The sequence below is a fragment of the Alphaproteobacteria bacterium genome (genome assembly GCA_024244705.1).
Classification (GTDB): domain Bacteria; phylum Pseudomonadota; class Alphaproteobacteria; order JAAEOK01; family JAAEOK01; genus JAAEOK01.
The window spans coordinates 114,351-169,525 of record JAAEOK010000077.1; the positions used below are offsets into that span (position 1 = coordinate 114,351).

Here is a 55,175-nt window from a genome sequence, read left to right on the forward strand (position 1 = left end):
ATTCCGACTTAGCCGGCGGCTTCTGTTACCTCAACAACATCGCGATCGCCGCCGAGGACATGCGGCGCGAATTCGATCGGCTCGCCATCATCGACATCGACGTCCATCACGGCAACGGCACCCAGGGCATTTTCTACCGCCGCGATGACGTCTTCTTCGCCTCTGTTCACGCCGACCCCAATGCCTTCTATCCCTTCTTCGCCGGCTATGCGTCGGAAACCGGCGACGGGCCCGGCAAGGGCACGACACTGAACAAGCCGTTGCCGCTGGGCAGCGGTGACGGCGACTTTATGGCCGCGGTCGATGAAATTCTCGCCGCGGTCCGTGAATTCGCGCCCGCCGCGGTCCTTGTATCGCTGGGTTTCGACGCCTCGGAGGACGACCCGTTCGCCGGACTCGCCGTGACGACCGCGGGTTTTGGGCAGGTCGGCACCGCCATCGCGCGACTTGGCCTGCCCCTGGTGCTGGTTCAGGAAGGCGGCTACCTCAGCCGGTCGCTCGGCGACAACCTGGTCAGCTTCATCGCCGGGGTTGATTCAGCGCTGTAAGGGGGCGGACCGGAATCGGCGATCGCATTTCCGGCGATTTCATTTATCAGCTTCTTGAGAACCGCGACTTCGAAATCCTCGAAGCGGTCGGCCGTCAGGGCGAAAGACCCGGTGCCGCCGATCACATTGTCGAGGTAGTAACGGTCGAGCAATTTGACGTCGCTCAAAATCGGCAGGCCGTTGATGACGATGCCGCTGGAGACGGCTTCGTCACGAGCCGCAACCGGGTGTTCGCCCTGATTTGAGCGGCCGTCGCCGGAGATGTCGATGGTCCAGCGCGGGCCGTCGAAAGGGTTATTGGGGAAAAGGCGAGTCGCATATCGAATCGCCGCGGCGATATCGGTTTGCCCGGTCAGGAACGTCCGCCTCGTGAGCGCGATTCTTTCGGCAAAACCAAGCGCGCTGGCCGCATCGTGCACACGGGTCCATTCCACCGCCACGCGCTGCTCACGGGCACCGGACCAATGGACCAACGCGACGGCGACGCCATCGGGCGCCGCTTCGAAAATCGTATCGATTAGCGTCTGGTTGCGGAACGCCGCCGCGTAGCCTTCCATTTGAAAGCGGTATTCGCGGTACGAAACGCTCGACGAAGTGTCGACGGCCAACACCAATTCCTGATCGACGCGCTGCGCCGCCAGGCTCGGCGAGACAAGCCAGAGAATGATCGGCGCAAGGACCGCCAACGCAATACCGGAACGCGAAATCATGGCCGCCGCAGGATGGCACCGCCACCGCGGCAGCGCTACCCTCGTCGAGGGCGCAGTATGTCAGGGCAGCACCAGACCCGGCATAGGACGCGCGCCGCCGCTGTCCGGAAAAACGGAGCGGTCGAGCGCCGCGTTCCCGACGCTCAGGTGATCGGCCAGGATGCCTTTGAAAACCGAACGCAAATCGAGGGTCGGCCGCAGGTCGCGACCCTCGTGCAGGTCGCCGGACGCCAGTCCCGGCCAATCCGCGACCACCCGCCCGCCGCGTACGCCGCCGCCGACCATCAGCGCCACCCCGGCGGTGCCGTGATCGGTGCCACCGGTACCGTTCGCCGCCGCCGTCCGTCCAAACTCGGTAACCGCCACGACCACCGTTTCCGGCCAGGCGCTTCCCAGGGCGAGCCTCAGCTTGTCGAGCCCGGCGTCGAGCCCGGCCAAATTGTTGGCCAGACGGCCGCGCACGGTGCCCTGGTTGGCATGGGTGTCCCAGCCGCCCATTTCCATGACCGCGAGCCGGGGGCCCGACGGCTCGGACAGCATCCGGCCGGCAACCGTCGCCATGGTGCCGAACGCCGCCGCACCCCGGCCCGGACGGCGGCCGTCCATGGCGCCGCCCATGTCTTGGGTCCGCATCGCCTCGGCGAAGGCCGGGCCGAAGACCGGGTCGTTGCTGTACAGGTCGCCAAGCCGTTCGAAAAAGGCCTCGTCCGGCGTCGGCAGCACCGAAGGCGCCCAGTTGGCGACGGCGATATCGCCGCGCAGCACCAGGGGCACGGTCTGGCCGACGGCGAGTGCGGCCGCACCGCTGCCGCCCAGCGCCGCCACCGTGCGGTTGAGCCAACCGTCGGTTGCCGCATGGGGGCGTGTGGTGCCGTTTTCGAGCAGGTCCTGACCGTCGAAATGGGAACGGTTGCGGTACGGCGACGCGGTGGCATGGATCGCCAGCATTTCACCCCGGGCGTAGGCGGCATGAAGTTTCTCGAGTGACGGATGAAGAGCGAAAAACCCGTCGAGCGGCAAGGCCTCGTTGGCGGACAAGGCCAAGGCGCCCCGCCGGGCGCCGTATTGCGGATCGCCGACCGGCGGCACCGCCGCCAGGCCGTCGAGGCCACCGCGTAAAACGACCAGAACGAATCGATGGGCGCCCGGGACCTGAGCGAGGGATAGCCGCGGCAGCGATAGGGCGGCGGCAGCGGCGAAGGATTTGAGCACGGTGCGGCGGCTCGGCATGGCATTCATCTCCGCTGGAATTCGGGACTGGCCAGGAGCAGCGCGAACGCCTGCTGGCTGTCGGCCGCCCGAGCGATGGCCTGGCGCGTGGCCGGGGAAACGACCGGGCCTATGGTCTGATCCATGACCGGCCCGGGCGGCACGGCCCCGCCGGTCCGTTCGGCGACCGCGTAGGCCCATTCGATCCGGTGCATCAGGGCATTCGGGCCCAGCCACGCCTCCGCCGTATCCGGCCAACCCGCCGGAGACGGCGCGTCGAAAGGCGCTTGGCCGAGCAGACTCAAGGACTCGACCAATCGTTTGCTGGCGCCGGTAAACCCGACCGGTCTCAGCGCCGAGACGACATAGTCATTGGGACTCTTGATCTTGGCCAACGGCTGCTGCCACGCCTCGGGCGCGGCGATCAACCCGCGCGCCATCGCGCCGAGGTCGCCATCGGTGTCGAGAAACAGGCGTGCCAGCCGGTTGACGGCGGTGGCCGGCGGATCATCGGCGATGAAATGGCGGGCGAGTTTGGTCGCGATATGGTGCGCCGTAGCCGGGTGCCGCGCCAGGTCGAACAGCGCCCGCCGGCCCTCCTCCTCGCCGCCTTCCGCATAGTTCCGGCCGAGCAGGGACTTCGCCCCCGGCTCGTGCGCCAGGTCATAGAACCGAAAGGTCCCGCTATTCGCCTCGCCGCGGCGTCCCGCCGACCACCCGGTGAGGATTCGCGCCAGCGCTTCGACGTCGCGTTGGCCGTAACCGCCGTCGACACCGAGGGTATGGAGTTCGAGGATTTCGCGGGCCAGGTTCTCGTTGAGTCCTTTGTCGCGGCGGCGCCCGACGACGGAATTGGGGCCAAAGGATAGATGGTTGTCGAGGTAGTAGAGCATCGCCGGGTGTTGAGTGACGGCGAGCAGCATGTCCGCGAACCTGCCGCCGACATGGGGCCGAATCGCCTCGCGCTCGTAGGCGCCGGCGACACCACTGAGCAGCGGCTTGCGGATCGACACCGTGAAGTGATTGCTCCAAAAGGCGACCAAACGCTCGACCAACGGCGCATCGCTGCGGATCGCGGCCAATGTACGCGCACCGGCCTCGTCCATGTAGAGTTGGCGCATGCGCCGCTTGGTCTCCTTTAAATCATCCCGGTCGCGCTTTCTCCCGCCCTTTTGGAATTGCTTGACGATTTCGGGAGTGCGCTGGAAATCGCGCAATTCGGCCGGCACGCGGCCGGCTGCTCCGAGCTGGGTCTCGAGCACCTGTTGCGGCGCCGGCGCCAGTTTCTCCAGTTCCCCCGGGCCGGGGCCCAAGCCAAAGCGGGTGGCGGCGATGAAAGCGGCGGTCGTGCTCATCGGGGTTGGTCGCACCTCGAAATTCGCGGTCCCATCCTGATATCACGGGCGACGCCCAATTTTCATGCGCGCACGCGCAATCGACCCCGGACCTTGCGCTCCCGTATCGAAAGGTAGATTCCGCTGGCGATGAGAATGAAGATCCCGACCCAGGTCCAACCATCCGGAAAATTTCCGAAAACGAGGTAGCCGATCACCGCCGCGCTGACGATCTCGGCATAGCCATAGGGCGCCAGAAACGATGCCGGGGCCTGCTCGTAAGCCTTGATGATAAAGAAATGGCCGCTCGCCGCGGTCGCCCCGAGCAGCACCATCCACCCGATGTCGCCGCCCCGCGGCGTGACCCACTCGAACGGCATCACCGCGCTCATGACGATTGCGCCGAGCAAGGCCGTATAGGTCAGTGTCACCAGCGGCGGCGCCGTGCGTGACAGCCGGCGGGTCGCGATCGCATAAAGCGCATAACAGAGGCCGGCGCCGAGGGCGAAAACGGCACCCTCCTCGAAGACGCCGGCACCGGGCCTGATGATGATGCAGACGCCGACGAAGCCGATCGCGACCGTGGTCCATCGCCGGATGCCGACCGTTTCCTTGAGCAGCAATGCCGACAGCAGGGTGACGACCATCGGCGAAACGAAGAAGATGCCCAGGGTGTCGGCGATCGGCAGAGTCTTGAGGGCGGCGAAAAAGCAAATCGTCGCGCCGAGCAGGAAGCCGCCGCGAATGACTTGAAGCACCGGGTTCGGCGGCCATAACCCGCGCCAGCCATAGCGCCACAGCGCGAATGGCGCCAGCAACAGAAAGTGAAAAAAGAACCGCGCCCAGACCACCTCGAGGACCGGATAGGTCGCGGCGAGATGCTTGGCGATGGCATCGAGCCCGGGAATGATGGTGTAGGCGACCAGCAACAGGCCGACGCCGAGGAGCGGGCGATCGCCGGCGGCGACCACATGAGTGTCCCGACCCGGCGGCAGAGAGACGGTCATCGGGCGAAATGCGGCGGACGCCGTGCCGGTCCCGGCCCTACTCGGCGGCGGGCGCGGTCGGGCGTCGCGACCGAAAGGGGTAGGTCACCTGACCCAGCAGCGAGGCCGGCATGGAATCGTGGATTCCGATCTCGGCCGGCGGACGCCGGTCGGGATTGATGTAAGTGCCGAAGATCTGATCGAACAGCATCAGATTCTCGCCGTAGTTGCGGTTGCCCTCCTCGGGCACCATCGAATGGTGCCAGCGGTGAAGTTCCGGGGTGTTGAAGACATAACTCAGGATGCCGCCGCGCATCGCGATATTGCAATGGGTCAGCACACCGATATAGGCGGTGATCGCGCTGACCCACATGATCACCGATTCCGGAGCGCCGACGAGGAATGCCACGGCCAGGCCGAAGCTCGTGCTGACGATCGTATCGACGAAGTGGAAGCGGCCGGTGTTGACCACCCACAAACGCTTGGCGCTATGGTGGATGGCATGGAATCGCCACAGCAGCGGCCATTCGTGGGCCAGCCGGTGGGCCCAGTAGAAGCCGAATTCGGCCGCGACCAGGCCGATCAGAATCTGCGCCCACAACGGCCATTCGCCCGGCCACCACGTGGCGCCGGTCGGCGACACCATCTCGGTGGCGCCGATCATCGCCAGCGATACGACCAGGACCTGGACCGCCGTCTTGCTGAGCAGGGTATGGCCGAGATCTGCGACCAGTTGTCCGTCATAGGACAACCATCGCTCTTCGTGGGGCATGACCCGCTCGAGGATGAGAAGAACACCCGCCAGAGTGAGATAGCTCAAGTTGAAGGCAATGACCGGATGGCCGAAAACGAAGCCGACAGACAGCGCGCTGATCGCAATGCCGAGTAGCAATGGCCAGATGACGTACGAGATGACCGTCCGCATTCCCCTCTTCCCACTCGACCCCCGCTGGGCGCTCAGCCACACGTTTTTACCGGCGGTCCCGGTCCGGGGTCCACAAAAAATATGCGATGGCGGCCCTATTCCCAAGACCGCGCCATCCGATATGATGTCGATCATGGAAACCGACGCGGCCGCGGACGCCGGTAAATACGAGAACCGCCTGTTGGCGCGCAAGGACGAACTCGAGCAGCTTGTCGACGCGACATCGGCGGAGCGCGCGACGGTCGAACTCGACCAGCAGCGGCAAGGCCGGTTGTCCCGGATGGATGCGCTTCAAGCCCAGGCCATGGCCAACGAGGCGGCGCGGCGGCGCCTCGTCGAGCTGGAGCGCATCGACAACGCGCTCAAGCGATGCGCCGCCGGAGACTACGGGTACTGCGTCGCCTGCGAGGAACCGATTCCGGCGGCCCGCCTCGATTTCGACCCGGCGATCGCGACCTGCGTCAATTGCGCGCGCGGGGGGTAGTTATGTTGCGAGCACCGCAACCAGCATGAGCACGACACCGGCGATAACCCCGCGGGACGATCGGGCGACCCTCAAATACACGGCCGCGCTGTTCGCCGCCGCGGCGGCGGCCGGTATCGCCGGCTATGCCGTGATCGGCTGGCTTGGCGTCGGTCTGGTCGGATTGTTTGGACTGTGGTTCGTCAACGATCATCGGATGGTACAAAGCGACGAAGACGGCGACATCGCCTATCCGGACTATCGCCGCACGCCCTACGCCGACGCCCTCTATGAGCAGGCCCGTGCCAACCACCTTCGCCAATTGGCAGCCGAGGGCAAGCGCCAGGAGGACATCGCCGCCGAGCGCGCCTTCCTGCGCTATCTCAAGAACACGGTCTTTCTGTCGGTGATGGCGTTCGGCCTCGGCATGACAATGCTACACGGATAGGAACGATGAACGATCTCGCCGCCCCCGCGTCCACCGCCGCCGCGATCCGCTATCCGAACGGTATCGCCTTCTGCGATGGCACTTTTTGTCCCATGTCGGAGGCCAAGATCTCCGTCCTCGATTGGGGGTTCCTGCGCTCCGATGCGACCTACGACGTGGTCCACGTGTGGCGCCGGCGCTTTTTCCGCCTCGACCTCCATCTCGACCGCTTCCTCAATTCCCTGGCCAAACTCCGGCTAACGGTACCCTATGACCGCGACGAGATCGCCGCCATCCTGGCCGAGTGCGTGCGCCGCTCGGGGCTCGACGACGCCTATGTCGAGATGATCTGCACCCGCGGCGTGTCACCGACCTTCAGCCGCGATCCGCGCGATGCCGTCAACCGCTTCATCGCCTTCGCCATTCCCTTCGGCTGGATCGCCGACGAGGAACAGCGGGCGCGGGGTCTCGACATCGCCATCAGCCGGGTGCCGCGCATTCCTCCCGAATCGGTCGACCCGACGGTCAAGAACTACCACTGGCTCGATCTCGTCGCCGGCATGTTCGAGGCCTACGACAGGGGCGCCGAGAACGTCGTGCTGGTCGACCTCGCCGGCAATCTAAGCGAGGGCCCGGGGTTCAATCTGTTCGTCGTCAAGGACGGCCGCGTCGCCACACCGGTGCGCGGCGTGCTGCAGGGGATTACCCGGCAGACCGCCCTCGATCTTTGCGCCGAGCTGGGCATCGCCGCCGAGCAGGGCGTGGTCGACATACCGTCGGTCCTGGACGCCGACGAAATCTTCATCACCTCCACCGCCGGCGGCATCATGCCGGTCACCCGGGTCGACGGCGGAGCGATCGGTGACGGCCGGCCGGGGCCCGTGACCCGGGAGCTGACCGAGCTTTATTGGCGCAAGCACGACGACCCGGCATGGACGACGCCGATCGACTGACCGGTCACGAAAACGCGCCGCTGTTCTTGATCCCGTCGAGGATGAACTGGGCGGCGAGCGCGGCCAGCAGGACGCCGAAGACGCGGGTGATGACATTGAGCGCGGTGCGGCTGAGAAACCGGTGGATTTGTGTCGCGCCCAACAACACGACCAACGCCAACACCATAATGCCGATCATGACACCGATCACGACCGCCTGCTTGGCGTAATCGTCCTCGACATTTCCCATCAACAGAACGATGGCACCGAGCGCGCCGGGGCCGGCGAGGAGCGGCGTCGCCAGCGGAAAAACGGAGACGTCGGTCCGGGTCGTGGCTTCGGCGGCTTCATCGGCAGTGGTGCTCGAAGCGGTCGACACCCGGCCGAAAACCATATCGATCGCCATCAACATCAGCAGGATACCGCCGCCGACGCGCAGGCCGGACAACGTGACGCCGAGCCGCTCGAGCACGAAGTCGCCGCCGAGTGCGAAGACGAGGAGAATTCCGGTCGCGATCAGAGCGCCGCGGATCGCCATGTGGCGGCGATCCCGGGCGGACGCGTTGGCGGTGATGGCGGCGAACACCACCGCCGCATCGATCGGGCCGATCGTCGCGAACAGCGTGGTGAAGGCGACCAGGGCGAGATCGAACATCGTGGTGGGCCTCGGTGGAGCGTAGTTCCGCCTCTCGATATCAGGGGCATCGGGGCGGAACAACCCCGATTTCCAATCTTACCGCTCGAACGCATCGCCCGAACTTCGAGTTCGCGATTTCCCGCCTAGGCACTATCGTCAGGGCGATGGGTAGGTCGCTGGTGGTCTCGGTTCGCACCCGCGCGGCGCAAGCGATTGGCATCGCTCTTCTGGCGTTGGTCGCGGCGGCGCTCGGCGGCTGCGAGACCGATCCCGGCCAGCAGCGGATTTGCGTCCGCGCCACCGCGTTGTTCGCCGCGCCCGGTGGATACGTCGAGATCCAGGGTGCGACGCCGGCCGAGGATCCCGACTACCATATCCGAATCGATTACCGTTCAATCGCAGCGGATGGACGGGCCACCGACCGCGTCGTCGCCTGTGCCTTCGCCGGCAGCGGGTTCGGTTCCGGACGGTTCGATCTGATCGGCATCTGGACCAGCCACCGGGGGGCGTTGTCGCCGCGCGAACTGTTTTGGGCCAAACGGGTACTCGATTTGAAGCCCCTCGGCGATGTCGCGGTCGAAGCGACCAAGTCGGACGTGATCGATAGGCCGGGTCCGGCGCTCGAATTCCTCTATCTGCTGCAGCAACTGATCAATGCCCTGGTCCTGGGTTCGGTCTATGGCCTCGTCGCCGTCAGCTTCACCCTGGTCTATGGCATCATCGGCAAGATCAACTTCGCCTTCGGCGAGATTTACATGATCGGTGCCGTCGGGACGGTGCTGTGGACGGTCTTTTTCGCCGCCCTCGGCGGAGCCGGCTTGGCCGTATCCCTGGCCGCGGTATTCGTCCTGGCCGCGGCGACGGCGGGGCTCTACGGCTGGGCCAGCGAGCGGCTCGTGTTTCGGCCGCTGCGCCGGGTGCACTCGCACGCCCCGCTGATTGCCGCGATCGGTCTTGTGCTGTTCCTGCAGGAATATGTCCGTCTCCTCCATACCGGACGCGATTTCTGGCTTGCGGCCAACTTCAGCGACGGCTTCGTACTCGCCGAAGCCGACGGCTTCACGCTCTACGCCTCGCCGAAACAGCTCTGGATTCTGAGCCTGACGCTTTTGGTTTACGGCATCCTCGCCTACATCCGGGCACGGACCGGATTCGGCCGCGCCCAACGCGCCTGCGCCGACGATACCGCGCTCGCCGAGTTGCTCGGGGTCGACGTCGATCGGGTCGTCGCCGGCACATTTGCCCTTGGCGGAGTCTGCGCCGGCATCGCCGGTTTCATCATCGTCGAATATTACGGCGTGGCGAATTTCTTCATGGGCTTGATCATCGGCTTCAAGGCGCTGACCGCGGCCATTGTCGGCGGCATCGGATCGGTCACCGGCGCCCTGTGGGGGGCCATGATCCTGGCCATGCTGGAGGTCTTCTGGTCGGCCTATCTCGATACCGCATGGAAGGACGTCGCCGTCTTCGGGCTGTTGATCGTGGTCTTGATATTCCGCCCTGACGGCCTGCTCGGCGTGCCCCGCGGGCGCGGCGATTGATGGCCTCGGGCGCCCGACCCTATTTTAGTTACCGCCGCCGAGGGCCTGATAAATTTTCCGTCCGGCGCGCCCGGTCGGCGGCATGCCGAATTTCTGTTCGGCGTCGGCGATGCCGGCGCGGGTCAGCGGCCCGACCTTGCCGTCGGGTTCGCCGATGTCGTAGCCGGCGGCCAGCAGCAATTGCTGCAGATGCAGGCGCTCGGCACGCGACAGCCCGGGATCGTCGGTCGGCCATGGCGTCCGCAGGGTCGGATAGCCGGCCAGGCGGTCGGCGAGATGGGAGATCGCCAGGGCATAGGATTCGGCGTGGTTGTAGGAATAGATCGCGTCGAAATTGCGGAACACGAGGAAACCCGGCCCGCCGGAACCGCCCGGCAGGATGAGCCCGGCCCGGGCGCCGCCGGACAGCGCGCTGCCATCGGCGCGCACCACGCCGCGGTCCGCCCACGTCGATAACGTTGCCTTTTCCTGGCGCCCGACCGGACCGCCATAGCCGGGCGGAACCTTGACCTCGATCATCCACGATTCGCCGTTCCGCCAGCCCGCGCGCTTCAGGTAATTGGCGGTCGACCCGAGTGCGTCGGGGATTGAATTCACCAGGTCGCGCCGTTGGTCGCCGTCGAAATCGACGGCCAGGCGCTGATAGGTCGACGGCATGAACTGGGTTTGCCCGAAGGCCCCGGCCCACGACCCATAGAGGGCGTCGAGCTCGAGGTCGCCGCGATCGACGAGCTTGAGGGCGGCGATCAACTCGCCGCGCCAGAAATCCCGGCGCCGGTGGCCGAGGCACGACAGGGTTGCCAAAGCGTGGGGCAGGAAATTGCTGCCCGCCTCCTGGCCGTAATCCGTCTCGACCCCCCAGATCGCGGCGATGACGTGACGATCGACGCCATAGCGCCGTTCCGCCGCCCGCAGTTCGCTATCGTATTTCGCCATCATGGCCTGGCCGTCGGCGACGCGCTGCTCGTCGACCAGATAGGCGATGTAATCCCAGATCGGGGTCTTGAATTCGGGCTGCGCCTGCGACAAGGCAAGCACTTTTTCGTCGGGCTGGGCCGTATCGAGCGCCTGCGATGCGACCGCAGGCGCCACGCCGGCCCGGATGGCGGCGTTCTTCAGCCCGGCGACACAGGACGAAAATTCGGCCGCCGCAACTGGTCCGGTCGAAAGGACCACAACCGCTCCAACGACAAGTGCGCTTCGCATGGATACCTCCTTCGGACGGCGCCGCCGTGGCACATAGCGCTATAGATTTAGGGTCGCCGCCATCGAATTTTAACCGCGCCGTCGAAATGCCCTCGCCGCGCGTTCCGAGCCGGACGCTATCGCCCCGCGGCGGCGATGAGGCATGCGGGCCTCATGCGACCCTTTGGCGGTTGTTTACTGGGCATTCTTTGCGCTATCCCTGTGGCTTCGTAAACCATACCGCCCGGACCAGGGCCACCGGTCGCGAGTTTTCACGGAGGGGATCATGACCAGCCGATTCGACGAGGTCCACAAACGTTCGATCGATGACCCGGAGGGGTTTTGGGGCGAGGCCGCGGAGGCCCTGCACTGGACCAAGAAATGGGACCGCGTGCTCGATGACTCGAACCCGCCCTTCACCCGCTGGTTCGTCGGCGGCGAGTGCAATACCTGCTACAACGCGCTCGACCGTCATGTCGAAAACGGGCGCGCCGACCAGCTGGCGCTGATCTATGACAGCCCGATGACCGGCCAGGTCAAGAAGTTCACCTACCGCGAGCTGCGCGACAAGGTCGCCCGTTTCGCCGGTGTCTTGGCGGCGACCGGTGTCGGCAAGGGTGACCGGGTCATCATCTATATGCCGATGGTGCCGCAGGCGGCGGTCGCGATGCTGGCCTGTGCGCGGCTCGGCGCCGTTCACTCGGTTGTTTTCGGCGGTTTCGCCGCCAACGAGCTCGCCGTGCGCATCGACGACGCGGCGCCGAAAACCATCGTCTCAGCGTCGTGCGGTTTGGAACCGGGCCGGGTGGTGGCGTACAAGCCGCTGCTCGACGAGGCCATCGAGCTCGCCACGCACAAACCCGGATCCTGCATCATCCTGCAGCGCGAACAGGCCGTCGCTTCGATGATCGAGGGCCGCGACCTCGATTGGAAGGCCGCGATGGAGGCCGCCGAGCCGCACGATTGCGTGCCGGTGGCGGCGACCGACCCGCTTTACGTCCTCTATACGTCGGGCACCACCGGCCAGCCCAAGGGCGTGGTCCGCGACAATGGCGGCCACATGGTGGTGCTGCACTGGTCGATGAAGAACATCTATGGCGTCGAGCCGGGTGAGGCCTTCTGGGCGGCCTCCGACGTGGGCTGGGTGGTCGGCCATTCCTACATCGTCTATGCGCCCCTGCTGCACGGCAACACGACCATCCTGTTCGAGGGCAAACCGGTGGGAACACCCGATGCCGGAACCTTCTGGCGCGTGATCCGGGATCACGACGTCGGCGTCATGTTCACCGCGCCGACCGCCTTCCGCGCCATCAAGAAGGAGGACCCTGAAGGCAAGCTAATCGGCGATTACGACCTCGGCAACTTCCGCTATCTGTTCCTGGCCGGCGAGCGCCTCGACCCCGACACCCTGACCTGGGCCGAAACGAAGCTCAAGGTCCCGGTCATCGATCACTGGTGGCAGACCGAAACCGGGTGGCCGATCTGCGCCAATTGCGTCGGCATCGAGCTGTTGCCGGTCAAGAGCGGGTCGCCGACCAAGGCCGTCCCGGGGTGGAACCTCAAGGTCCTCGACGATAACGGCCATGAGGTCGAAAACACCGAGATCGGCGCCTTGGTCGCGACGCTGCCCTTGCCGCCGGGCACCTTCCCGACCCTGTGGCACGCCGACGAACGGTTCAAGGACTCCTATTTCAGCGAGTTTCCCGGCTACTACCAGACCGGGGACGCCGGCATGATCGACGAAGACGGCTATGTCTATGTCATGGCGCGCACCGACGACGTCATCAACGTCGCCGGCCACCGTCTGTCGACGGGGGCCATGGAGGAGGTCCTGGCATCCCATCCCGACGTGGCGGAATGCGCGGTCATCGGCGCCGCCGACGTGCTGAAGGGACAGCTGCCACTGGGCTTTCTGGTCTTGAACGCCGGCTGCGACCGCGGCCACGACGACATCCGGAAGGAGGTCGTCGGACTGGTCCGGCAGAAGATCGGGCCGGTCGCTGCGTTCAAGACCTGTACCGTCGTCGAGCGGCTGCCGAAGACGCGGTCGGGTAAGATCCTGCGCGGGACGATGCAGAAGATCGCCGACAGCCAGGACTACAAAACGCCGGCCACGATCGATGACCCGGCGATCCTCGGCGAGATCGAAGTCGCCCTGCGATCGATTGGCTATGCGCAATAGACGGGCCCCGGCGTGGCGACACCGTCTAGGATGGAGCGACGGATGGGTCGCCAGATTTCTCCTTGTGCGCCGATAGGCCGATGGGGCATGTGGAACAATAGGATCAGTCAATTCGGGGACACGAGATGGGTGACGCACGCTACGTGAATTCTATCGCCGTACTCGGCGGCGGCACGATGGGGACAGGTATCGCCGGGGCCTGCGCGCATGCCGGGTGCGACGTATTGCTGCTCGACGTCTCGATGGAGCACGCCGAAAAGGCGCTCGATCGCATTATCAACGGGCGGCCGCCGGCGGTCGACGACCCGGCGGAAGCCGAACGCATCGCCATTGGCACCCTCGAGCACGACCTCGGCAAGATTGCCGATTACGACTGGATCTGCGAGGCGGTGATCGAAGACCTCGATACCAAGCGCGCCTTGTTCGAACGGCTCGAGCCGTTGCGCCGCGACGGTTCGGTGGTCAGCACCAACACCTCCGGCATCCCGCTCCGCGATATTACCGCCGGCATGCCGGATCGCCTGCGCCGGGACATTGCCGTCACGCATTTCTTCAACCCGGTCAAGGTCATGCGGCTGTTGGAGCTGGTCCCCGACACCGACACCTCACCGGAAGCGATCGAGGCATTGGCCGCGTTTTGCGGCGGCCGCCTCGGTAAAGGCGTGGTCCACGCCAAGGACACGGTCAATTTCATCGGCAACCGGATCGGCTGTTTCTGGATGCTCAAGGGCCTGCACGATGCCGAAGCCGCCCGCGCTGCGGGGCTGTCGATGGAGACCATAGACGCGGCGATGTCCTATCCCGTCGGTCTGCCGTCGACCGGGCTCTATGGCCTGATCGACCTCATCGGGCTCGACGTCATGGACTTCGTCGGCAAGAACCTCGACGCAAATCTGCCGCCGAACGATCCGTGCCGGGCCGTTACCCGATTTCCGCAAGCGGAGCAGGCGATGCTGGAGCGCGGCCAGCTGGGCCGCAAGAGCGGCGGCGGCTTCTATCGCATGCTCAAGGCCGAGGACGGCAGCCGCACGAAGGAGGTCTTCGATCTCGACAGTGGCGACTGGCGCGCCGCCGACGAGGTCACTGTCGACGAAGCCCATGGCAATGCCGGATCTATGCTGTTCGCCGACGACGCCATGGGACGGTTCGCCTGGGCGCTGATGGGCGGCACCCTATGCTATGCCGCCGACCGCGTCCCCGAGATATCCGACGATATCGTCAACATCGACCGCGCGATGCGCTGGGGTTTCGCCTGGAAACGTGGCCCCTTCCAGCTCCTCGACGAAATCGGCCCGGCCCGTGTCATCGCCCGGATCGAGGCGGACGGAGCGGCCATGCCGAAAATGCTCGACGTATTGGGTTCGACCGGCGCCGACGCTTTCTACCGCAACGACGGGACCGAATACCTCGGCCTCGACGGCGGATTTCACCCCACGCCGGGCAAATAGTCCGGTCTGTCGCGCAGCCCGACAATCGCCTGCCCGGCCACGGCGCACAGCACGACGAACGCGCCGATTAGAGTCAACGGCGGCGGCACCTCGCCGATCGCTATCCACACCCAAAGCGGGCCCAGGACGGTCTCGGTGAGGACGAGAAGCGCGACCTCGGCGGCAGGCACATAGCGCGAACCGGTCGTTAGAAGAACGAATCCGATGCCGAGCTGCAGGGCGCCCATACAAAGGGAAAGCGCGATGTCATGGACGCTGACCGCGAGGTCGGGCGCCATCAGCGCAGCGAAGAACGCCGCCAGCAGGCCGGCGAGAAAGACCGCCGGGATCAGGCCGACATTCCGCTTGTGCCTGAGGATGACAATAACCACCGCGTAGGTCGACACCGCGGCGAGCGCGATCAGATCACCAAACAGCGTCCCGCCGAGAAAACCGCCGCCGAGCATCAGGGCGACCCCGGTCATCGCCGCGAAGATCGCGATCCAGGTCACCAGCTTGACCCTTTCGCCCAGCACGATCCAGCCGAGAACCGCGGCGAAGACCGGCGTCGCGCTGACCATGAAGACCATGCTGGCGACCGTCGTGTTGAGGATCGCGAAGATGTAGAGGGCGAAGTTCAGCGCCAGGAAGAACGCCAGCGCGGCGCCGGCCACGCCAATGCGGCGGGCCTTCTCGAAGACTTGACCGCGGTCGCGCATCACCATGAACAGGCCGATCGCGAAGGCGAAGCCCAGCGACCGGTAGAATAGGATCTGCCAGCCGTCGGCGGCTTCGATATAGCGGATCGTCAATCCGACAAAGCTCACGAACACGCCGGCCGTCGCGATCATGGCGATGCCGAGAGGGTATCGGGGGCCGCGATGTGTCGCGTTGACGGAATCGACCATGGCCTGGGCCGGATGCCTTGGCGCGGCTTATCGCGGCGGACGCGACGCGGCCCGGAGCCCGATGACGGCCTGACCGAAAACCGCCGACAAGACGATGGCACCGCCGATCAGCGACGTGATATGCGGGGTTTCACCGAGGAACAGCCACACCCACAGCGGCGACAGAACGGTTTCCGTCATGACCAGCAGGGCGACCTCGGCGACCGGCACATATCGTCCGCCGAGGGTCAGCAAGATCAACGCGCCGCTGACCATCAGGCCGCCCATCAAGACCAGCAAGACCAGATCGTGACCGCTGACCGCGAAGTCTTGGGTCATGAAGGCGGCGAAAACGGCGGTCAGGAGACCGCCAAGAAAGGCGGCCGGCATAAGGTCGGTATCGCCGGCACGACGCAGGATGAGGAACATGGCCGCATAGGCTGCCGGCAGCCCGAGCGCGATCAGATCGCCGAACCAGGTGCCGCCGCCGATGCCGCCGCCGATCATCAGCGCGACACCCGCCAAGACGGCGGCGATGGCGACCCAGGTTACCGGCGACACCCGCTCGCGCAAGAGGGCCCAGCCCAGAAGCGCCGCAAACAGCGGGCTCGCGCTCATGATGAATACGGTATTGGCGACAGTGGTGTTGATGATGGCGAAGACGAAGAAACTGAATTGGATCGCGACGAACAGAGCGTAGACCAGTCCGAGCGGGCCGATGCGGCGAAAGCTCTCGACGACCCGGCCGCGATTGCGGACCAGCAGAAACAGGCCGACCACGGCCGACGATGCCAGCGAGCGATAGAACAGGATCTGCCAGCCGTCGGTTACCTCGAGGTGGCGGATCGCCAATCCCGTGAAGCTGAAGCAGGTGCCGGCGCCGGCGACCATGGCGACGCCGAGCGCATAGTGTGGGCCACGCAGCGGCGGCACCGCGGACGGAGAGGCGGAGTCGGCCAAGGATCCCCCTGATCGGTATGAGCCGATTATGACTTAGCCGCCGCCGTGCCTATGCGCAATTGGGGATTTAGCGGCCCTTCGCGTCACAGACGGACGCCGCGGAGACGAAGCGCGTTCGATATCACCGACACCGACGACAGGCTCATCGCCGCCGCGGCGATCATCGGACTGAGCAGCACGCCGATAAAAGGATACAAGATGCCGGCCGCGATCGGAACGCCGACCGCGTTGTAAATGAAGGCAAAAAACAGGTTCTGCCGGATATTGCGCATGACCGCGCGGCTGAGATGGCGGGCCCGCACGATGCCGTCGAGATTGCCTTTCACGAGCGTGATGCCGGAGCTTTCGATGGCGATATCGGTTCCCGTGCCCATGGCAATTCCGACATCGGCGGCGGCCAAGGCGGGCGCGTCGTTGATCCCGTCACCGGCCATGGCGACGACCGCTCCGGCCTCCTTGAGCGCGGCCACCACCGCACCCTTGCGGTCGGGCAGCACGTCGGCCTCGATTTCATCGATGCCGAGCCGCCGCGCGACGGCTTCCGCCGTCTTTCGGTTGTCGCCCGTCAGCATGACGATACGCAGGCCGTCCGCCCGCAGCGCCTCCAGCGCCGCCGGTGTCGTTTCTTTAACCGGATCGGCGACCGCGATGATCCCGCCCAAGGCGCCATTCACGGCGGCATAAATTACCGTCGCACCCTGGTCGCGCAGTCGATCGGCGGCGGCATCGATATTGTCCACGGCGACGGCTTCGGCTGCCATCATGGCGGCGTTGCCGAAAGCGATTTCGACGCCGTCGACGCGACCGCGCACGCCTTTCCCGGCGGCCACGGTAAAATCGGCGGCCTCGGTGAGGGCCAGCGATTTTTCACCGGCGGCTTCGACGATCGCCGCGGCCAAGGGGTGCTCGCTGCCCCGTTCCAGACTGGCAACCCGGCGTAGCAGCGTATCGCCATCGCCATCGACCGGTTCCACCGCGACGACCTTCGGCCGCCCCTCGGTCAAGGTGCCGGTCTTGTCGACGACCAGGGTATCGATCTTTTCCATTCGTTCGAGCGCTTCGGCGCTGCGTATCAATACGCCCGATTGCGCTCCACGGCCGGTGCCGACCATGATCGATACCGGGGTCGCCAAACCGAGCGCGCAGGGACAGGCGATGATCAAAACCGACACCGCGGCGACAAGCGCGAAGCTGAGGCGGGGCTCGGGCCCGAAGGACAGCCACAGAAGGAATGCGACGACGGCGGTCGCCACCACGCCGGGAACGAAAAGGCCAGCCACCTTGTCGGCCAGGCCTTGGATCGGCGCCCGCGAGCGCTGCGCCTCGGCGACCATCTGAACGATCCGCGACAACATGGTATCGGCGCCGACCTTGGTCGCGCGCATGGTGAAGCCGGCGGCACCGTTGAGGGTGCCGCCGACGACCGCGTCGCCGGCGCCCTTCGACACCGGCAGCGGCTCACCGGTGATCATCGATTCGTCGATATGGCTTTCGCCATCGGCGATTTCGCCATCGACCGGCACTTTCTCTCCGGGACGAACACGAAGGATGTCTCCCGCCGCGACCTCTTCCAGCGGCACCTCGTGATCCACGCCGTCACGGACCACGCGCGCCGTCTTGGGCGCCAGACCCAACAAGGCCTTGAGCGCCCGCCCCGTATTGTCGCGGGCGCGCAGTTCGAGGACCTGGCCGAGGAGGACCAGGACGATAATTACCGCCGCCGCCTCGAAATAGATCCCGACCGTGCCGTGAGCGCTGCGAAAATCGTCCGGAAATATGCCCGGCGCCACCGTCGCCACCACGCTAAAGGCGAAGGCCGCGCCGGTGCCCAAGGCAATCAGTGTGAACATATTCAAATTGCGCGAAACGACGGAAGCCCAACCGCGCTTGAAGAACGGTGCCCCGGCCCACACTACGACCGGCGTCGCGAGGACAAACTGGATCCACTGCGAGATCGCCGGCGGAAGAAATCGATCGAAGCCGAGCATGTCGCCGCCCATCGCCAGCACCAGCACCGGCGCCGCCAACGCCGCCCCGATCCAGAAGCGGCGCGACATGTTGACGAGTTCGGGTTTCGGCCCCTCTTCGAGGGTTACCGTCATCGGCTCCAAGGCCATGCCGCAGATCGGGCAATCGCCGGGCCCGTCACGAACGATCTCCGGGTGCATTGGACAGGTCCATTGCGGGCCGGGGGGCGCGTCCGGCGCGGTAGCTCGCTTTCCGGTCAAATAGGCTTCCGGATCGGCGATGAATTTCTCCCGGCAATTCTTGCCGCAAAACGCATATTCGACGCCGCCATGGCCATGCCGGTGCTGGGCGGTCGGCAAGTCGACGGTCATGCCGCAAACCGGATCCTTGGCTTGGGCCGCCGCCGCGGTCTCATCGCCGGGGGAGGCTTGGGTGTGCACGTGAGTCATTGTTCAGCTCCCTCGGCCGCACGGTAACGGTCATCGATCGTCTGTTGCCGCGTCGCAATCTCGTCGAGCCATCGGCTCATGATATAGGCGATGGAATCCCAAATCTGCTGGTCGGACATTTCGCCCTCGAAAGCCGGCATGTCGCTCTGGTAGTCGGAACCGGCGAACTTTTGTGGACCGTATTTGGTTAGCTCGAACAGAACCATGTCCGGGTGATGCCAGCTATGTCCACTCTCGTCGTGAGGCGGCGCCGGTAACCGGTCGTCCGCATTTCGGCTCTGCCAGTCGGGTTGACCTTCCAATTGGGCACCGTGACAAAGCGCGCAGCGGTCGGCATAGAGGGCCTCGCCGCGGGCGACCTGCGCGGAATCGGCTGGGTCGGCTTGCCCGGCGATAGCCGGTTTCCTGTTCATCGTATACAACGCGACTCCGGCTACGACGGCGACCAAAACCGCGACGGCGATCAAAATTTTCATCGCTCCACCCCGGACAAATCGTCGAGGATGGGACAATCCGGACGATCGTCGCCATGGCACTTTTTTGCCAGGTCGCTCAAGTTGGCGCGCAACGAGTGAAGCTCCTCGATCTTGCGATCGATATCCGCCACCCGCCGCAACGCGATGGCTTTGACATCGGCACTGGCGCGATTGCGATCGCGGTAGAGGGCCAACAGGTCACGGCACTCAACGACGGAGAATCCGAGCCCGCGGGCACGGTGGACGAAGCGCAGGATGTGAATGTCTCGGGTCTCGAAATCGCGATAGCCCGACGCGGTGCGATTGGGGGCATCGATCAACCCGACGCCTTCATAATAGCGAATGGTCTTGGCGCTGAGACCGGACCGCACCGCCGCCTCGCCGATGTTCATCGCTGATCTCCTCGGTACGGCCCGACACTCGCCGCACACCCACATATATAAACCTTCCAGTTACTGGAAGGTCAAGGTATCGGCGAAAATCTTGTGACGTCTAATTCGATTGATCGGGGCTGCGGATTCCGGGGTCGGTGACCAGCAGTTGGCGAAGGACCAACGCGTCGGCGCGGCCGCTCGCCGGCAACCCCGCATCGCGCTGAAATCGGGTGATTGCCTCGCGGGTTCGCGGCCCTTCGTCGCCGTCGACGATGCCGACGTAGTAGCCACGCTTCTGAAGTTCGATCTGCACCTCTTCGACGAGGCCGAGATAGACCGCACTCGCCTGCCCGGGCGGCGTATCGCCGGCGTAGACCTTGGGCAGGACGAATTTCATGTGATCGAGGAGTTCCTTGCTGGCGACACCGGTGACCGGCAGTCCGGCATCACTCTGATAGGCGCGGATAGCGGCAACCGTTTGGCTTCCCATGACGCCGTCCGCGGGGCCCGGTTGATAGCCGTGCGCGGCTAATTCCTCTTGGATTCCAATGATATAAGCGCGCCGCATCTCGGCGTTCATGGCGTCGACCGGGGTGATCGTGATCTGTGCCAGGGCGGCGACGGGACGGGCCAGGACCGGCGCCTCCCGTGTGTACCCCTGGCCGTTCGCGGCGGCGGCGGCACAGCCGAGCAGAAACCCGATAGCGGCGGCGATGAATCGGAACAGAACCATGGTATTCATTCGGAGCGCTTCATTTATGGAAGATTTGCCTCATATCTGTATCCCACGTCATCCTATCTTCCCAGGCTGAACCGGAACTGAATGACCGCCATCCCGCCCGATGCCGCCGACGCCTTACGACCACAGTCGCCCGGCGTGATATTCATGGCGATCCTGGTTGCCGCGACGGCGCTCAGCCCGATGGCGATCCAGATCTTCCTGCCTGCCTTGCCGGCGATCCAGGCCGAATTCGGTGTCAGTGCAGGCGCCGCGCAACTGACCCTCAGCCTATCGATGGTCGCCATCGCCCTGGCTACCCTGGCCTACGGTCCGTTGTCCGACCGCTTCGGGCGGCGTCCGGTAATGCTGACCGGGATCGCCATCTTTCTTGCCGGCAGTCTGCTGTGCACGTTGGCGTCGTCCGTGACCATGCTGATCATCGGCCGCATCATCCAGGCCGCCGGGGGAACCTGTGGCATCGTGTTGTCGCGCGCCATCGTCCGCGACGTCTTTCCGCAAGACCAGGTCGCCCGGGTGATCGCCTATATCACCGTGGCGATGGTGGTGGCACCAATGCTGTCGCCGGCGGTCGGCGGCGTGTTGACGGACTATGTCGGGTGGCGGGCGAATTTCGCGTTCGTCGGATCGATCGGAATCGCGGTTCTCATCGGCGTCTGGCTGCGGCTGGCCGAGACCAACGAAGATCGCGCGCCACGCGGCGGTGCACTGGGAATGATCGGCGGGTTCGCGGTTCTGTTGCGGTCGCCTCTGTTCAACGGCTATGCCCTACAGAGCGCGTTCCTGCTCGCCGTATTCTTCACCTATGCCTCGGCCGCACCCTATTTGATGGTCAATGTCCTCGGCCGACCGGCAACCGAGTATGGGCTCTACTTCATCCTCGTGTCGCTTGGGTTCATGGCTGGCAATGTGACGGCGGGCCGGCTATCCGCGGTTCTGGGGATCAACCGTTTGGTGATCGCGGGCACGGTCATATCGCTCCTCGCGACGCTGGTCGCGGCCGGACTTGCATTGTCGGGAATCTGGTCCCCGTTGGCGATCTTCGGGCCGGGTGTGTTTATCGCGTTCGGCGGCGGTGTCGCGATGCCCAACAGCCAGGCCGGCGCGCTCAACGTCAACCCGAAATTGGCCGGAACCGCCGCCGGGTTGTCCGGGTTTCTGCAGATGTTGATCGCCGCGATATTCGCCCAGACCGTCGGCCATCTTCAAAATGGCACGCCCTATCCGATGATCGCGCTGATGCTGGCCGCGTCGCTGCTGGCGTTGATTTCGATCATCCTGGGATGGCGCTATGGACGGGAGCGGCATTTTGCCTGAACCCCGCCCTCGGCGCGGCCGGCGCCCGAAGCGTTTGTTTTCGCTCGCGTCACACTATAATTCACCGCCGACAGACGGAAGGGGCAAACAGTGATGCGAAACCTGCGCGTTGATGGCTCGCGATTGTGGGACAGCCTGATGGAAATGGCCAAGATTGGGGCCTTGCCCAATGGCGGCTGCGGACGCTTGGCTTTGAGCGATGAGGACAAGGTCGGCCGCGACCTGTTCGCCGCATGGTGCGAGGCCGCCGGTTGTTCGGTCGCCGTCGACCGTATGGGCAACATTTTCGCGCGCAGACCGGGTCGCGACGACAGCCGGCCGCCGGTGGTCACCGGCAGCCATCTCGACACCCAACCCCATGGCGGAAGATTCGATGGCGTCTATGGCGTGCTCGCGGGCCTCGAGGTCGTGCGCGCGCTGAACGATGCCGGCATCGAAACCGAGAGCCCGATCGAGGTGGCGGTGTGGACCAACGAAGAGGGCGCGCGCTTCGCGCCGTCGATGGTCGGATCGGCGGTTTTCGCCGGCGCCTATTCGCTCGATAAGGGGCTGGCCTGCGCCGATGCTGACGGGGCGACGATCGGCGCGGAACTCGGGCGCATCGGCTATGCCGGCGAGCGGCCCTGTGGCGGCACCGCTGTCGGCGCCTATTTCGAGGCTCACATCGAGCAGGGACCGATCCTGGAATCGGAAGACAAGACGATCGGCGTCGTCACCGGCGGGCAAGGTCTCTACTGGTATGACGTTTCGGTAGGCGGCCAGGATTCCCATGCCGGCACGACGCCGATGCCGCGCCGCCGCGACGCGATGACCGCAACCGCGGCGATGATCATCGCGCTGCGTGACATCGCCCTCGACCACGCACCGGATGGCGTCGCCACCGCCGGTGAGATGGCGGTATCGCCAAATTCGCGAAACACCATCGCCGGCCGCGTCGATTTCACGATCGACCTCCGCCATCCCGACGATGCCGTCCGCCATGCCATGGATCGGGCGCTGCGGGCGGCTTTGGAGCGGATCGCGGCCGAGCACGATGTCGAGGTTACGGTCGAGGTCGTCGCCGACACGTCAGCGGTGGTATTTGACGCCGAGTGCGTGGGCGCCGTCCGGTCCACCGCCGCGGCACAGGGATACAGCCATCGCGACATTGTATCGGGTGCCGGGCATGATGCCTTCTTTCTGTCGCGCGTCGCGCCGACGGCGATGATCTTCGTTCCCTGCCGCGATGGGCTCAGCCACAACGAGGCCGAAGATGCGGCACCGGCAGATCTGGAGGCGGGGTGCAACATCCTGCTTCACGCCATGCTCGATCGCGCCGGCGTCGCTTGAATCCCGGCCGCGGTTCGAGAATACGATGGATTTGACCCGCCGCCTCGTGATCCGCGCGCTCGCCGCCGCCGGCGCATTGACGCCCTGTGCCGCGATGGCGCGGCTGTGGCCGTCTGACGAGGCCCGCGCGCGCGACGCCCTGGTGCGCTTGTTCACGAACCCGGAAGCGGCGGCGGCAATCGGCCGCAACTGTGACGGCGCGCCGGTTGCCGTAACGCTGCGCGCCCTCGCTTGCGACCTCCATCTATCCCTCGATGGCCTCGCCAGGCTCGAAATTACGGCCTTGCGGCGGCGACTCGGCGATCGGATCAAGTCCGACTTTGCGCACAATATGGTGGTCGACGTCGCGGGTTGGCGGCTCTCGCGCACCGAGGCCCGGGTCTACGCCGTCGTCGCCAAACGCGCATGAGCGTTCGCAACTGTCCGCATTCGACACCACGAATGTCTGATTAGGGTGCAGGCGCCGGCCTAAAGGCGGGTCAATTGGTAGGCTGTGCCGGGCAGGCGATGCGTTCGCGCGACTGTCGGGAATGCTTAGACACCATCAATGGCCAGCAGCATTGCCAAGCATGAGAACCAAAAACCGTTCGTTATCCCGACTTCCCCAGTGTCCCCTTGGCTTCAATCTTCGAATAATGCCAATCGCAAACGCAAACGCCCGGCCGCTGGCGGACCAAAATGGTCCTGGCTTCTCTGATTCGTGGAAATAGACTGACGGACCGAACGCACGCTGTAAACCGTTGAAGCCCGAATTCTGCGATTGGGCGTAACGATTTGCCGCCACCTGTGGCCAATTTGCAACAGATCGGATTGGGCCCTGTCAGCGCACCATCTTCGTCAGTTCGCTGCTGGCATCCGTAAATCCCAGCAGCGACAGGTCGAGCCGGCCCTGTTGGTCGCCGAGCTTGAATGATAAAATCAGCACATTTCCGGCCTTCATCGCCGTCAGGAGTTCGGCCGAGACTTGCCCGACGACGAGGCATTTCAGATCGTCGCAACCGCGCACGTCGCCTTCGCGAACCGGCCCATCGTCGACGGCGAAGCGGACGCCGAACTCACGGTCGATCGACGGCAGCAGCTGGAATATGAGAAACGGCTTGTTCTCGGCACCCATATAACGCAAGCCGACGGCGGCGAGGACGGTGTCGTCCTCGGGGTTGCGGACATCGTTGAAGATATAGCATACGGTCCGATTGTCGGCCGCCGCTCCCGCGGGGTCGGTGTCGGTTTGGGCCGGCGCCGGAACCTCGGTACATGTCAGCTTCCAATCCTTGTAAACCACGGCTTGGCCGGCGGTGGTTTGGCCACGGCCATCACCTGCGGTCGCAGCAAGAGCGAGTACGGCGGCGACTACGGTCGTGACTGCGGTCAAATATCGGTGCATGGACAGGCGGATCCTTCGAGTCCGTTATTTCAGGGTCCGGCGGTTCGGCACGCCTTGACGGCCGATGACGGGGTTCGCCGACTTCGCATCCTCCGCGGCGGCGTCGCCTGCTCCCGATATCGCGGCCCGCGGATCGACGTCTACCGCAAGCGTATCGGCGAAATCGGCGCCGGCGATGGCGCCGATATCGGGGTTTGGGGTATCGGCCATCGAAACCTCATCGGCGCGCCGGCCGGAGACTTCCCCCTCACACCAGCGCCGCCACATCATGCGGTAGGCGGCCTCGAGATTACGGGCGAATTTCGGTCCGTCGACGAGCGGCGACCGGGCGACTGTTTGGCGCAAGTCCCGACGCAGCCGAGCCAACGCGGGCAGGTCGGCGGAACGCCGGACGGCCGCGGCGAAATAGTGCTCTTCGGACCCGACGATCCAGTCGCTCAAGCCGACATTGCTGAGATGGGTCGCGGCGTGGCGCGCGGCCAAGGTCTCGCCCGGCATGGTCAGGACCGGCGTCCCCATCCACATCGCCTCGCACGTCGTCAACCCGCCGGTATAGGGGAATGGGTCGAGGGCGATGTCGATCTCGTTGTAGGTATCGAGCAACAGATGGTGCGGCGACGGCGGGCGCAGATCGACGCGATCGGGCGTGATTCCATGGTCGGCGAATTTCCGCATGAAGCGATCGCGAACGGGCCGCTCTTTCAGCGACTTGGTCTTGAGGATGATCCGCGAGCCCGGCACCGCACGCATGATCCGCGACCACAGCGCAATCACCTGCGGCGTCACCTTGGCCAGATTGTTGAAGCAGCCAAAGGTTACATAGCCGTTACGCGCGGCCGGCAATGGGCCGACATCGGGAGCGTAGCCCGGCGGATCGAAGCAGACATAGCCGTCGGGCAGCCGGACCAGCTCTTCGACGAAGTGTTTGTCGAATCCTTCCGGTGATTGAACCCAGTCGGTGATCAAGTAGTCGATCGTGCTGAGGCCGGTGGTGTTGAACAGGCCGCCGATCCACTTGACCTGAACCGGCGCCGGCTTGCGGGCCAGAACCATGAGCCGCGCCCCGCTGCCGTGCCCGGCGAGGTCGACCAGGATATCGATCCCGTCGCGCCGAATCATGGCCGCCGCGGCGCGGTCGTCAACGCCGGTCAGCGAGCGCCAGCCCTTGCAATATTTCTTGATATCGCCCGTCACGGCATCGACGCGCGGGCTGGTGGAATAGCAATAGGTCTGGTATTGCGCGGCATCGCCATGGCGAAGCGACGGCGTGATCATGAAGCCGACCGGGTGGCGGCGAAATCCGCCCGATAGATAGCCGACCCTGATCGGACGGTTCGGATCCAGGCTGTTGGCGTGCGGCAGGATCTCGCGCGCGAGCGAGCGGACGAAGCGGCGGTCGAACTCGATATGAGCCCGATATTGGGTCTCCGGCGTTATCTCGGGATTGTATTGCTGGCACAGCAACAAATTGCTGTGCGCCATGACGAAGCCAGGATTTTGCCGAAGCGCCATCTTGTAGCATTCGATGGCGTCGTCGAGGCGGCCGTGATCCTGCAACGCGTTGCCAAGGTTATTGTGGGCCTCGGCGTAGGACGGGCGGATCACGATCGCCCGGCGAAAGGCGCTTATCGCGCTCCCGGTCTCGCCCTTCTCGGAAAACGCGTTGCCCAGACTAAGAAAAGCCTCGGGCAGGTCCGGCTCAAGCTCAAGGACCCGGCCGAGGGTGGCGACCGCTTCATCCGCCTTGCCGCCCTGGCGCTGGGCGCCGGCCAGTTCCATCAGGGTGACGACGCTGTCGGACACGAGCGCGTCCGCTTTGGTGAAGGCGGCGATGGCCGCTTTGGCGTTGCCGAGCATCTTTTGGGCGCGGCCCAAGTGAAGATGAGCTTTGGCGTAATCCGGCGTCAGCTCGACGGCACGCTCGAGTTCGGTCATCGCTTGCCGGAAATCGCCCTTCTCGCACAACGCCTTGCCCAAGTTGGCCAGGGCGATCGTGTAATCGGGCCTGATTGACAGCGCACGGCGGTAACAGACAATCGCGTCCTCGCGGCGACCCGAATTGTCGAGACAGGCCCCGAGGTTGAGATGGCCTTGGGCATTGTCTGGATTGCGCGCGACGACCTTACGGAAGGCCGCCGAGGCGTCCTCCAATTTTCCCTGATGGTTGAGCAGGTTGCCCATATTTAGCCAGGCATCGGTGTTGTCGGGATCGAGTTGCAGGATGCGGCGAAGCAGCCGCTCCGCGTCGGTCAGCCGGCCGGCATTCTGAAGGTCCACCGCCTCGCCGAGGGCCTTCCGTTGGTCGGGTGGCGACAGAACGCGATTCTGCGCCGCCCTATTGCCCTGCTTGACTGGTGTCCGGTCGCTCATCGACCACCCAAGAGCGCTATGTGTCCATGTAGAAGCAATTCTGTTGCGGGTTGGGCGAGACGGCTCGCGAGGCGCCGTCCGAAACGCGATGCCGAAGCATCGGGTGAGGGCGGCAACGACGCGGACGCCCGCCCAAACGCAACCCTGTCGGGTCGGGGCCTGTTTCGCCATGACGGCGTCAACCGCCTCGACCGTATACCGGATACGCTGTTCGGCGCCTTCCTGGTCATGGCAAGAAATGCCTCCGGCAGAATGGTTCTACATGGACACATAATGCTCTAGCTTGATCGCACGGCGTTGTCACCGCGATCGGCCGACGCCGCAAGATTCACGTGGCGACGTCGATAGCGTCGATCAAGCCGTCGCGCGTGAACTCAATGCGCTCGTGGCCATGGACCTTGATGGACTCGCCGCTATCTTGGTCCGTCGCCCGCATGACGAAGCCAAAGCCGATTGTGCGGGGTCCCGTTTCGCCGTAGGTCGGAACCTTCCAGACCACATCCGGGAACCGCTCGAAGAAGCTCCCCATCATGGCTCCGATGGCTTCGCGCCCAACATGCTCTCCGACCCGCGACGAACGGTAAACCGCACCGCTATCGAACATCGGCAGTATCGCGGACAGATCGTGGGCATTGGAACGCGCGACATAGGTCCGCGCCAGTTCGAGATAGTCTTGCTGCGGCACGGCGTTCAATCTCCACCCGCCTCTGGTGCAATTGCTTTCCTCAGGTTGCCTTTTAACACAGCACGCCCCGATCGCGGGAGACCGCGGTGCCATTGGCGAATCCGATTAACCCGGTCGATAGCCCGGACCAAGTGCGCACGACAGACGGCGATCATGGTGACGGCATTGCCAACGTGCCGTTCATTTATTTAGAATGCGTATCATGCGCAATAACAACTAATTGAAATGCTTCAATCAACCAGGGTATCGCTGACGGCCGACCGTGGAGGTCGACGCTAGTGCGCGAAATGAATCAGTGGAGCTATCGAATGAAGTTCTCATGCCGTCGGCGAGCATTCGCGCTTTCCCTATCGACCCTATTCGCCGTCCTGTATTGGCCCGTCGGCGGGGCAGCGCAAAACGGCGAAGAAATTTTCCGTCAAGAGGATGTCGAGGATGTCCTCGAGGAGACGACCGAGCCGAGCCGGACCTATCCGTATGTCGACTTCGGTGTCCTCGTCGAAATTCAAAACGACCATACTTACCATTCGGACGATCCGGGCGCCGAAATCAACGACCTGTTCACAACCATCGAGCCTGTCATCGCCATTCATCTGTTGCCCGGCCTGTTCATCGAGGCCGCGGGGGTGGCGGAACCGGTGTTCGATCCAGCGCCATTCGAAGACCGGTACTTCGGCGACGAAGGTCTCTTCGTCGAGGTCCTTTCTCTGAATTATGAAGGAGAATGGTTCGGTGCCGTCGGCGGCAAATTCACACCCGATTTCGGCACCGCCTGGGATCTGGCGCCGGGTATCTACGGTGTCGACTTCGCCGAGGATTACGAACTGACCGAGCGCATCGGTTTCGGCGGCTCGATCACGCTCGATGGCAGCCACATTGGCAAACACACTTTTTCCGGCAGCACCTTCTTCCTCGACAACACCATCCTCAGCGAATCGGCCTTTACCAACCGTGGCCGCACCCACGTGTCGGACGGTGGGCCGAGCAACACCGGCGACCTGTCATCATTCGTGCTGGCGCTCGACGGCGCCGAGATTCCAGGGCTCGACGGTTTTGCGTACCACGCGGGATTCGCCTATCAGGACGTAAGCCAGCCCGGCGAGGACACCGAGATTGGCTACGTGCTCGGTCTGAACTGGACCGGCGAAATCGGCGATGGGATCGAGGTGACGCCGATCGTCGAGGGCGTCTATTTCGAGAACGCCGACGGCGTCTGGGGCCAGGACCGTTACTATGTCACGGCTGGAATCGGCGTCGGATATGACCAATGGAACGGCGCTGTCTCCTATACCGGACGTACGACGTCGACAAGCGGCATGCCCGATGTGGACGACGTGTTGCTGCAGGTCAGCGGCGGCTATTTGTTCGATTTCGGGCTCGCCGCCGATGCCGGATGGGCATGGAATCGCGAGGACGATGTCGACAATTTCATCGTCGGACTCCTGTTGGCGTACGAATTCGATCTTTGTCTCGGCTGCGGCGAATAACCGTCCGGAATGCTTTGGGCCATGGCCTTTCGGCCCGGGGTCGGCGATGATCGCGCTGATCCACGAATGAATGAGCCGAGCGATGACCTGGATTCGCACCATATCCCCTGACGAGGCCTCGGCGCGCCTGCGCAAGACCTACGATCGCATCAAGGGTGCCGACGGCCATGTCGACAATATCATGACTGCCCACAGCCTCCGGCCGCACACGCTCGACGGCCATATGACGCTGTACAAATACGTCCTCCACCACGGCGGCAACACGCTGCCCAAGGTGCTGGTCGAAAGCATTGGCGTCTATGTCAGCCTGCTCAACGGCTGCGCCTACTGCGTCGAGCACCATTTCGCCGGCCTGACGCGCCTGTTGGAAGACGCCGGCCGGGCGGCGGCGGCCCGCGACGCGTTGGAGGCCGACAGGCCGGAATTGGCCTTCACCGGCCGCGACCTGGCCGCCCTGCATTACGCGCGCTGCCTGACCGTGGCCCCGGCGACGATGGCCGAAAGCTCGATCGAGGATCTACGGTCGTCCGGCTTCGACGACGGCGAGATCTTGGAAATCAATCAGGTTGTCGCCTATTTCGCCTACGCCAACCGCACCGTGCTCGGCCTCGGCATCACCACCGACGGCGACACCCTCGGCCTGTCGCCACATGCGTCCGACGACCCCAACGATTGGAGCCACCGCTAGCCCTACCCGGCGGCAAGTCCTCCACCTACACGTCGAGGGTGTGGTCGCGCTCCCACTGGCTGAGGTGGCGGCTATAACGATCCCACTCGCCCATCTTCAGCTTGACGTAGCTGTCGATGTTGTCCGCACCCATGGTCTCGCGCAGCGTCTTGCTCTTGGCTGTCAACCGCAGTGCGTCGAGCAAGTTGAGCGGCAGTTTCTTCGCCCCCCGCGCCTTGTGGGCTTCGGTATACATGTTGATATCGAGGCGCTTGCCCGGATCGCGCTTGTTCTCGATCCCGTCGAGGCCGGTAGCCAGCAAACCGGCTTGCAGCAAATACGGATTGGCGGCGCCGTCCATGAGCCGGAACTCGAACCGGCCGGGATCGGGAATGCGCACCATGTGGGTGCGGTTGTTGCCGCCGTAGGTCACCGTATTCGGCGACCAGGTCGCGCCCGAAAGCGTCACCGGGGCGTTGATCCGCTTGTAGCTGTTGACCGTCGGGTTGAAGATCGAACACAGCGCCTCGGTCGAGTTCAGCACGCCGCCGAGGAAGTGATAGGCCAGCTTCGACAGGCCCATCTCGTCCTTGCGATCGTGGAACAGGTTCTTCTTGCCGGGATTGTCCCAGATCGACGCATGGCAATGACAACCGTTGCCGGTCAGGTTGAGGAACGGTTTGGGCATGAAGGTGGCGCGCAGGTCGTTCTTCTCGGCGATCGACTTGACCATGAACTTGAAGAAGGTATGCCGGTCGGCGGTCTTGAGCGCGTCATCGTAATCCCAGTTCAGTTCGAACTGGCCGTTGGCGTCCTCGTGGTCGTTTTGGTAGGGCGACCACCCCATTTCGATCATTGAATCGCAGATTTCGGAGATGACGTCGTAGCGGCGCATCAGCGCGGATTGGTCGTAACACGGCTTTTCCTGCGTGTCGTGCGGATCGGAGATGCGGTCGCCGGCGGGATCGATGAGGAAATATTCCGCCTCGATCCCGGTCTTGAGGCGGTAGCCTTTCTTTGCCGCGCGCTCGAGCTGGCGCTTGAGCATGACGCGCGGCGAGGCCTCGACCTGAACACCGTCCATGTAGAGATCGGCGGCCAGCCACCCGACCTCGGGCTTCCACGGCAACTGGATCAGGCTGTCGGGGTCGGGCACGCCGAACATGTCGGGATGGGCCGGCGTCATATCGAGCCAGGCCGCGAAACCGGCGAACCCGGCACCGGCCTTCTGCATGCCGGCGATCGCCCGCGCCGGCACCAGCTTGGCCCGCAGGACGCCGAACAAGTCGACGAAGCTGACGAGGAAATATTTGATCTTCTTGGTCTTTGCGACCTGTCCCAGATTAACTGCCATGGTTGTCCCCCTGTGTCCTATGCGCCGCCATCGGTTGTCGGCGATCATTGTGACGCGGTCACCGACCCGTCGGCAACCGCGATATTGATCCGCGCGTGGGCGACCGCATCAGCGGCCCCGTCAATGTTTGCCGACCAAAGGAATGCCGGTAGCGTCCGCGGTCGCCAAGGTGATCGCCCGCATGTCCTCGGGCTCTAGGTTGTGGACGTCGGTCTTACCGGTGCAGCGCGCCATCATCGACGCCTCGCCGCCACTGGCCTTGACAATGTTGGCCACCGCATCGACGCGGTCGGCATCGGAATAGTCGGCGGCAAATCGCAGGTCGTGATCGGCGGTGATTTCTCCGCCGACGCCAAGCCCGACGGGCACGCCGAGCACCACCGCATTGGCGCCGAGGGCAATGATCTTGGCCGCATCGGTGCCCGAGCGCACGCCGCCGAAATAGACGATCTCGAGTTCTTCCTCGCGGTTGAGTGCCCGAAGAACCCGGATCGCGTCGCGCAGGATGCGCAAATCGGGCGCGCTTCGGAGCTCGGGCCAGGAGCCGCAGAGGTCTCCGGTGCCGTCGAGCATCAGCAGATCGCACCCCGCCTCGAACGCGCGCGGAATTGCGACTTCGAGCGCACCCGGCGACGAAACCGCCAATCCCAAGAGTTGGTCCTCGCGTTGACGACAGCCGCCTACCGCGTCCCAATCATCCTCCGCATCGACGACTATGATGCCGTCGGCGTTTTCATCGGGGGTATCCGCGCCGGGACGGACGAGCTGAAGCCACGGCGACGCATCGCCCAACCGCGTCCGCCCGACATAGCCGCACTCGGCAATGACGAGTCCGCGGGCGACATCGCGTCGAATCTCTTCCGGTGCCGCGTCGAACCCAGCGACGAAGAATGGATGGGCGAGCGGCAGCCGGCCGGCGAGGTCCGCCGACAGCCGGCACGCCTCGCGATAGGGATCGATCACCAAGCGCGACAGGTTTGCCGGCAGGAACACCAGGTCGTCGAGCGTCGCCGAGCGATCGGCGGGGAATGGGTTCTCCCGCGGCACCAGGCGGTGACGCAGCATGGCCCGGTTCTTGGCGACGTCGACCGGGTTGATTCGGGCCATCGAGAAGATGTCCTCGCGGTGGCGCACCGAATAGTCGGTCGACCCGGTTTCGGCGTCGCATCGGTAGCAGCGCGCCGCCTCGGCCTTGGCGACATCCAGCGGATAGGCGGATTCGATCTCGGGAAAGGCTACCGGATTTTCTCCAAGGCCATGGAACGCCTGCTCCTGGCGCGGGAATCGCTCCCACATGATGTCCTGCGCAACCGGCACCCGCCGCGTCCGATAGGGCGTGCGGTAGGGCATCGGGTTTTCGACTTGGTCGAGGAAGGCCTTGATGTAGTAGGCGGCGCGCTGGCCATGGTTCATCGCCATGACGATGGTCGAACCGCCGAACGCCCCGTCGCCGGCGGCGAAGACCTTGGGGTCGGCAGTACGCATGCCACCGAAGTCGGACTTGATGCGGTCGCCGGCCATCATGCCGCGAGTGTCGAGATCGTCGCAGATCGCTTTCTGGCCGACCGCCGCGATGACCATGCCACAGGGGAGGTCGTGCTCGGTCCGGGGCACCTCGACCGGACGGCGGCGGCCGTCCTCATCGGGCTCGCCCAAGGTCGTCTGGACGCAGCGCAAGGCGATTTCGTCGCCGTGGGGGACGATTTCGACCTGCTGGGTGTTGTAGACGAATTCGACGTCTTCCTTGATCGCGCCATCGAGCTCATCGCGGCGGGCCGGGATCTCGTCGGGACCGCGGCGGTAGATGACCTTGACCTCCTTGCAGCCCGGCAATCGCTTGGCGACGCGGCAGGCGTCCATGGCGACATCACCGCCACCGACGACCAACACCGTCTCCGGCAGGGTCGGGCGCTCGCCGCCGTTGACCCGGCGCAGGAAGCCGACGCCGTCGATGACCCGCGGATCGTCTTCGCCGGGGATGCTCATCGGCTTGCCCCACCAGGCACCGATGGTCATCAGCACCGCGTCGTGCCGTGCCTTCAGGTCGTCGAAGGTAACGTCGGTGCCGAAGGCGCAATTCAGATGGGTCTTTATGCCGGGGCAGCGGCCGAACAGCCGGTCGAGGTCTTCCTCGATCGTGCCCACCGGCAGGCGAAATGCGGGAATGCCCCACACCATCATGCCGCCGAGGCGGTCCGACATCTCGTAGACATGGACCTCGAACCCGGCGACCGCCAGATCGTGCGCGGCGGTCAGACCGGCGGGGCCGCCGCCGACGATGCCAATGGTCTCCGGCCTGGTAACCGCCACCGCGGGCAGATGGTGATCCTTGCCGAGACGGTCCATGACCGTGCGCTTGAGATTGCGAATCGCCACCGGCCCGTCGCTGTCGACGCGACGGCAAGCCGGCTCGCAGGGCGCATCGCAGACCCGCCCGCAGATCGAGCTGAACGGGTTGGTCGCGGTGATCGCCTCGAACGCCTGCTCCCAATTCTCTTCCCAGATATAAGCGATATAGGACGGCGCGTCGGTGCCCACCGGGCAGGCGACCTGGCATGGCGCCGGGACATAGTGGACGTCGCGGGTATCGTCCTCGTAATCCGGCGGCGCGTCGGGTACGGCGATGCGGTTGATGTCATAGACCTCGGCCATGTCACACCGCCTCCATGCGGATTTCGAGGTCTTCGTCGTGGTCGCGGTGCTCGGGCTCGTAAGGCAGGCCGGTGATGGCGGCGGCCTCCGGCGTCAAGGCGACGAGGTCGTCGCGCGACAACTGGCTCACGTCATCGTGGCCGAGCGCGCGGGTGATCGTCGCGACCTGGAACCGCACCGCTTCGAGAAAGCGGTGAATATTCTCGGCCTCGACCGGGACGTTGTAGCGCTTCTCGTGTTCCGGATCCTGGGTCGCGATGCCGGTGACGCACTGGCCGACATGGCACTGCATGCAGGCGATGCAACCGCCGGCGATGATGATCGAGGTGCCCATGGCGAAGGCGTCGGCGCCGAGACAGAGCGCCTTGACGCCGTCGATGCCGTCGCGAATACCGCCCATCAGCACGATCTCGACCTTGTCGCGGCTGCCGATTTCGGCCAGCGCCTCTTCGGCCTCGATAATCGCCGCCAGCGTCGGGATCCCGACATATTCCAGGACCTCGGCGCTGCCCGCGCCGGTCGAGCCCTGCATGCCGTCGAGTTCGATGAAGTCGAAGCCGTCCTTGGCCGCGATCTTGATGTCGTCGCGGACGCGGCCGGCACCCATCTTGACACTGACCGGGAGTCGGTAGCCGGTCGCCTCGCGGAATTCCTCGACCTTGATGACCAGGTCGTCGGCGCCGAGAATGTCGGGATGGCGCGACGGCGAGCGCAAGTCGATGCCATGGGGAATGCCGCGGATACGCGCCAACTCCTTGGTCACTTTCTTGGCCATCAGCTGGCCGCCGAAGCCGGGCTTGGCACCCTGCGAGATATAAATTTCGAGGCCGTTGGCCCGCTTCATGTCATGGATGTTCCAGCCCAACCGGCCACCGAGGCATTGAAAGATCAGCTGCTCGGCGGCATCGCGCTGGGCGTTGCTCATGCCGCCCTCGCCGGTATTCTCGGCGATCCCGGAGAGCGTCGAAGCCATGCCGATAGCGCTCTTGGTCGACGCGCTGAGCGCGCCGTAGCTCATCGGCGCGATCATCACCGGCATCGTCAGCCGCAGCGGCGTGGCCCCGTTCAGGCCGCCGATCTCGGTCGCCATCGCGACCTTTGACACGACGTCGGGATCGTTCCCGGCTTGAGACAGGTCCTTGCGGAAGGCGAGATCGGAGAGGTGCGGCAACGGCCGGGCGCCGCCATAGCCGCGGATCCGGTAGCGGCCGATCTGGGCCTTGATGTGGACGTCCTCCTGCACTTTGCGGTTCCAATAGTCGGACTTGCCGGAAAACGTGAAGAAAGGGATCGGCCGCATCTGGCGCTCGCTGGTCGGATAGCGCAGGCGCTTGCCGGCGTTGACGATTTTCTGGAACGTCCCGGTGACGGAGATCTCGTAGCGGTCGAGGAATTCCCGGATGCTATCGAGTTCGTCGGCCGGCAGATCGGTGAGTTCGGCGTCGGAGCCCAGCGACTGCACCCGCCCGGCGACATAGATATCGCCTGCGGTCATGTCTTCGCCGACCCGCTCGCCGGAATCGCCGAGGATGATGATGCGGCCGCCATACATCATGTAACCGGCCATGAAATTCGCATTGCCGGCGCAGCACAGGGTGCCTTCTTTCATCACCTGGCCGGCCCGTGAGCCCATATTGCCCTTGATGACGACCTCGGCGCCGCGGATGGCGACGCCGGCGATGGCGCTGGCGTTGCCGCCGACGACGATGGAGCCGCGGTACATGTTGTCGGCTAGCCCCCAGCCGACATTGTTGTCGACGATGAAGCGCGGCCCGTCGGTCAGGCCGGCGCAGAAATAGCCCGCCGAGCCGCGGATGTGGACGGTGACATCGGACGTCAGCCCGACCCCCAGATGGTGGCGCGCATCCGGGTTGATGAGCTCGATGTCCTCGCCCTTTTCGCCGTAGTCCCGAATCAGTTCATTGGCGTCGCGGACGGGGAGCTGCGCTAAGTCGATCGTGACCATGTATTGTAGGTTCCTGGCGGGGGCTCGGTGGTATCCAAAGCCTGTCCCGGGAACAGGCGATTGAGCGACACCTCCTCGGAGGCGATGGCGATCAGGCCATCGGTCTCGTACATCACCATCGGTTTGGCCGCCAGATGGTCCTTCGCGTAGCCGATTTCGTCCTTGGTGGACACCAGGAAGGAAAAGGTTCCGTCGAGGTCGTCGATCGACGTCTTGAGCGCGTCCCTAAGCGTAAACCCGTGCGACAGCTTGTCGGCCAGATAGACGGCGATCAGCTCGCTGTCGTTGTCGGTGTTGAACTCGAAGCCGCGGCGCTGGAGCCGGCGGCGCATCTTCCAATAGTTCGTGATCTGGCCGTTGTGGACGATCGCGATATCGCCGAACCCGGTGGCCCAAAACGGATGGGCGGCTTCCGGCTTGACGTCCGATTCGGTCGCCAGGCGGACATGGCCGAGGCCGTGGCTGCCCTCGAACTGATGCACGTGATAGGTCTCGTCGACGTCATGGGCGCCGCCGATATCCTTGATCACATCGAGACTGTTGCCGATCGAAAACACCTTCGCCGCATGCTCCATGACATAGGCGAACTTCTGCAAATCGCCGATGAACTTGACGATCGCCCGGTAGTTGGTGCCGACGATTTCGTCCTCGACGATCTCGGCCTGCTGCTCGGCGAGCGCGACCCGGATGCGCTCGACCGCGCGCGCGGCTTCGTCGCCGCTGCCGATAAAGAAACGCAGCCGCAGCTTATCGGGCTCGGCCGGGCCATAAAGCGCGAAACCGGTCGAATCCGGCCCGCGATGCTGGCACCCGTCGAGCATGTCGATCAGCGCTTTGCCGGCATGTTGCTCGGCGCCGACGTGCTTGTACATAATTCCGGCGATTCCGCACATTGGCTGTGGTTCCTACTGCCGTCCTGATGGGGGCCGGAGTTTACCGGACGGCCGAAGCCTTGGCAATCGATCGAAGGAAAGATTTTTTCCGATTAGGAAAAGATGTGGCGGTCTGGCAGCCCTACCCCTTGCGCGGATAGGCGATGACCGAGAGGAAGCGGATCGGCAGCTTCTCCAACTCTTCCGGGCCGTGCGGGGCGTCGGCGTCGAAGAACAGCGAATCCCCCGGCCGCAGGCGGTACATCTGGCCGCCGTGGCGGTACCCGATATGGCCTTCAAGCATGTAGATGAACTCGGTTCCCTCGTGCTGAAACACCGGGAACACGTCCGATTCCTCGGTCAGCGTGATGAGGTAGGGCTCGACCGCGACTTCGGTGCCCACGGTATGGCCGAGCAATTGGTACTGATGGCCGGCGCGGGTCCCGCGGCGCTCGATCTTGAGGCCTTCGCCGGCGCGGACGAAGGTCGCCGCGCGCCCTTCCTCGAACTTACGGAAGAAGGCGGTGACGGGCACGTGGAGCGCCTCGGACAGGGACTGCAGCGTGGCCAGCGACGGCGAGGTGAGGCCGTTCTCGATCTTCGACAGCATGCCCGGCGACACCCCCGACAGGCGCGCCAACTCGACCACCGTCATATCGAGGTTTCTGCGGAAATCGCGAACCTCGCGACCGATGGCAGCCTCGAGGCGGCGTTCGGTCGAGGTCTCGGTCGCGTGGGGATCCTGATACGCGGCCTTGCCCGTCTTCTTTTTCACCCCTGCCTCCCCGCCCGGAACCTCTTCGCGCGCCGGCCCCGGGTACGTTTGCGGCCTTGCCCGATGGGCCATCCTCAACCATAGCGACACCGCGGGGTCCCGCCAAGCGCACAAAAGAAGGGCTCCGGCTGTAGCCGGAGCCCCGCTCTCTAGCCTCACACCCCTCCCGCGTGGGGCATTCGTTTTACCGCATCCACCGTTACACGTTAGGCGGGCGGTGATCTACCGTCGTCAATGGCTTTTTGAACCGTTTCGGTATCTCCGTATTTCTCGATTTCCGCTTCGAATTCGCGGTTCTCGAACGGAATCTGCCAGATATGCCACGCCAGCCACAGCACGACGCCGAGGATGACCCAGAAGAATTCCGTCCCCTGGAAGGGATAGAGCGGGCCGATGGTCGCGAGATCCACTGCCCAAGTATCGATACCGGTTGTCGACATTCTCATTTTCGATCTCCTTTTCTAGCGGTTCGATCAGGCGGCAGCCCGTTCGATTTCCTTGACCTCTTCTGCGGCCCGCATCCTCACAATGTTGGAACCGAAGTCGAGACCCATCAGCTCAACCTGTTTCGGGATGCGCAACAAGCCCATGCCGTTGAGGATCTTGCACACGACCCACGCCGGGACAAAGCCGAGCACCCAGAACATGATGACGGCGCCGATGGTATTGCCCCACGGCGATATCGTGGCATAGCCCTCATAGGGCGAGGACGGATGGCCCCACAGCACGAAGCCGCAGATCACCAGGCCGATGAACCCGGCATAGCCGTGCACCGCAACCGCGCCGACCGCGTCGTCGACCTTGAATTTGGCTTCGACCCAGTAGTGCAGCTTGTACATCAGCCAGGTACCGACACCACCGATGACCATGGCCTGGATCGGGTGGTAGAGGTCGTTCCCCGCCGAGGCGGTGATGATGCCGGCAAGGCCGCCGGAATAGGTCCAGAAGGCATCGCCCTTGGACACCACGTAGCCGGCCAGCATGCCGCCTGCGAGAGACATCAGGAAGTTGAAGGTGATGCCCGACAGGGTGGTCGGCGTCAGGTAGATGGTGGTCGCCGTCCACGTCGTCCCGGTAATCTGGCCGTCGATCCCGGCCGGGTCGATGATCGGCACGTTGCAGGCGACGTAGAAGCCCCAGAACCCGGTATAGATCAGGAACAGGCCGAGGCACACCAGCCACGGATTGTAGGGCGTGATGTCGAGCGCCTTGCCGTCCTTGGTGAACTTGCCGAGCCGCGGCCCGAGTACGACCAACGCGCCGAGCGCGGTGCCGCCGGCGATGGCATGAATGACTCCCGAGGCATAGGCGTCGTGATAGCCCAGCAACTGGACCATCCAGCCGCCGTAATGCCAGCCCCAGGCGGCGTCGATCACCCACGTTACCGAGCCGATCATCACCGCGAGGATCCAGAACGCGCCGGAACGAATCCGTTCGATCACCGCGCCCGAAACGATCGATGCGGCGGTCCACGAAAACAGCAGGAACGCGGCCCAGAAGACGCCGCTGATGCGGTCCTCGAGATGCGGTCCCATGAACGGACTCCACGCCACATAATCGGCCGCGAAACCGTCCGGATCGAGACCACCGGTGATGCCGGGCCCGGCGGGCACCGCCCAATAGATCCACCAGCCGAAGAAGAACCAGGTGATGGTGACCAGCGGGATCAGCATCGAGTTCTTCATCAGGGTGTGCATGTGGTTCTTGTGTCGGCTCGCACCGACCTCATACATGCAGAACCCGACATGGATGAGGAACATCAAGGCGACGGTGAGCCAATAGTAGAACTCGGTGAAAACCGTCGTTAAGGCAGCAATTTGGGTATCCATTCTAATTCCCCCTGTTCGTTTTGGGATGCGCCGGCGCGAGTGAACTGGCTGCCGCGGGGCCGCGGCTTGCCCACTCTAGTGCGCCGACACCTGCCGAATCGCGTGACGGATTTCCCTTGATTCTTGTGGCAACCCTCCAGCGCGGAACGCTGCCCGGAAATACTCCAAGCTGCGCCCGGTGCCGAAAACACGATCCAGAATGTACGTCTGCAGGAAGATGGAGCACCCCACGGATGCGGGGACCATCTCGGTCCATTTCGGCCCGGGATTGCCCCGGGCCCGCAGAATTCTCTGCATTTATTGTCTGCCAGTAATGGAATTTTCATAGTATTCCAAATTGGAAGCGGGGGGAAGGCTTGAACCGGCGCCGACCCGTGGCCATAAACGAATTGGTAAGTCTTGAATGGAGCGCGACGAAAGCATGGGTGCAACGGCAGGCGAACGGGCCAGCGACAACGGCGGTGCCCTGCGACGCCACTTTCTCGGCTGGCAATGCCGGATTCGCCAGCACGCGGTTCGTCATAACGGCGGCAGACCGGGCACCGGCATGCGGCCGCGCCTGCTCGCCGCCGATGGCGAGGAACTCGCCCCGGCCGTCACGGTATTGATCGTGCCGCGAGAGCCGGCCGAGAGCATTGCGCTGTTCCGTTACCAGGTGATGCGCACCCATGACCCGGCGCAGCGTTATCAGCGCGCCGTCGAAATCCTGTCGTCGACCTATTTTCAGCATCCGGCGGAATTCTCCGATGTCATGACGGCGGCGTTCGGACCGGGTTCGGTCCTGGCCGCAACGCTCGTCGAACAACGCGCCTGCATTCTTGAATTCGCCCAATTCAACCAAAATTACCGTATCCCGTGCACGGTCGGCGCGCTGGCGGCCGACGACCCGTCCTTCGTGGCGACGTTCTGGCACAATTGCCTGTTCAACTCCTCTTTGCCCGGCGACGTTTCGATCCTCTCCTTCGAACCGGACTGGCCGGCCGCCGCCGCCGATCCGCCCACAATCTGAGGCACCGGCAAGGTCTTTCAAAACTTCCGATAGGCCGTGTTCAACGCCACCATCGGGTGGTTCGGCGACATTTGGAACTTGATCAGCAGTTCGCGCGCCACCATGTCGCGGTCCTGCTGGTTGTCGGGCAACTCCATTTCCTCGGGGATGGTCACCCAGCCGTTGATGTTGCGATCGAACACCGCCGGGCGGCCTTCCTCATAGCCCATGTGTACGTCTTCCAGCCAATTGAGGTCGTCCCACCCCATCACCTCCAGGTATTTGGTGAGAAAGGGCGTGATGCGGTCGTAATCGGGCACCAAATTGACGTCGTAGCGATAGCCGATGTGCTGGCCGATTTCCTTTTCGCGCGCGCTGTCGAGGCCGTCGCCCTTGAGGTAACGGTCGACATCGTCCCGGGTCTCGTCGGTCATGGCGCTGTCCTCCTAGAGATGGTGATAGTCGTCGACGCCGACGGTGTATTCGGTGCCCGCCAGCGGCACGCCGGCGATCGCCGAGGCCTCCATGGTCAAGGCGGCGAGGTCCTCGGGCTCGAGGGAGTGGACGTTGGTCTTGCCGCAGGCGCGGGCCATCATCTGGCATTCGATGGTCAGCGTATGGAGGAAGTTATAGACCCGCTCGGCAGCCGCATCGGGATCGAGCCGCTGGCGCAGGACGGGGTCCTGGGTCGCCACCCCGACCGGGCAGCGCCCGGTATGGCAGTGGTAGCAGAACCCGGCCTCGACCCCCATTTCCTTCTCGTAGTCGGCCTCGGGGATATCCTTGTTGCAGTTGAGCGCCATCATCGCCGAATGGCCGATCGCAATGGCGTCGGCACCGAGCGCCAGCGCCTTGGCGATATCGCCCCCGTTGCGGATGCCGCCGGCATAGATCAGCGAGATCTCGCCGCGCTTGCCGAGGTCGTCGATGGCGCGCCGCGCCTGACGGATCGCCGCCATGCCGGGAACCCCGGTCTCTTCGGTGGCGAGATGCGGGCCGGCGCCGGTCGAGCCTTCCATACCGTCGATATAGATGCTGTCGGGATCGCATTTGACGGCCATGCGAACGTCGTCATAGACGCGGGCCGCGCCGAGCTTGAGCTGGATCGGAATCTGCCAGTCGGTGGCCTCGCGAATCTCCTCGATCTTGAGCGCCAGGTCGTCGGGTCCGAGCCAATCCGGATGGCGCGCCGGCGAGCGCTGATCGATGCCGGCCGGCAGCGACCGCATCTCGGCGACCTGGTCGGTCACCTTCTGGCCCATCAGGTGGCCGCCGAGGCCGACCTTGCAGCCCTGGCCGATAAAGAATTCGCAGCCGTCGGCGAGCCGCAGATGGTGCGGGTTGAAGCCATAGCGCGACTGGATGTTCTGATAGAACCACTTGACCGAATAGCGGCGCTCGTCGGGGATCATGCCACCTTCGCCGGAACAGGTGGCAGTACCCGCCATCGTGGCGCCACGGGCTAGTGCGGTCTTGGCCTCGTAGCTAAGGGCGCCGAAGCTCATGCCGGTGATATAGACCGGGATGTCGAGCACCATCGGCCGCTTGGCGCGCGCCCCGATGACTGTCTTAGTCTCGCATTTCTCGCGATAGCCCTCGATGACGAAGCGGGTCAAGGTTCCGGGCAGGAAGGTGAGATCGTCCCAATGGGGAATCTTCTTGAACAGCGAAAAGCCGCGCATGCGGTAACGGCCGAGCTCGGCCTTGACGTGGATATCGTCGATGACCTCGGGCGTGAAGATCTTGCTTTGTCCGAGAATGTCCCGGTTGCGTTTCGAGTTGGTGGTATCGGTTTGCGTCGCCATGGGTGCCGTCCTTTGTCCGCGTCGCCCCCGGTCAGAGGACGATCTTCTTTTCCGTTGGCTCGAGATTGTCGTAGTTCCACAGCTGCTTACCGGCGACGATCTTGGTGAAATGGTCGACGCCTTTGTCGGGCAGCAGGTCATACATCTTGAGCTTGCGCGTCAGCCATGCGCGTTCGACGTCGTCCATTTCCCCGGGCACCGCATCGACGCCGAGATCCTTGATCTCGCCGCCGACATAGATGGTGCCGTCATACATCGAATCGCCCAGATTCTTGCCGGCGTTGCCGCAGACGATCATCCGCCCACGCTGCATCATGAACCCGGAGAAGGCACCGGTATCGCCGCCGACGATAATGGTCCCGCCCTTCATGTCGATCCCGGTGCGCGAACCGACGCTGCCGCGGCAGACCAGATCGCCGCCGCGCAGGGCGGCGCCGAAGGTCGAGCCCGCGTTCTTTTCGATGATCACCGTGCCGGCCATCATGTTCTCGGCGCACGACCAGCCGACGCGGCCCTGGATACGCACATTCGGCCCGTCGATCAGGCCGATGCCGAAATAGCCCAAGCTGCCCTCGAATATCAGGTTCAGCCGGTTGAGGATGCCGACACCCAGCGAATGCTTGGCGCCCGGGTTCTTGACCACGATGGTGCCGTGGCCGTCATTCATCAACTCGCGGATTTTCTGATTGATGGCATTCGAATCCAAATCCTGGGCGTCGAACTCGGCGCGCTTGTTGAAGTCGACGCCGGGGGCGTCCGGATAAACGAAACTTTCGCCTTCCTCGGGCGAGAAGAAGGTCTGCTGGGTGCGGCCGGCGAGCTGCTCGGTGTGCATCCCCATGTCGTGGGAGACGTGCTCCCGATCGCTTACGCCTGCCATACCCGAACCTCCTCGTCGTAAGGATCGTAGGTGTCGATCTCGTGCGGGATGATGGCGCGGATCGCGACCTCCTCCGAGGCCAGGGCGACCAGATCGTCGCTCTCGTAGAGCACCATCGGCTTGGCCGCCATCGTGTCCTTGGCCATGCCGAGACGGTCCTTGGTCGCGACCACATAGGTGAAGACGCCGTCGATTTCCTCGATCGACTGGCGCAGCGAATCCTCGAGCGAGTGGCCGTTGTCGAGCTTGTCGGCGGTGTAGACCGCGAGCAGCTCGGAATCGCAGCTCGACACGAAGCGGTGGCCGCGGCGTTCCATCTCGCGGCGCATGATCCAGTAGTTGGTGATCTGGCCGTTATGGACCACCGAAATGTCGTTGTAGGGATAGGCCCAATAGGGATGGGCCGAGCGGATATCGACATCCGATTCGGTCGCCATTCGGGTGTGGCCGATGGCATGGGTGCCGGTGAACCCGTTCAGACTGTATTGATTCGACACCACGGTGGCGTCGCCGAGATCTTTGATCAGTTCGAGGGCGTTGCCGACCGACAGGATCTCTGCGCCTTCGACATCCTCGATGAACTCGGCCAGCCGCTTGAGGTCGCCGTCGAAGCGGACGCGATAGCGGTAGGCGTATTCGGTGGCCTCCTCGGCGGCGACGATTTCCCCGCCCATCTCGAGGATGCGCTCGTCGACCAGCGCGCGGCGGGCCCGGATCTCGTGGTGAATCTTGAACCCGGTGGCCAAGTCCTCCTGCTCGGCGACCTTGAAACGGATCACGTATTCGCCCGGTCCGGGAACGCCGTAGACGGCGAACCCGGTCGAATCGGGCCCTCGATGCCTCAGCGACTGAAGCATGGCGGTCATCTCGGAACCGATGTCCGAGGTGTTGCCGCGGTGGATGAGTCCGGCAATGCCACACATGGCTTGTCCTTCTCCTCAATGAACCCGTGCCGCAACTACGGCAGGCAGTCCCAATAGGACTCGAGGTCCCAATTGGTGACGGTGTGATTGAATCTTTCCCACTCGTCCCGCTTGTAGTGCGTGAACACCCGGTACATTTCGTCCGGCATGGCTTGCTTGATGACCTCGTCCTTGTCGAGCGCATTCAGGGCGTCGCCGAGGGACATGGGCAGTCTCTTGACCTGCTTGCCGGCCTCCATCGCCTCGTAGATGTTGCGCTCTTCCGGCTCGCCCGGATCTATGTCGCGCTCCATGCCGTCGCCGAAGGCCTGCAGAAGCGCGGCCCCCATCAGGTAGGGATTGACCATGGAATCGACCGAGCGGTACTCGAAGCGGCCGGGGGCGGAAATGCGCAGCGCACAAGTCCGGTTCTGATAGCCCCAATCGGCGAAGACCGGCGCCCAGAATCCGGTGTCCCAAAGCCGCCGGTAGGAGTTGACGGTCGAGGAGCCGATGGCGGTCAAGGCGTCCAAGTGTTCCATCACGCCGCCAACGCACTGCAGGCCGACCGGGCCGGGCTTGCGTTCGTCGATGCTCGGGTCCGGCAGAAACAGGTTCTTGCCACCCTCGCGATAGGTGAAGGCATCTTCCAACCCCGGTAGGGACTCGTGGCCGAGCGGGTTGAGACGATCTTCACCGCCCGTCCACAGTGATACGTTGTGATGGCAGCCCGAGGCGGAAACACCCATGAACGGCTTCGACATGAAGCAGGCGATCAGCCCGTGCTCGCGGGCCGCCTGGGCACAAATCTGCCGATAGGTTGTGAGCCGATCGCTGTTGCGGAGTACGTCGTCGAACATCCAGTTGAGCTCGAGCTGGCCCGGCGCGTCCTCGTGGTCGCCCTGGATCATGTCGAGGCCCATAGCGCGTGCGTATTCCAGCACCGTCATGAACACCGGGCGCAGGCTTTCGAATTGATCGATGTGGTAGCAATTCGGCTTGGAGAATCCGCCGTCAGGCAGTCCGTCCTCGCCTTTCTTCAGCCACATCATCTCGGGCTCGGTACCGGCCCTCAGATGCATGCCGCCGTATTTCTCCTGGAACTGCTGGTGGAGGATGCGAAGATTGCCGCGGCAATCCGAGGTCAGGTGGCCGCCCGGATTTATCGGTTCCTCGCGATTGCGGAAGCAGGTGCAGTAGACCCTTCCGACCCGCTTGTCCCAAGGGATCTGCACGAAGGTCTCGGGATCGGGGATACCGACCAACTCCGACGATTCCGGTCCGTAGCCGATATAGTGGCCGTGGCGGTCGACGAACAGGTTGGCGGTCGAACCGTAAACGAGCTGGAACCCCCTTTCGGCGATCCGCTCCCAGTGATCGGCCGGAATGCCCTTGCCGACGATGCGGCCGGTGACCGAGACGAACTGGAAGTAGATATAGGTGATACCGAGCTCGTTGATCTTCGCCCGCACCTGCTTGACCAGTTCGTCGCGGCCCTCTTGTTCGACATGAGCTTGCAGTTCGGTCATCGCATGTCCCCTCTGTCGTTATCGAATACAAGGTCTGCACAGCAGACCAACTGAATACCAATTATCGCGCCGGCCACGGCCCTCAACTCCACGGGAACGGGCTGTGGCTGACCGGGTGCAACTTGCCCTCGGCGTAGCGCGAGAAACGAAACGGTTCGAGCATGGCGCTGGTCTCGCCGAGCACTTCGTCGGCGACCAGCTTGCCGACCCCGATCATCTTGAAGCCGTGGTTGGAATCGGCGATCACATAGACATTTTCGCGGAACACGTCGAACACCGGAAAGCTGTCCGGCGTGAACGCGCCGATCCCGCCCGACGGCTCGTTCTTGTAGTACTTGGTCTGGCCCTCGAAGCGCTTCTGGCAGTGGGCCAGCGCCGAGCACCACATATGGATGAAGGTGTCGTCGACGATGAAATCGGGCGAGTCCGGTCCATAGGGATCGACGGCCACGTCGCCGGCCGCGCGATCGACCTTGAACGGCATGGCCCCGCCCTGGATGCCGCCGAAGTTGAAATCCGGTTTGTAGTAGATGCCCCACATCTGGTCGGTGATCAGCGAACCGTCGTCGTCCGAGTAGAGCGGCGCGTCGGTATCGACGTGGATCACCGGCGGCATCTTGCCGTCGTTGGTGCGGTGCATCTTGGGATCGACGCCGAGCGTGCCCTCCTGCAGGCTCCAATAGGTCCACATCGGAATACCGTTATGGAGCTGGCCGTCCTTGCCCTTGATCGAGACCTCGTCGGGTAAATCGAGCAGGTCCCATAGTCCCTTGACCCACGGCCCCGCGCCAAGGATGAGGTAGTCGGCGCCGATGGTGCCGCGCGTCGTCTCGATCCCGGTCACCGCGCCGCTGTTGCTGCCGAGGGTGAACCCGGTGACTTCGAGGCCGCTGACGATGCGTACGCCTTCGGCTTCGGCCTTTCCGGCGAGGCCGTACATCGCCGCCGTGTTGTTGGCGTAACCGCCGCGTTTCTCGTGCAGGACCGAGGTGATGCCCTTGGCCTGCCAATCGTCGAACAAGCCCTTCATGTAGGTCTCGCAATCGGCGGCGCCCTCGATGAACTCCGACTCGTAACCGATCGCCTGTTGCTGCTGGTAGATCTCGGCGACGTCGGCGTGCATCGATTCGGGGCTGATCTGCATGTAGCCCACCGGATGGTAGCTGTAGGCCTTCGGGTCGCTTTCCCACACCGAGACGCTGTGCGCCATCAGCTCGCGCATCGCCGGCTGGAAATAGTTGTTGCGGACAACGCCGCAGGCGATCCCCGACGCCCCCGAGGCGATCGCCGATTTGTCGACAACCAGCACGTCCTCGCCGCTGCCGCGGCCGGTCGCCTTGAGTCGCGACGCCAGATGATAGGCCGTGCTGAGGCCGTGAACGCCAGCGCCGACGATCACGTATTTGACATGGCTCGGCAGACTCATCCGTCATCCTCCCAGTATCGCCCGACTTACGGTCGGTGTTGTGGCCAGCGTCAGGTAGCGCTTGACGGCGGGCCCGGCTATATGAACATAATTCATACCGATTGCAAACCAATTTTTGTAAAGGTTCATTGCATGGCGAGGCCCGCCCCATCGACCGCAGCAGCTCCCGCGACCGCCGCCGAGGGTTCCGGCGACGACCGTCTGCGCACGCTGGCGGCGGCCACCGGCAGCGGCTCGGCCAATATCGCCTCTCAACTCCGCCAAACCATCATCGACGGGCTCTACCGCTACGGCGAGCAATTGCCGGCCGAGCGCCAGCTGGCCGAGACCTTCGGCTCTTCGCGGACGACCATTCGCCGCGCGCTGGAGCGGCTCGAGGAAAACGGACTGGTCCTGCGCCAGGTCGGCAGCGGGACTTTTGTCAATTATCGCGGCGCCGGCGGCGAGACCGAGATCGCCGAAGTCACCAGCCCGCTCGAATTGATGGAGGTCCGCTTTGCCGTCGAGTCCTCGATCGCCCGACTGGCGGTGCTGAACGCCACCCCGCGCGACCTCGAACAAATCGCCGAGGCGCTCCACCGGCTCGAAGCTGCGGGCGCGGACGCCGACCGCTTTACGCGCTGCGATCAGGAATTCCATCTCGCCCTGGCCCGCGGTACCCGCAATCCGCTGATGGTCGACATCTATCGCCAGATCAACGCGGTGCGTAGCCACGCCCAATGGCACGCCACCAAGGACAAGATCCTGAGCGCGCGGACGATCGCCGACTACAACCGCCAGCACCGCGCTCTGTTCGAGGCCTTGCGGCGGCGCGACGGCGAAGGTATGGCGAAGCTGATGACGGCACATTTGACCAAGGCCCGCGCCGACCTGCTCGGGGCCGACAGCCGCTGACAGCCGGCGCCGATCGGAAACACCGGCGGCGCTGTTTCCGGCTATCGCGGGCCGCTCACGAAAAACGGTTGCGTCGGATGCCGAAGTGGATTTGGTCCGGCCGCGCCTATTCGCCCGCTTCGAGCGCGCCGACCACCGGCGCCCGCGGACCGTCGAAACGGCGATCGTGCTTCAGCGCGGGTACCATGCGGCGCGCCCGCTCGACCTCGACGGGATCGATTTCGGCGGTCACCAAGCCGACCTCGTCGCCGCCGTCGGCGAGAACCTCGCCCCACGGATTGACGATCAGCGAATGGCCCCAGGTGCGCCGGTCCTCGGCGTGGATTCCGCACTGATTGGGGGCGAAGACGAAGCATCCAGTCTCGATCGCCCGGGCGCGGACCAGAACGTGCCAATGATCCTTGCCGGTCGTATAGGTGAAGGCCGCCGGGATGCCGATGAAGCTCGCCCCGCCTTGGGCCAGCGCCCGGTAGAGATAGGCGAAGCGCAAATCGTAGCACACCGAGAGCCCGAGCAGGCCCCACGGCGTCGGCGCCAGGACAGCCTCGTCACCGGCCTCCACGGTCGCCGACTCGCGGTAGGTCTCGCCGCCGTCGAGATCGACATCGAACAGATGCAGCTTGTCGTAGCGGGCGACGATGTTGCCGCCGGGATCGACCACGAACGACCGGTTGGCGACCTTGCCGCCCGCGGTCCGGATCAGCAGCGAGCCGATCAGCATCCACACGCCGGCCGCCGCCGCCTCGGCGCGGAACGCGGCGAGACCGGGATCGTCGTCCTCGGCCCGCGCCTTTGCCGGCACGTCCCGGTCATGCGGTTCGATCATGGTGACCATCTCGGGCAGGGTGACGAGATCGGCACCACGCGCGGCGGCCGCCCGGATCAGCTCGACCACCGGCCCGATACTCGGCTCGATGTCGCGTTCGGCGGTGTTCTGAATGCAGGCGACGGTGAATGTGGACATGATCGGCCCTCCCGCTCTCGAAAGATGGACTATTGTAGCGGTAATTCGCCGGCCGCTCGACGCCTTTGTCAGGAGCCTCCGGTGCCAGGTTGCCGCACCGGACTCAAGATCACCGAGCCACCCTCGTCGGTCGCCGCGAACACGGCCGTTTCCGGCGTGAACGGACCGGCGGCATCGCGGAACACACCCCAGTCCGAGCGGTATTCGAGGAAATTGACGAGCGCGCCGTTTTGGCTGAAGACGATCACCGTCAGCAGGTCGTCAGCGACCAGGGCGGCCCGCTCCTCGGTCGACCAGTCCCAGCCCAGTGGACACCCGGGAACCTCGACCTCGGGCTTGAAATTGACCTGGATATCGGCGCGGCTCCAGGCGAAATCGGTGACCTCCGCCAACACGACACGGCCGCCGTTGGCACCGCCGGCCGCCTGCTCGACCGCCCGGTGCAGGCGGTCGCGGAGCCCGGCATGGGCGCTGCAATCGAGGTATTCGCCGCCATAGCGATAGAGCAGAACGCCCACGATCAAGGCCGCCGATATGAAAACCGCCGGCCGTGCGGGCAGGCTATCCAAGGCGCGGCGTAGTTTCGACATGTCCCCCTCCTCCGATGCGCGGGCGTCAGGCCGGTGCTGTCAGTATCGAAATCACGCTAATGCCCGATCTCGACCAGGGTCGCGTTCAACTCGCCCGCCGTGCCGCCGTCGCACGGCCCCGGCCGGAGATAGACGCAGACCCGCGTCGGCCCGGTGTTTTCGCCGACCGGGCCGCCGTCGCCCCAGCACTGCCGGCGGGTGTAGCGGCCCACTTTTTCGGGCAGGCCGCCGGGCGTCAGCACGTAGTTGAAGCTTGGCGACAGGTCGCGCAGCCGGCCGCGGACGAGATAGACCGGCATCGGGTTGGCGAGATGGGCATAGCCCGGCGTATGCGACCACCACACCCGAAACAATCCCAGGCCACAGGCGTCGGCTTGGCGACCGACATAGTTATAGGCCGCGATGGTTCCGGCGTGGCGGGTCCAGAAGCCGCCGAAATAGCCGCTCGCGGCCAAGGCCAGGGAGACGGCGGCGACAATCGCGACCGCGCCGGCGATCAGGGCCGGCCGCGGGAACTTGCCCTTGCCGTAGCCGAACAGCGCCTCGACGAGGGCGGCCAGGCCGATGCCCGCGGCCACGGCGATGAACGGGATCGCCGGATAGATGAAGCGGTATTCCTTGTGGTCGAACAGGCTGTGGGTGACGATGATCACGACCGGCAGCAACGCCACCAGCGGCGCGCGCAACCCGCCGGCGATCCACAATGCGGCGATCGCCAGCGCGGCATCGCTCCATACCCGTGACATCGTCCACGGGTACCACCACGGCGGCGCCACACCATAGGCGGCGCTCTTGGCCTCGACCACGTTGACCCAGACATAGTGCCAGAAGGACTGGAACGGCAATCCCCAGGTTATGAAATCGAGGATCCCGACCGCCGCCACCGGGACCGCCATGGCGGCGCACAGCGGCGCCCAGCGGTCGCGGAATTGGAGGCGGCCGACCCAGAAGAGGGTCAACAGCACCGCCGGCGCCAGGTGAAGGCGTAGGCAGAAGGCGAGGCCGAGGAGCAGGCCGGCGACCACCAGGCGGCGCCGCGACTCCTCGGCCCGGGCGGTTTCCGCCAAGTAGACACCGACCAGCAAGACATGGGCGGCTACGGCCTCGCTGAGCGTCTTGGGCGCGAAGTAGACCAGTTCGAACCACAGCGCGGCGAAGGCGCCGGCGACGACGGCCCCGGTCAACGCCAGGCGGCGATAGCCGTAGAGAAAGGCGACGACGACGACGCTGAGCGAGATGACGGCGAACACCGTATCGACAGCCCACAGATAGCCCGCGGCCCCGGTGCCGGTCAGATCCGCCAGCCAGACGATGACCGCGATAAAGGCGGGCAGCAGCCATGAGCGCAGGCCGGTGCGGAACTCCCACGGGACGACGCCGTAATCGAAGTTGAGGCGGACCGCCTGCTCCAGCGTTTGATAGATCTCGTCCGGGTGGTTGTAGTTGGGATAGAGCGCGACGGCGGCGAGCCGGACCGCCAGCGCCACCAGCACGAGCGCGGCCAGCGACCACCGCGCGGCGGCGCTCAACGGCACCGGAACCGTCGGTGCCGGGCGCCTCGTCTCCGCTGTCGGCAACCCTTCGTACATTCCACCTCCCGCGATCCGGGCCGTGCGCCGGATGGCCGGAAAATATCATAGGTGGCGCCGGTTGCCATCGCTACGCCGGAGGCACTATGAAAGAACGCAACGGGGCAATCGGCGACGATCGAGGTTTCCTGCCATGCGATGGATGACGGCACCGAACGGGCCCGGCGGGTCGGGCATGAACTTTGCCGGGTGGGCCCGGTTGGCGGTTCTCCTGATCTGCGCGACCTGTCTCGCTTCCGCGCCGGCCCGCGCCGACGCCACGCTCAGCGAGCTCAGCGAAATGGCCGAGGAGATCATGACCAAGGGCGAGCCGGTTGAGGGGTTCGCCAAATTCGCCGAGGCGCTCGACGTGTCGCCGGACGATGAGATGGTCCGGGTCATTCGCGCCAAGCACGGCAGCCGCCTGCGCATGGTCTGGGTGCGACCGGTTTTCGAGACCCAGTCGTGGGACATTTTCTTCGCCGACTTCCGCCCCGAGGTCGGCTTGCTGTTCCTGACCGACGAAGGCGGCGAACTGCGCAAGGGCATCCGCATGCACAAGAACATCCCGCCATTGGAGATGACGCCCCTCGAAGCCCAGCCGACATTCGAGCGCGAGCGGGCGTTCTGGCTGCGCTGGGCGCGGTGATGGCGGCCGACCGCATGAATCCTCGGGCCGGCGACGTTCTCGTTGCGGTCGATCCACAAAACGATTTCTGCCCCGAAGGCGCGCTCGCCGTGCCGCGCGGCGATGAGACGATCCCGGTCATCAACCGGCTGGCCGCCGCGTTCGACCATTGCCTGCTGACCCAGGACTGGCACCCGCCGGATCACACCTCGTTCGCCTCGTCGCATTCCGGGCGCCAGCCGTTCGAAACCATCGAGCTCGATTACGGCGCGCAAACCTTGTGGCCCGACCACTGCGTCCAGGGCACCGCCGGCGCCCAATTCCATTGGAACCTCGATGTGCCGCGGGTGGAGATGATCATCCGCAAAGGCTTCGACCGCCGCATCGATTCCTATTCGGCGTTCTTCGAAAATGACCGCAAGACGGCGACCGGGCTGACCGGCTATTTGCGGACGCGCGGCTTCGGCCGCGTCTTCCTGGCCGGGCTGGCGACCGATTTCTGCGTCCACTTCTCGGCGCTCGATGCGATCCGCGAAGGGTTCGAGGTGGTCGTCGTCGAAGACGGCTGCCGCGCCATCGACCTCGACGGTTCGCTCGGCGCGGCGATGGCGGCGATGACGGCCGCCGGCGTCGCCTTCACCACATCCGACGCGGTCGCCATCTGACCGGGGCGTCATCGCGGGCACCCGCTTTCGTGAGGGCAGGGCCGCGGCTGCGCTCGGCCTCTCCCCTTTCGTCGCCCCGTGCGCGCCGCGGCACGCCAATGACGCCGCGCAGACACGGGATCCCGGTCCTGCGGCGCACCGTTTCACACTGCACCGCGCCCGAGATGACGCATGGCCATTGGCGGTGAAAAATGGCACGCGGCGAGTCTATACCGCACCGCGCCCCATCACCCCCAGACGTCCGCGGCGACCTCGACGATACGCTCCAGTTTGCGGCGCTGGTCGTCGCGGGTCAGCAGGTTGCCGTGATGGGTGCTGGAAAAGCCGCATTGCGGCGACAGGCAGAGCCGTTCCAGCGGCGCGAACCGGGCGGCCTCGTCGATGCGGCGCTTGAGCGCATCGGCGGATTCGAGCTCGGCGCTCTTCGAGCTGACCAGGCCGAGGACGGCGAACTTGTCCTCGGGCAGGAAGCGCAGCGGCGCAAAGTCGCCGGCACGGTCGGTGTCGTATTCCATGAAGAATCCGTCGACGTCCATTTCGGCGAGGAACCGTTCGGCGACCGCCTCGTAGCCGCCCGCCGCCGCGTATTCGCTCCGGAAGTTGCCGCGGCACATATGGGTCGTCACCGTCATGCCCGCCGGGCGGCCGGTGATTGCGGCGTTGTTGAGCGCGATATAGAGGCCGAGGACGTGGTCCGGGTCCTGGTTGCGCTCGGCCATGCGGTCGCGCACCCGGCGGTCGCAGAGGATGCACGAATTGACGTCGTCGAGTTGGAGATAGGTGCAGCCGCGCGCCGCCAAATCATGAACGGCGTCGTTGTAGGCGCGGCCGAGATCGGCCCAGAAGGCGTCGATCTCGGGATAGGCGTCGGCGTCGATCATGCGCCGGCCCGAACCCTGGCGGAACATGCCCGGTGCCGGAATGGTGAACTTCGCGGTACGGCCGGTCACCGATTTCAGGAACGCGAAATGATCGCCCATGATGCCGACCGCCGGATAGGCGATCTTGCCGGTGACCTTGGCCGCTGGGGCGGTGAAGTCGGTCCCGCCGGAGAACGGCGTGGTGAAGGCCTCCTCGCTCGCCGCGACGCCGTCGAAGCGCCACATGAAATCGAGATGCCAATAGTCGCGGCGGAACTCGCCGTCGGTAACGCCGTCGAGGCCGATCGCCTCTTGGTCGCGGACGATGTCGCGGATCGCCGCATCCTCCAGTTCGCGTAGCCCATCGTCGTCGAGCTCGCCGGCACGCCAGCGTTCGCGGGCGGCCAAGAGCTCCGGTGGACGCAGCAGGCTGCCGACATGGTCGGCGCGGAACGGCGGCGCGGCGCGGGACAAAGTAATGGCCGGGAACTCCCTCAGCCGGTGAACGGCGCAGCCTAAGCGGTGACGGGCGGACCGGCAAGGACGCGGCGCGAACCCGCGGACATGAGGAGGGCTGGGTCGGTCCGACCCACGGTTCGGTCGCGGCGATTTCCCCTCACCCGGCTCCGGCCGGACGCCCCCTCACCCCGACCCTCTCCCGCCAGGGGAGAGGGAGTCCGACCGAGCCCGACATCGTATCCCTCACCCCTCCGGGGAGAGGGAAAGGGCGCGAAGCGACCGAGGGTGAGGGGCAAAGAAAACGCGCCGCCCGGGAGCAAGATCGTTCCGGATCGTTTCGATCCGGGGCGTGAATCTTGCTCCCATCTATCAGTCGAGAGGTTGATTCACGGCTCACATCTCATCGATGTGAGCCGGTCAACCTCTTGGCGGCGGCGCGTCCGGTAGGTTGACTTGTATGACGCCGGTTACGGCAGGAAGGTCTGGGTTCCGGTGAGGTCGTTGCTGTATCCGGTGTCGGTTCCGTTGCCGGAGAACGTTGTCGGCCCGATATCGACGAACTGGAAGCCGTAATCCTGGTTGCGCGCAAAGACGCCGAAGCCCGGGTTGTTGGCGATGTAATTGCCGCCCGGGGTGAACAGCACTGTCTGGTGCGCTTGCAAGTCGTCCGTATCGCCGTCGTTGAGCAGGAACACGCCGTCGTCGCCGTTGGCGTTGATGTCGTTGCCGCCGAAGGTCGCGCCCATCACCGCCATACCGCCGGGGTCGGCAAAATCCCATTCGTTGCGCAGTTGGATGCCGTCGTTGTCGTTGAGGAAGACGGTGTTGTCGGTGAATTCGAGGGTTGCCATCGACAGGCTGTCGTCGAAGGCCCGGGTGCGGACGTCGATACCTTTGAAGCCGTTGCCGCCGACGGTGTTGCCGTCGAAGTCGATATCGGCCATCAAGACGCCGCCGTTGTCGGTCTGGAAGTACATCTCGATGCCGCTGTCGCCGTTGTTGACGATCGAGTTGTCGGTCACCACCGCGTTGAAGACACCGCTGGCCAGTGTATCGTCGACCAGATGATTGACGTCGAACCCGTCGAATCGGTTGTCGTGAATGACGTTGTTGTAGAAATCGAGGGAGAACGAGGTGCTGGTCAGGTCGTCGTCGTTCTCGATGTCGATGCGGACGCCGTCCTCACTGCTATGCCCGGCGACCGAATTGCCGCCGATGTCGAAGGTCTGGGTCGAGAACGCGCCGTCGTAGACGTTGAGGTCGATGTAGAGGCCGACACGGCCGTTGTTGACCGCCGTGTTGTGGCGCACGGTCGCGGTCTGGTACATCCGGGTATCGCTGCTGTCTTCCACATCGGCGTCGATGAAGATACCGTCGCCGCCGTTGCTGGCCACCGTGTTGTTGTCGACATGCAGCGTCTGGCGCAGGGTGGCGCCGTTGTCGAGGTCGTTGACCACGGCGATGCCGTCGTCGTCCTGGTTGAACACCGAGTTGCCGGAAATGGTGATCGTGTTGTCCTGGAACACGGTGGCGTCGTCGTCGACCTTGGTACGGACGAAAATGCCGTCGGAGTAGCCGTTGTCGACGCTGTTGTCGAGGATGTTGACCGTCTGCACCATGGTCGCCCGGTAGTTATCGACGAAATTGTCGACCTCGATGCCCTCGCCGCCGAACTGGGCGTCGGGCCCGGTGTTGAGCACCGTGTTGCCGTTGATGTTCACCGTCTGCAGCAGCGTCGTCTCGTCGCCATTGTTGCTGACGACGTCGTTGACGACCAGGATGCCGTCGCTGACGACGGTATCGACGCTGTTGTTGTTGATGGTGATGGTGTTGGCCTGGTCGACGAAGGCGCCGTTGTAGACGTCGGTGCTGACCCGGATGCCCTTGTTGTCGGTGTCGAGCACCGTGTTCCGGTTGACGTTCATCGTCTGGACGACCGTGGTGCCGTCCCCATAGGCGTCGGTCTGGACA

At 64.6% G+C, this 55,175-nt stretch carries 50 protein-coding genes (1 of these 50 only partly in view); 16 read left to right on the forward strand and 34 right to left on the reverse strand.

Annotation, left to right across the window (positions count from 1 at the left end):
• Window positions 1-548, forward strand: the 3' portion of a protein-coding gene (locus GY791_14155) for a histone deacetylase family protein (protein MCP4329566.1). The gene continues 478 nt to the left of window position 1, outside the view; the window shows 548 of its 1,026 coding nt (coding positions 479-1,026); its start codon lies off the left edge, out of view; its stop codon occupies window positions 546-548.
• On the opposite strand, the gene GY791_14160 is transcribed toward GY791_14155, so the two are convergent.
• The 5 genes from GY791_14160 to GY791_14180 form a co-directional block, all read right to left on the reverse strand.
• The gene (locus GY791_14160) at window positions 482-1,258 is read right to left on the reverse strand and encodes a DUF1194 domain-containing protein (GenBank protein ID MCP4329567.1); all 777 of its coding nucleotides are present in this window, start codon (window positions 1,256-1,258) and stop codon (window positions 482-484) included. The two genes, GY791_14155 and GY791_14160, sit on opposite strands and share 67 nt — an antisense overlap.
• A gap of 60 nt (window positions 1,259-1,318) precedes the next feature.
• Window positions 1,319-2,497 carry a DUF1501 domain-containing protein gene (locus GY791_14165; protein MCP4329568.1) on the reverse strand — a complete coding sequence of 393 codons (1,179 nt, stop codon included), beginning with the start codon at window positions 2,495-2,497 and terminating at the stop codon, window positions 1,319-1,321.
• Window positions 2,494-3,822, reverse strand: coding sequence for a DUF1800 domain-containing protein (locus GY791_14170; GenBank protein MCP4329569.1), 1,329 nt, complete (start codon window positions 3,820-3,822; stop codon window positions 2,494-2,496). The genes GY791_14165 and GY791_14170 overlap by 4 nt, the downstream gene beginning before the upstream one ends.
• Before the next feature lie 62 nt (window positions 3,823-3,884).
• Complete coding sequence (locus GY791_14175) at window positions 3,885-4,808, reverse strand: DMT family transporter (protein MCP4329570.1); 924 nt, start codon at window positions 4,806-4,808, stop codon at window positions 3,885-3,887.
• Between the two features lie 37 nt (window positions 4,809-4,845).
• Window positions 4,846-5,712, reverse strand: a complete 867-nt coding sequence (locus GY791_14180; GenBank protein MCP4329571.1) for a sterol desaturase family protein — start codon at window positions 5,710-5,712, stop codon at window positions 4,846-4,848.
• Between the two features lie 133 nt (window positions 5,713-5,845).
• On the opposite strand from GY791_14180, the gene GY791_14185 reads away from it, so the two are divergent.
• From GY791_14185 to GY791_14195, 3 genes are read left to right on the forward strand one after another with little or no spacing between them, the layout of a single operon-like run.
• A complete protein-coding gene (locus GY791_14185; GenBank protein MCP4329572.1) occupies window positions 5,846-6,196 on the forward strand; it encodes a TraR/DksA family transcriptional regulator in 351 nt (116 codons plus the stop codon).
• A 25-nt stretch (window positions 6,197-6,221) separates the two neighbouring features.
• Entirely contained in the window at window positions 6,222-6,623 is a 402-nt protein-coding gene (locus GY791_14190; GenBank protein MCP4329573.1) for a hypothetical protein, read from the forward strand.
• A 5-nt stretch (window positions 6,624-6,628) separates the two neighbouring features.
• Complete coding sequence (locus GY791_14195; protein ID MCP4329574.1) at window positions 6,629-7,555, forward strand: branched-chain amino acid transferase; 927 nt, start codon at window positions 6,629-6,631, stop codon at window positions 7,553-7,555.
• A 4-nt stretch (window positions 7,556-7,559) separates the two neighbouring features.
• Here GY791_14195 and GY791_14200 read toward each other — a convergent pair whose 3' ends face one another.
• Window positions 7,560-8,189 carry a MarC family protein gene (locus tag GY791_14200; GenBank protein MCP4329575.1) on the reverse strand — a complete coding sequence of 210 codons (630 nt, stop codon included), beginning with the start codon at window positions 8,187-8,189 and terminating at the stop codon, window positions 7,560-7,562.
• 146 nt (window positions 8,190-8,335) lie between these two features.
• Here GY791_14200 and GY791_14205 point away from each other — a divergent pair, with 146 nt between their 5' ends.
• The gene (locus GY791_14205; protein ID MCP4329576.1) at window positions 8,336-9,712 is read left to right on the forward strand and encodes a branched-chain amino acid ABC transporter permease; all 1,377 of its coding nucleotides are present in this window, start codon (window positions 8,336-8,338) and stop codon (window positions 9,710-9,712) included.
• Between the two features lie 24 nt (window positions 9,713-9,736).
• On the opposite strand, the gene GY791_14210 is transcribed toward GY791_14205, so the two are convergent.
• Window positions 9,737-10,918: a lytic murein transglycosylase gene (locus GY791_14210; protein ID MCP4329577.1), complete on the reverse strand. Its 1,182-nt coding sequence runs from the start codon at window positions 10,916-10,918 to the stop codon at window positions 9,737-9,739.
• 265 nt (window positions 10,919-11,183) lie between these two features.
• Here GY791_14210 and GY791_14215 point away from each other — a divergent pair, with 265 nt between their 5' ends.
• Window positions 11,184-13,079, forward strand: coding sequence for a propionyl-CoA synthetase (locus tag GY791_14215; protein MCP4329578.1), 1,896 nt, complete (start codon window positions 11,184-11,186; stop codon window positions 13,077-13,079).
• Window positions 13,080-13,204: 125 nt separating this feature from the next.
• Complete coding sequence (locus tag GY791_14220; protein ID MCP4329579.1) at window positions 13,205-14,527, forward strand: hypothetical protein; 1,323 nt, start codon at window positions 13,205-13,207, stop codon at window positions 14,525-14,527.
• Here the strand turns inward: GY791_14220 and GY791_14225 are convergent.
• From GY791_14225 to GY791_14250, 6 genes are all read right to left on the reverse strand, one after another.
• A complete protein-coding gene (locus GY791_14225; GenBank protein MCP4329580.1) occupies window positions 14,506-15,414 on the reverse strand; it encodes a DMT family transporter in 909 nt (302 codons plus the stop codon). The two genes, GY791_14220 and GY791_14225, sit on opposite strands and share 22 nt — an antisense overlap.
• A 27-nt stretch (window positions 15,415-15,441) precedes the next feature.
• Window positions 15,442-16,353: an EamA family transporter gene (locus GY791_14230; GenBank protein MCP4329581.1), complete on the reverse strand. Its 912-nt coding sequence runs from the start codon at window positions 16,351-16,353 to the stop codon at window positions 15,442-15,444.
• Between the two features lie 83 nt (window positions 16,354-16,436).
• A complete protein-coding gene (gene cadA / locus GY791_14235) occupies window positions 16,437-18,770 on the reverse strand; it encodes a cadmium-translocating P-type ATPase (GenBank protein ID MCP4329582.1) in 2,334 nt (777 codons plus the stop codon).
• The gene (locus tag GY791_14240; protein MCP4329583.1) at window positions 18,767-19,246 is read right to left on the reverse strand and encodes a cytochrome c; all 480 of its coding nucleotides are present in this window, start codon (window positions 19,244-19,246) and stop codon (window positions 18,767-18,769) included. Before GY791_14240 ends, cadA begins: the two co-directional genes overlap by 4 nt.
• Window positions 19,243-19,638 (reverse strand): Cu(I)-responsive transcriptional regulator, encoded by a 396-nt coding sequence (gene cueR, locus GY791_14245; protein MCP4329584.1) that lies wholly within the window; start codon window positions 19,636-19,638, stop codon window positions 19,243-19,245. The genes GY791_14240 and cueR overlap by 4 nt, the downstream gene beginning before the upstream one ends.
• A 100-nt stretch (window positions 19,639-19,738) precedes the next feature.
• Window positions 19,739-20,362 carry a peptidoglycan-binding protein gene (locus tag GY791_14250; protein MCP4329585.1) on the reverse strand — a complete coding sequence of 208 codons (624 nt, stop codon included), beginning with the start codon at window positions 20,360-20,362 and terminating at the stop codon, window positions 19,739-19,741.
• Between the two features lie 81 nt (window positions 20,363-20,443).
• Between GY791_14250 and GY791_14255 the strand changes: the two genes are divergently transcribed.
• The 3 genes from GY791_14255 (at window position 20,444) to GY791_14265 (ending at window position 23,414) form a co-directional block, all read left to right on the forward strand.
• Window positions 20,444-21,676, forward strand: a complete 1,233-nt coding sequence (locus tag GY791_14255) for a multidrug effflux MFS transporter (protein MCP4329586.1) — start codon at window positions 20,444-20,446, stop codon at window positions 21,674-21,676.
• A gap of 93 nt (window positions 21,677-21,769) precedes the next feature.
• The gene (locus GY791_14260) at window positions 21,770-23,005 is read left to right on the forward strand and encodes a Zn-dependent hydrolase (GenBank protein MCP4329587.1); all 1,236 of its coding nucleotides are present in this window, start codon (window positions 21,770-21,772) and stop codon (window positions 23,003-23,005) included.
• A 25-nt stretch (window positions 23,006-23,030) separates the two neighbouring features.
• Entirely contained in the window at window positions 23,031-23,414 is a 384-nt protein-coding gene (locus GY791_14265; protein MCP4329588.1) for a hypothetical protein, read from the forward strand.
• Window positions 23,415-23,825: 411 nt separating this feature from the next.
• Here GY791_14265 and GY791_14270 read toward each other — a convergent pair whose 3' ends face one another.
• The 3 genes from GY791_14270 to GY791_14280 all read right to left on the reverse strand — a co-directional run bounded on the left by GY791_14270 (window position 23,826) and on the right by GY791_14280 (window position 27,444).
• Entirely contained in the window at window positions 23,826-24,389 is a 564-nt protein-coding gene (locus GY791_14270) for a hypothetical protein (protein ID MCP4329589.1), read from the reverse strand.
• Window positions 24,390-24,413: 24 nt separating this feature from the next.
• Window positions 24,414-26,759: a tetratricopeptide repeat protein gene (locus tag GY791_14275; GenBank protein ID MCP4329590.1), complete on the reverse strand. Its 2,346-nt coding sequence runs from the start codon at window positions 26,757-26,759 to the stop codon at window positions 24,414-24,416.
• Window positions 26,760-27,087: 328 nt separating this feature from the next.
• Window positions 27,088-27,444 carry a nuclear transport factor 2 family protein gene (locus GY791_14280; protein ID MCP4329591.1) on the reverse strand — a complete coding sequence of 119 codons (357 nt, stop codon included), beginning with the start codon at window positions 27,442-27,444 and terminating at the stop codon, window positions 27,088-27,090.
• A gap of 308 nt (window positions 27,445-27,752) precedes the next feature.
• Here GY791_14280 and GY791_14285 point away from each other — a divergent pair, with 308 nt between their 5' ends.
• Complete coding sequence (locus GY791_14285; GenBank protein MCP4329592.1) at window positions 27,753-28,931, forward strand: hypothetical protein; 1,179 nt, start codon at window positions 27,753-27,755, stop codon at window positions 28,929-28,931.
• Window positions 28,932-29,013: 82 nt separating this feature from the next.
• Window positions 29,014-29,619, forward strand: a complete 606-nt coding sequence (locus GY791_14290; protein ID MCP4329593.1) for a peroxidase-related enzyme — start codon at window positions 29,014-29,016, stop codon at window positions 29,617-29,619.
• A gap of 25 nt (window positions 29,620-29,644) precedes the next feature.
• On the opposite strand, the gene glnT is transcribed toward GY791_14290, so the two are convergent.
• From glnT to GY791_14325, 7 genes are all read right to left on the reverse strand, one after another.
• A complete protein-coding gene (gene glnT, locus GY791_14295) occupies window positions 29,645-30,952 on the reverse strand; it encodes a type III glutamate--ammonia ligase (protein ID MCP4329594.1) in 1,308 nt (435 codons plus the stop codon).
• Between the two features lie 120 nt (window positions 30,953-31,072).
• Window positions 31,073-33,604 (reverse strand): FAD-dependent oxidoreductase, encoded by a 2,532-nt coding sequence (locus GY791_14300; GenBank protein MCP4329595.1) that lies wholly within the window; start codon window positions 33,602-33,604, stop codon window positions 31,073-31,075.
• 1 nt (window position 33,605) lies between these two features.
• Entirely contained in the window at window positions 33,606-35,570 is a 1,965-nt protein-coding gene (locus GY791_14305; GenBank protein MCP4329596.1) for a glutamate synthase, read from the reverse strand.
• Window positions 35,552-36,463 (reverse strand): amidophosphoribosyltransferase, encoded by a 912-nt coding sequence (locus tag GY791_14310; GenBank protein MCP4329597.1) that lies wholly within the window; start codon window positions 36,461-36,463, stop codon window positions 35,552-35,554. Before GY791_14310 ends, GY791_14305 begins: the two co-directional genes overlap by 19 nt.
• Window positions 36,464-36,584: 121 nt before the next feature.
• Window positions 36,585-37,289, reverse strand: a complete 705-nt coding sequence (locus GY791_14315) for a helix-turn-helix domain-containing protein (GenBank protein ID MCP4329598.1) — start codon at window positions 37,287-37,289, stop codon at window positions 36,585-36,587.
• Window positions 37,290-37,423: 134 nt separating this feature from the next.
• Complete coding sequence (locus GY791_14320; protein MCP4329599.1) at window positions 37,424-37,657, reverse strand: hypothetical protein; 234 nt, start codon at window positions 37,655-37,657, stop codon at window positions 37,424-37,426.
• Window positions 37,658-37,690: 33 nt separating this feature from the next.
• Window positions 37,691-39,046 (reverse strand): ammonium transporter, encoded by a 1,356-nt coding sequence (locus GY791_14325; GenBank protein MCP4329600.1) that lies wholly within the window; start codon window positions 39,044-39,046, stop codon window positions 37,691-37,693.
• A gap of 421 nt (window positions 39,047-39,467) precedes the next feature.
• Here GY791_14325 and GY791_14330 point away from each other — a divergent pair, with 421 nt between their 5' ends.
• Window positions 39,468-40,055 carry a hypothetical protein gene (locus GY791_14330; GenBank protein ID MCP4329601.1) on the forward strand — a complete coding sequence of 196 codons (588 nt, stop codon included), beginning with the start codon at window positions 39,468-39,470 and terminating at the stop codon, window positions 40,053-40,055.
• 17 nt (window positions 40,056-40,072) lie between these two features.
• On the opposite strand, the gene GY791_14335 is transcribed toward GY791_14330, so the two are convergent.
• The 6 genes from GY791_14335 to GY791_14360 form a co-directional block, all read right to left on the reverse strand.
• Window positions 40,073-40,468: a hypothetical protein gene (locus GY791_14335; GenBank protein MCP4329602.1), complete on the reverse strand. Its 396-nt coding sequence runs from the start codon at window positions 40,466-40,468 to the stop codon at window positions 40,073-40,075.
• Between the two features lie 12 nt (window positions 40,469-40,480).
• Window positions 40,481-41,839, reverse strand: coding sequence for an FMN-binding glutamate synthase family protein (locus tag GY791_14340; GenBank protein ID MCP4329603.1), 1,359 nt, complete (start codon window positions 41,837-41,839; stop codon window positions 40,481-40,483).
• 31 nt (window positions 41,840-41,870) lie between these two features.
• Complete coding sequence (locus tag GY791_14345) at window positions 41,871-42,719, reverse strand: GXGXG motif-containing protein (protein MCP4329604.1); 849 nt, start codon at window positions 42,717-42,719, stop codon at window positions 41,871-41,873.
• A complete protein-coding gene (locus GY791_14350; GenBank protein MCP4329605.1) occupies window positions 42,707-43,642 on the reverse strand; it encodes a glutamine amidotransferase in 936 nt (311 codons plus the stop codon). The genes GY791_14345 and GY791_14350 overlap by 13 nt, the downstream gene beginning before the upstream one ends.
• Window positions 43,643-43,677: 35 nt before the next feature.
• A complete protein-coding gene (locus GY791_14355; GenBank protein MCP4329606.1) occupies window positions 43,678-45,150 on the reverse strand; it encodes a glutamine synthetase in 1,473 nt (490 codons plus the stop codon).
• Between the two features lie 82 nt (window positions 45,151-45,232).
• Window positions 45,233-46,576, reverse strand: a complete 1,344-nt coding sequence (locus tag GY791_14360; protein ID MCP4329607.1) for an FAD-binding oxidoreductase — start codon at window positions 46,574-46,576, stop codon at window positions 45,233-45,235.
• A gap of 132 nt (window positions 46,577-46,708) precedes the next feature.
• Between GY791_14360 and GY791_14365 the strand changes: the two genes are divergently transcribed.
• Window positions 46,709-47,470, forward strand: coding sequence for a FadR family transcriptional regulator (locus GY791_14365; GenBank protein ID MCP4329608.1), 762 nt, complete (start codon window positions 46,709-46,711; stop codon window positions 47,468-47,470).
• A gap of 106 nt (window positions 47,471-47,576) precedes the next feature.
• Here GY791_14365 and GY791_14370 read toward each other — a convergent pair whose 3' ends face one another.
• From GY791_14370 to GY791_14380, 3 genes are all read right to left on the reverse strand, one after another.
• Window positions 47,577-48,434 (reverse strand): carbon-nitrogen hydrolase family protein, encoded by an 858-nt coding sequence (locus GY791_14370; protein ID MCP4329609.1) that lies wholly within the window; start codon window positions 48,432-48,434, stop codon window positions 47,577-47,579.
• Between the two features lie 68 nt (window positions 48,435-48,502).
• Entirely contained in the window at window positions 48,503-49,024 is a 522-nt protein-coding gene (locus tag GY791_14375; GenBank protein ID MCP4329610.1) for a hypothetical protein, read from the reverse strand.
• Between the two features lie 56 nt (window positions 49,025-49,080).
• Window positions 49,081-50,613 carry a hypothetical protein gene (locus GY791_14380; protein MCP4329611.1) on the reverse strand — a complete coding sequence of 511 codons (1,533 nt, stop codon included), beginning with the start codon at window positions 50,611-50,613 and terminating at the stop codon, window positions 49,081-49,083.
• A 133-nt stretch (window positions 50,614-50,746) separates the two neighbouring features.
• Between GY791_14380 and GY791_14385 the strand changes: the two genes are divergently transcribed.
• Window positions 50,747-51,241, forward strand: a complete 495-nt coding sequence (locus tag GY791_14385) for a hypothetical protein (protein MCP4329612.1) — start codon at window positions 50,747-50,749, stop codon at window positions 51,239-51,241.
• Window positions 51,241-51,885, forward strand: coding sequence for a bifunctional nicotinamidase/pyrazinamidase (gene pncA / locus GY791_14390; protein ID MCP4329613.1), 645 nt, complete (start codon window positions 51,241-51,243; stop codon window positions 51,883-51,885). Before GY791_14385 ends, pncA begins: the two co-directional genes overlap by 1 nt.
• Before the next feature lie 227 nt (window positions 51,886-52,112).
• Here pncA and GY791_14395 read toward each other — a convergent pair whose 3' ends face one another.
• Window positions 52,113-53,225, reverse strand: a complete 1,113-nt coding sequence (locus GY791_14395; protein ID MCP4329614.1) for a 5-methyltetrahydropteroyltriglutamate--homocysteine S-methyltransferase — start codon at window positions 53,223-53,225, stop codon at window positions 52,113-52,115.
• 446 nt (window positions 53,226-53,671) lie between these two features.
• Window positions 53,672-55,175: hypothetical protein (locus GY791_14400; protein MCP4329615.1), on the reverse strand; the 1,504-nt coding region annotated here is incomplete at its 5' end.

Excerpts from the sequence above, each read along its gene's own strand:
- GY791_14160 (MCP4329567.1), bottom strand. The coding sequence starts at position 1,258 with ATGATTTCGCGTTCCGGTATTGCGTTGGCGGTCCTTGCGCCGATCATT.
- GY791_14165 (MCP4329568.1), bottom strand. The coding sequence starts at position 2,497 with ATGAATGCCATGCCGAGCCGCCGCACCGTGCTCAAATCCTTCGCCGCT.
- GY791_14170 (MCP4329569.1), bottom strand. The coding sequence starts at position 3,822 with ATGAGCACGACCGCCGCTTTCATCGCCGCCACCCGCTTTGGCTTGGGC.
- GY791_14175 (MCP4329570.1), bottom strand. The coding sequence starts at position 4,808 with ATGACCGTCTCTCTGCCGCCGGGTCGGGACACTCATGTGGTCGCCGCC.
- GY791_14180 (MCP4329571.1), bottom strand. The coding sequence starts at position 5,712 with ATGCGGACGGTCATCTCGTACGTCATCTGGCCATTGCTACTCGGCATT.
- GY791_14185 (MCP4329572.1), top strand. The coding sequence starts at position 5,846 with ATGGAAACCGACGCGGCCGCGGACGCCGGTAAATACGAGAACCGCCTG.
- GY791_14190 (MCP4329573.1), top strand. The coding sequence starts at position 6,222 with ATGAGCACGACACCGGCGATAACCCCGCGGGACGATCGGGCGACCCTC.
- GY791_14195 (MCP4329574.1), top strand. The coding sequence starts at position 6,629 with ATGAACGATCTCGCCGCCCCCGCGTCCACCGCCGCCGCGATCCGCTAT.
- GY791_14200 (MCP4329575.1), bottom strand. The coding sequence starts at position 8,189 with ATGTTCGATCTCGCCCTGGTCGCCTTCACCACGCTGTTCGCGACGATC.
- GY791_14205 (MCP4329576.1), top strand. The coding sequence starts at position 8,336 with ATGGGTAGGTCGCTGGTGGTCTCGGTTCGCACCCGCGCGGCGCAAGCG.
- GY791_14210 (MCP4329577.1), bottom strand. The coding sequence starts at position 10,918 with ATGCGAAGCGCACTTGTCGTTGGAGCGGTTGTGGTCCTTTCGACCGGA.
- GY791_14215 (MCP4329578.1), top strand. The coding sequence starts at position 11,184 with ATGACCAGCCGATTCGACGAGGTCCACAAACGTTCGATCGATGACCCG.
- GY791_14220 (MCP4329579.1), top strand. The coding sequence starts at position 13,205 with ATGGGTGACGCACGCTACGTGAATTCTATCGCCGTACTCGGCGGCGGC.
- GY791_14225 (MCP4329580.1), bottom strand. The coding sequence starts at position 15,414 with ATGGTCGATTCCGTCAACGCGACACATCGCGGCCCCCGATACCCTCTC.
- cadA (MCP4329582.1), bottom strand. The coding sequence starts at position 18,770 with ATGACTCACGTGCACACCCAAGCCTCCCCCGGCGATGAGACCGCGGCG.
- GY791_14240 (MCP4329583.1), bottom strand. The coding sequence starts at position 19,246 with ATGAAAATTTTGATCGCCGTCGCGGTTTTGGTCGCCGTCGTAGCCGGA.
- cueR (MCP4329584.1), bottom strand. The coding sequence starts at position 19,638 with ATGAACATCGGCGAGGCGGCGGTGCGGTCCGGTCTCAGCGCCAAGACC.
- GY791_14250 (MCP4329585.1), bottom strand. The coding sequence starts at position 20,362 with ATGAATACCATGGTTCTGTTCCGATTCATCGCCGCCGCTATCGGGTTT.
- GY791_14255 (MCP4329586.1), top strand. The coding sequence starts at position 20,444 with ATGACCGCCATCCCGCCCGATGCCGCCGACGCCTTACGACCACAGTCG.
- GY791_14260 (MCP4329587.1), top strand. The coding sequence starts at position 21,770 with ATGCGAAACCTGCGCGTTGATGGCTCGCGATTGTGGGACAGCCTGATG.
- GY791_14265 (MCP4329588.1), top strand. The coding sequence starts at position 23,031 with ATGGATTTGACCCGCCGCCTCGTGATCCGCGCGCTCGCCGCCGCCGGC.
- GY791_14270 (MCP4329589.1), bottom strand. The coding sequence starts at position 24,389 with ATGCACCGATATTTGACCGCAGTCACGACCGTAGTCGCCGCCGTACTC.
- GY791_14275 (MCP4329590.1), bottom strand. The coding sequence starts at position 26,759 with ATGAGCGACCGGACACCAGTCAAGCAGGGCAATAGGGCGGCGCAGAAT.
- GY791_14285 (MCP4329592.1), top strand. The coding sequence starts at position 27,753 with ATGAAGTTCTCATGCCGTCGGCGAGCATTCGCGCTTTCCCTATCGACC.
- GY791_14290 (MCP4329593.1), top strand. The coding sequence starts at position 29,014 with ATGACCTGGATTCGCACCATATCCCCTGACGAGGCCTCGGCGCGCCTG.
- glnT (MCP4329594.1), bottom strand. The coding sequence starts at position 30,952 with ATGGCAGTTAATCTGGGACAGGTCGCAAAGACCAAGAAGATCAAATAT.
- GY791_14300 (MCP4329595.1), bottom strand. The coding sequence starts at position 33,604 with ATGGCCGAGGTCTATGACATCAACCGCATCGCCGTACCCGACGCGCCG.
- GY791_14305 (MCP4329596.1), bottom strand. The coding sequence starts at position 35,570 with ATGGTCACGATCGACTTAGCGCAGCTCCCCGTCCGCGACGCCAATGAA.
- GY791_14310 (MCP4329597.1), bottom strand. The coding sequence starts at position 36,463 with ATGTGCGGAATCGCCGGAATTATGTACAAGCACGTCGGCGCCGAGCAA.
- GY791_14315 (MCP4329598.1), bottom strand. The coding sequence starts at position 37,289 with ATGGCCCATCGGGCAAGGCCGCAAACGTACCCGGGGCCGGCGCGCGAA.
- GY791_14320 (MCP4329599.1), bottom strand. The coding sequence starts at position 37,657 with ATGTCGACAACCGGTATCGATACTTGGGCAGTGGATCTCGCGACCATC.
- GY791_14325 (MCP4329600.1), bottom strand. The coding sequence starts at position 39,046 with ATGGATACCCAAATTGCTGCCTTAACGACGGTTTTCACCGAGTTCTAC.
- GY791_14330 (MCP4329601.1), top strand. The coding sequence starts at position 39,468 with ATGGGTGCAACGGCAGGCGAACGGGCCAGCGACAACGGCGGTGCCCTG.
- GY791_14335 (MCP4329602.1), bottom strand. The coding sequence starts at position 40,468 with ATGACCGACGAGACCCGGGACGATGTCGACCGTTACCTCAAGGGCGAC.
- GY791_14340 (MCP4329603.1), bottom strand. The coding sequence starts at position 41,839 with ATGGCGACGCAAACCGATACCACCAACTCGAAACGCAACCGGGACATT.
- GY791_14345 (MCP4329604.1), bottom strand. The coding sequence starts at position 42,719 with ATGGCAGGCGTAAGCGATCGGGAGCACGTCTCCCACGACATGGGGATG.
- GY791_14350 (MCP4329605.1), bottom strand. The coding sequence starts at position 43,642 with ATGTGTGGCATTGCCGGACTCATCCACCGCGGCAACACCTCGGACATC.
- GY791_14355 (MCP4329606.1), bottom strand. The coding sequence starts at position 45,150 with ATGACCGAACTGCAAGCTCATGTCGAACAAGAGGGCCGCGACGAACTG.
- GY791_14360 (MCP4329607.1), bottom strand. The coding sequence starts at position 46,576 with ATGAGTCTGCCGAGCCATGTCAAATACGTGATCGTCGGCGCTGGCGTT.
- GY791_14365 (MCP4329608.1), top strand. The coding sequence starts at position 46,709 with ATGGCGAGGCCCGCCCCATCGACCGCAGCAGCTCCCGCGACCGCCGCC.
- GY791_14370 (MCP4329609.1), bottom strand. The coding sequence starts at position 48,434 with ATGTCCACATTCACCGTCGCCTGCATTCAGAACACCGCCGAACGCGAC.
- GY791_14375 (MCP4329610.1), bottom strand. The coding sequence starts at position 49,024 with ATGTCGAAACTACGCCGCGCCTTGGATAGCCTGCCCGCACGGCCGGCG.
- GY791_14380 (MCP4329611.1), bottom strand. The coding sequence starts at position 50,613 with ATGTACGAAGGGTTGCCGACAGCGGAGACGAGGCGCCCGGCACCGACG.
- GY791_14385 (MCP4329612.1), top strand. The coding sequence starts at position 50,747 with ATGCGATGGATGACGGCACCGAACGGGCCCGGCGGGTCGGGCATGAAC.
- pncA (MCP4329613.1), top strand. The coding sequence starts at position 51,241 with ATGGCGGCCGACCGCATGAATCCTCGGGCCGGCGACGTTCTCGTTGCG.